Genomic DNA, 57226 nt, shown 5'->3' with positions numbered 1-57226 from the left:
CGTACCTACCCGGATTATGTGCCGGCCCGTGCGCTTCTGGATGAACTGGGAAAAGCCAGAACAGCCAAATTGCTGGATACGCTGGAACCTCCGGTCATCAAGAGTGTGCGGGCATCAGGAAAAGAGCTGGAAATCGTCTGGCTCAAGGCTCGCCATCAAGGAAATGAACTTGACCGCCTGCCGGATGCCAACGGTACTCCGATCAATTACATGCTGCGTCGCAAACGCAATGGGATTCCCGTTAGTCCGGATGATGGAGAAGAGCTTGGCGGCGGTGCGGCCTCTCCTTGTACGGACAAGCTGGCAAAACCTGGCGTGGAATATGGCTACGCCGTTTTTGCCGTAGTGAACAAGCGCATTCTAAAGGGCCTTGCGGGCGGCAAGGGCATGGTGCTGCCGGAAGCGGATTTCCATGTTTCCATGGGGGATGGCAGCGCCCGGCTCACATGGTGCGCATTACCGGAAGGGTGGTCTGCCACTCTCATCCGAAAAGAAGGGGGAGAACCTGAATCCATCAATGATGGCACACGCCTGCCGGTCGATGGAGGCAGTAACAGTTTTCATGATACCGGATTGACCAATGGCCGGGAGTACGGATATCTGCTGGTATTGTATGGCAGCGGACACGAATTAACCGCCCATGGTTCCGGTACGCCTCAACTTCCCCCGCCGAGACTGGAACTTGACCAGTGGAATTACAAATGTTTGGGAACAGATATCCGTATTCATTGGGAACTGCCTTCCGGCGCTGATGAAGTGCGCTGGATGGTTTCCGACAAAGTGCCGATTACCCCAGGCAGCATAGTAACAGCCAATCGTTTCAAAACAGTCGGAGAAACCGACAAGGATGCCCAGGTTACCATACTTCGAGAAATCAATCTCTGCGGGAAGTTCCTCATTCCTCTGGTGATCAAGGGTGATACTGCTCTCATATGTACGGGCCGGCACGGCGGATTGCAAAATCTTCGCCTGCGCAGAAATCCAGGCCGAATATACCTCCAATGGACCTGGCCGGAAGGCTGCAGCGAAGTGACCATAGTCTATGGAAACAAATCATTCGTTGAAAATCCGGATGACTTGAACGCCAATGAGATACGTACTTCCAAACGTAACGGCTCCGAACAAGCACATGAGCTCATTATTCCCGTCATGGAAGACAAGGATTATTATTTTTCCGTTTTCATGCAAGTGGGGCATACGTCCTCTTCAAGCTGGTCTGCCCCGCGCAACGTGTATTCTCCCGCTCCGGGCGGAGGGAACAGGGTGAACTGCCGGATAGCTAAACGTGGTCAAGGGTGGGTATTTGAAGTAAAAAGCAAAAAAGGCATTCCTGCCATGGAGGTACGGTGCGCTCGTCGCGTATTTCCTCTTTCCAGACAGGATGGGAAGAAAGCTCTGGCAGTTGAAGCCTCCGGACAATCCCGGGCATCAGTCTCCATTCCGGATAACATGGTTGCAACCGGTAATTGCTTCATGCCCTTTGTATCTGAAGACTCGCACTACGATTTGATTTTCAATCGCAAATCTCTTTCCATAGAATAAACATATGGCTGGCGAATTATATTGCCCACATTGTTACAAGCAAATCAACGACAAGGAGTTGTTGTTTTTCAAACCTTCTTGCGGAGATAAATTGCCTCCCCCCGCCCCTTCCGTTTTGCAAAAGCTGGGAATCGGCGGTACGCCTTCAAGCATTTCATGCACCAGAAATAACAAAAGTACCTGCAAGATCTGCGACCGTATCCTGTCATTCCGTGCGTGCCCGATTTGTAAAGGGGGCATATCGGCTAACAGAGAGGGCAAGCCGCTCATCATAGCCATTGCCGGTACGGCCGGTTCAGGAAAAAGCAGTTATATCCGCGCTGTGATCAATCAACTTCGCAAGCTTAGTGAGATATGCGGCTGGACGATTATGGAACAAGATGCTGGCTCAAGCAAAAATTCCATGTATCTGATTCGTAAAAGAAAGTCAGACAAGGGACGCCTGATCGTATTCGCCGAAGTCACCGAAGAAAAGCTTTCTCCCGCCCTCATGACAGCGCTTTCGGGTATTGTTTGTCTTGTGGATCCTTTGCAGGTTGAAGCACTGCGGAATGAACTGGAAACAACCAACATCGTTTTGCCGCCTCTGAACGGAACGGAACCCCATCGTCTCCTCTTGAAGCTGGGGCGTGCATGTCCTGCAGTACCGCTGGCTGTTGCCGTTTCCAAACTTGATGCATTGGCATGCCCGGACATCAATTACACAGGCCGTTGGAGACTGAAAACAACCGAACGTCTGGTATGCCGCGATAGCTCGTACCGGGGCTCGCTTGATCAGGAAGAAATGGAAACGGTGAGTTGTGAAATGGAAAGTTGGGTGGCAGCGGCTGATGTGAACATTATGGAAGCCTGCAAAGTATTCACTCGAAAGCTTTTCTTCGGCGTCAGCACAAAGGAGCCGGCTTTGCGCGTAGAAGATCCTCTTCTGTGGATTCTTTCACAGAAGAGAGTGACGGAAAGCAAATAATACATGTATGGCCAATAAAAATACAGACTGTTACGGGAGTGCCCGATGGGCGAATGCTCATGATTTGGCAGAGGAAGGCCTGTTTACTTTCCCCAATTTCCAACATTCGCCGGATTGTTTTATCAACAGCCGAATTCGACGGGACTTTGTGGAACGGGAACCGGCCAATCGTTGCATGGTGCTGGGACGTTTGGTCAATCCTGAAAAACTGGTATCCGGCATACGTCAGGGCTATGAGGCTTCCATGGGGTCACTGATGTCCGGTTTGTTCAGCCTGATCAGCAATGGACATGAAAATCAGCTTTTGGGTTGGTCAGGAGATGGTCATATCATTACAGTAGCCCCTACGCGTTCCGGCAAGGGCGTAGGTCTGGTAGTTCCGAATCTGTTGCACTATCCCGGCTCTGTACTGGTCATTGACCCGAAAGGGGAAAATTACGCCATTACGGCTGACTTCCGCCGCAAAATGTTCCGTCAGGAAATCATTTGTCTGGATCCTTTCCATGTGATGACGGAAGAAACGGACAGCATTAACCCGCTTGACAGCCTTGTCGACTATCGGAAACCAACGTCTACCTATCTCACCCAAAATCCGGAATTGGGCGATATCGCCGCCAATATTGCCGATGCTATCATTGTGCGAGATGCCGGCGCCAAGGATCCGCACTGGGATGACAAGGCCCGTACCCTGCTCAGAGGACTTATTCTTGCCGTTATCTGCGGGAAAGGTCCGCACCGCTTGCGTCATCTGTCCGAAGTGCGGGAGTTACTGGCTCAACCTTTCCACGTCATTGGGAATTTCATTCTGGATTCCATGTGCCAGGACACGGTTGCTGTAGGAGGGTTGCTGAGCCGTGCGGGCAATGAAATCCTCTCCACCGGCAATGAAGAATTAAAGAGCATCATATCCAATGCCCTCAAGCACACGGAATTCCTGGACTCGGGGCTGGCCTGCAAATCTCTGGGGGATATGAATGACGGTGGTATCGGTACGTATGACCTGGCCGATCTCAAAAACATAGGAGGGGTTTCCATTTATATGATTATTCCTCCGCAGCATCTGGTACGCTATTCGCGCCTTATTCGTCTGTGGGTCACGATGGCCATGTCCGCGATGACCAGGTGCAGCCGGAAACCGGTAGACGGATGTTCTGTTCTCTTCATGCTGGACGAAATGGCCCAGCTGGGTTCTTTGCCCATGATGAAACAAGCGGTGAGTCTGCTGGCCGGATACGGCATGAGCATCTGGATGGTATGGCAGGATCTTTCCCAGCTTAAAGCACTGTATGAACACGACTGGCCTACCTTTCTGGCAAATGCCAAGATTCAGCAGTTTTTCGGTATTAACGATCACGAAACGGCCAAGTATATCTCCGAGATGCTGGGGGCGGCCACCATAACCAGCAAATCCGTTTCTCACAGTCAAAGCGGCAAGTTTACGGAATTTGTCAAAAATAAGAGTGAAAGCGAATCATTTTCGGAAATTACACGAAACCTTCTCAATCCAGACGAAGTTCGTCGCCTGAATCGCGAAGCTGTGCTCACTTTCGTCCAGGGTATTCCTCCCATTCTGGCGGAACGCCTTACTTATTACAGCGATCACATGTTCTCTGGAAAAGCTTCCTCCAACCCCTATTTTAGCAACAATTTCACAAGAAAATAAACAGACAGCCATGGAAATGAGAGAACAGGCAGAAGATCGTTTACGTGAATGCGAAGAAAAACGCAAAAATATCGAATCTAAACGCAATGCACATCAGGATAATTTTCCGGATGATGGACGTCCCTTCAACGAACGCCTCGAAGAACATCAGAAAAAGCTTGAAGAACTGAATAATGAGGTGGAAAAGGCCAAACAGGAGGAACATGAAGCCCAAATGGAACTGGATCGTGCCAAAGCCATGGAGCAAAAAGCCCGGCAAGAGAGCATGGAAAATCGAAAGGAAATGAACCAGGGCCGGGAAGACGACCACACGGAACAACAGAGATGGGAGGAGGAACAACGTAAGACTCAAGAGGCAAAGGAAGAGCAATATCGTCAGTGGCAGGAGGAATGTCGTGAAAAAGAGAGAGCCAGACAGCATGAGGAAGCCGAGAAGGAACGCCAAAAGGAACGTGAACGGTTTCAACAAGATCGCTTTCGGGAAGAAAAGCAGGGACGTTTCGAAGAGAAGGAACGCAGCCGGGAACAAGAGGGACGAAGCAGATAATTGAATGCTATGGGTATTTTTGCCGTATTTGCCCGATTAATCAAATTTTTCGGGTCAACCGCATTTACGATCTTAAAGCTGCCTTACCAGATCATATCAAAGAGCTTCGGGCCGTTTGTCGCATTTTTCCTGTACATTCCTATGATGTTGATCGTCTTTGGAGTTTTTATCAAACTCTTTGAACAGGAAGTAGTAGACAAATCGCCCTGGAACTCCATGACCCTCTTTCATACTCTTCCTTACGAGGAGCGGCAGGAATTGATTGATATGACGGAAATGGCTTCCTTTGTCTATCTGGATGCGAACGCTTGGGGCAATGATTTAACTCGTCTGCAGGACAAGGGATATTTCCTTCTGGAAAAACCGAACCTGAACGATGAGGGATTGACCTATGCCTTGATGGCCAAGGCGAATCGTTCTCTGAATTCCCCCTATCCCGGCAACCTTGAAATAACGAATACTGTCTATATTCTTTTCAGGGGCAGCATGACTCTTGCCGATGCCCTGGACGATGGGCAAATGATTTTTTCTGATGAGCAGCTGGAACACATGGGGCGCTTTATAGTAGCCTTACGAGTTACTCGCGAACTTCTGGGAAAATATCCCAAACACCAGTTTATTCTTGTCGGGCATTCTCTGGGAGGAGCCACTGTTCAATATGTGCTTAGACACCTTAGACACATATCTTCCTCCAGACTCAAAGGCTATACAGTCAATCCCATTGGCCTTCCCGGTAAAATTGGAATTATTCATGAAGAACGCCTCGTAGATATCGTACATGAAGCTGATATCGCTCAAACCATTATGCTTGATTCTCGTCTTGTGGGGAGCGGCATCCTTGTTCGCGGCCATTTTACCAAACAATCTGACGGAACATGGACTCCGGATTTTTCATTGCTGAGTGCTGCTTCACAGCATTCTGTGAATAAGACATTGAAGAATATGATTGCCCAACATACAGGTACTTATACCCCACCATCCAACAACCAGATTACCCAACCAAACCCCGGAGGAATCAAGGCTCCTGTGAAAACAAATTTCAGAGAAGCGTTCGGCGATACTCTTTAATTCGTTTCCTCTGCAGCTTCACCTCGCAGATAGGTCAATTCGGAAATCTGCCAAGTAAACTCTGGTCTGAAAGGAGTACAGAGTCGAATTCTTTCAGGTACACCAACAATAACCATCTTCAAGTAAATAGCTTGGAGAGGGTTTCTTGTTTTTGATGGGGAAGTGGTCAATTTCATGAAACGACCCCAACCTGGGTACAAAGTGTGTACACTTTCAGGCCGTTTTTACCCTTATTTCACAATGCATTTCTGTCATACGGATCACACAATGGACGGCCCAATTGACCTCTTTGTAAAACGGAAATTCTGCGCGTTATATATAATTGATACAATATCAGCATATTGTGTTAATTTATGTCCATCTACAGTCTTTCCCATCAGGTAAGGCGGCTGGATGAAACGCTCTGCGGGAGTACGCCCAGGATATCCGTTTTGTCGCCAAACACGGCTGCATCATCACGGTAGGCAATACGAACATCCTCGGAATGCCTTGCGCTTACCGTGTGAAGATCATGCGCGACCTGCTCAAGGAGTTCCGCAATCCGACCGATGAAGAGGCCCTGGCCGGCCTTGAGGAGGAAGAACCGGAGGATAAGATGTCGCCTGCGCCGACGCCAAAGGCTGTGGCGGCTTACCCTGTTCCGGATGGAAATCCGGCAGGACCTCATGGGCTTGGACTCACCGTTGTTGACGACGAAGAATAACTTCCATTGCCTATATATTCATAGAGCAGCCCCGACTTTCGAGCCGGGGCTTTTTATTTGTGAAATTACAGGCGTTTTCGTGCTATGTATACTTGATGAGAGTAATTATACTCGAATCATTTATCCAAGATCATGAATACGAAATCCGAATATCCTGTTACGGACAGCATCACGAATGTTGTCGAAGCCAGTATCGTCACTGCCTCTGTGATGGCTCTTATTGCGTGTGAGGTCACACGCCATGTAAGCCATAAGATGGAGGGAGGTGTCTATAAAGGCGTCAAGTCATCCTGAGGACTTGTCAAGGGCGCCAGGGAGCGCTTGTCGTCTTACACAGCGAAAAAGTCGACAAGGCAAGGTCAGAAGAGCTTGTCGAGTCTGCTGTCGCAGACGAGGCAACCGCTGCCCCGGCGCAACCTCCTGTCGAAGTGCCTATGGTGACTCCGGTTCAGCCGCGAGAGGAAGAAGGCACTGCTGCCCCGGCCAGAATACTAACTCCGGCGTTTGGATAATCAGCTATAGCCGCCAGGAACTTGCGCTTTCGTGTGAGTTCCTGGCGGGGGCATGCAATTTTTTTATCTTCTGATGGGTGCGTTACGTGAAAAGCGTGTTGCGTGACGTGGTGAAAGTGCGCCCATAGCCTGCCTGCTGGTACAGGCCCCGGGGAGGAAGGCAGGTCAATGAATACGTCGATGGGAGAATTATTCATGGGTTCTTGGGATGGTGGCTTCGCTCGGCTGTAACCATGAGACCCGTATCGTAGCATTGAACCGTTGAGGCGTATGCCTGCCCCGGAAGGCTATGTCTTACAGTTATTGAGCTCAGGATTAGAAGAGAGGATAGAATGTTTTTGATCTAACTAAGAAGTGCTTTTTTAGCAGCGAGGCGACGTAATAAATTTTGGGCCTTCTTCGACAGACTGCTAGTGTGAAGGTCACATCCAGATATGGACCATTTGATAATTTCCTGCACGGTTTCTTGATGCTTTTCTCTGGGCTCACTTTGCCACATCCAAGCGATGAATCCACTAGGATCTTCCTGTGGATCCTTAAATTCAAAAGCAGGGATACTGTCTATTATCTTACTCAATGCATGATGTGCTGACCTCATTGCCAGAAAAAACTCTTTCCATGAGTGCTTCAAAAACAGGCGGATTAACATATGTTGCCATAGAACATCCGCCTATCCTGTACGCATTAAGTCCTGTTTTTCCTTTTTGTCGCAGCTCTGCACGGATCATGTTCAAGCTTTCTGCGTAAATAGACAGCTCTACTCCTCTTTTGCAGTAGGCGACAACCGCATTTCGAGGTTCGTCAGTAGCATTGTTTTTCCCGTAATCTCGGGATGTAACTTTTTTCCCAGTCGACTTTAACACTTTGCGCAAGGTTGAAATAAAACAGGGAGCATCATTGCAGGGAAATGCCCAGTCTGTCTCAACGAGCTTGATGTCACCACTAGACAAAGAGCTCTCCCAAGATAAATAGCCATCACACACGAATTCCTTCATCCGAGTTTCATTAACAGCATGAACCAAAGATTCGTGGGCAATTCGCAATACTCCAGCACATGTGTTCTTCATCCCTTGGATAAAGATATCCTGATTCATGTCTCCGGGAATGATGTTGTCCTTGTTTGCTTTGATCTCAGGATTCCTGTAGAACGAACGTATTACTCCCTCTGGCGTATTACTCCATTCTGTCGAAAGCTCCGGGTGATGGTAAAGTGATCTTTGCGGGTTGCAGAATATGTTGACTGTCCACTTCAGCTCGCAGTGTATAATGGCGCCGTCTTTATCCAAATATTCATATAGTTGTAAAAATGGCCTTGATCGAAGCTTTTCTCATCTTCTACCGGGAGATGAAGCTGTTTAGTTAATGTATCAGGCTTTGCTGGTTCCGCCAGAGTTGCTGGTGAGATAAAGGAAAATTTATCCGGGAATCGTCCTGTGCAGTAATAAGGCTGATAATCTTTTCTTGGATGTACCTTGTAACCAATTTTCCTGATACTCGTTTCACTAAAACGTGGCTTTCGTGATGCCTTTTCTTCTTCCTCAATGTCGGAGTATCCTCCGTATATTAGTCCCCTTGGATAGGGCGTATTTTCCTTCCAGTTGGTCGAGCTACTGAGTGTCTCGACCAAATGCTTGAGAATGGAGTGTTTCTCTTGAATGGTCGAAAATGCAGGGTCGATTTGTAATGTGTAAGTAGCAGAAAAAACCATCTTGTCCACAGTGATTCTGGGAAGAGAGGTGATACCGTTTAGCGTGAAAGCATCTTTGGCTAATTCATGAATTGCGTCTTCGTGGGTAAGAGGAACTTCTGATGAATTTTGGTACGGATTACCTACAGTAATATATATAGCAGAATTATTCATTGTTGATTGTGAAGCTGGAATAGGTTTCGGTGGTAAAATGGTGCCTTCAGGTACTTGTGCTGAAGGGGTGTTAAAGTAAAGTTGAGGGATCTCGTTTGGATATCCCGTTCAAGTGTGATGAGACTCAGCGAGTCTCCTTCCCGGCTATGCCGGAGTGCCTGCCTTCATCAAGAACGCAGGACAATTAACCTTATTAAGTAATATGAAAAATGCCCCTGTCGTGGAACCCCGGCGAACTCGCTGGAGGTGGAACTCAAAGAACTGGTATGAGGAGCTAGACCACCATTCCTTGTACGTCCCGGGTTTATAGAAAACCCAATGAAACGCTTGAGAGAGTCAAGGAGTCCTGCGCTCGATGGCGACTAACGGACAACAGAAATCGATTACTACATCTGAAGATGGAGATCAACAAAAACAGCATGTTGATGACCTGTTTCTTCCGGCAACACATTGAACCATGCTTTGCCTTCGGCAGCACGAACGCCTTCCCGGTAGTGCTTTTCCGTCATGTTGGTTCCCGAGTGTCCAAGCCACATGGGTACCCGGAAACTATCATCTATTCGAGAGAGCTATGTACGATTTGAGTACATGGAGCAAAGATAATTGAATATCTCCGATAACCCAAGAAATTGGGTTCTTCGTCATTACATTGTAGACAGCTACAAATTAGTGTAGATTTTCATCTAGAGAAAAGAGTATTTTCTTCTTATTTTACAATGCTTTTCGACAACAAGTATGTCCCCTGAATGTCCCCCAATTCGTCAAAAAATAAAATTTTTGGCTCCTCTCTCCCAAAAACAAGTAACCATCTCTAAGTAATTAACTTAAAGAAGGTTATATGGTGCTCGAGAGGGGACTCGAACCCCTACGTCTTATCGACACTAGATCCTTAGTCTAGCGCGTCTACCAATTCCGCCACCCGAGCATGGGTGCCTTAAGGCGGGGAGTTTTTAGCGCAGAGGAACGAAGATATCAAGCTTTTTCTTCTTTTTTATCCTTTCGATTCCGTTTTTTGAAGAGGGATTTTCTTAGCGGACCGGGAGGGAGGTAGCCACGGGCATGATGGCCGGGCGCAGGGTGACGGCCTTGGTGTCATATTTTTCCGAGGGTTTGAAGAGCCAGCCGGGATCGGTGCTGACAGCTTCAAACCTGGTCGGCTTGAAGATGGGCAGCCTCAGGTTGGAGTTAGGCTCGTAGCCGTATTTGCCCGTGTACTTGCCGTAGACCCTGTATTCATAGTTGTTATCATAGGCGTAGCGCGGGCTCCCGGCGTATTCCGGCAGGCGGTCCGGAGTCCGGCAGGAGCTTTCATCCATGATGACGAGCTGGGCCGTTCTCCAGGTCTGGCCCGGCTGGCGCAGGTACCCCCAGAAACGCGTTGCCGGCACATGGTAACGGCGGCCGACGAAGTAGTTGCCCCTGGGTTCGCGGGCGATTTCCGCATTGCGGGCGTTGATGCCGGCGATGTCTTTTTCCAGGGAGTTGCACTGGGTCAATGCGGGAAGGAGGACGGCCCCCAGCAGGGGAAGCAGGAGTTTGTTCATGGCTGTGATGGTGTTTTTTTCTTGTTTAAGAGCGTTTGAATGGCGGCGGAAGCCGCGAAGAAGCCGAAGGTGCCCGTGATGTGGGTGATGGAGCCGAATCCGGAGTCACAGCCCATTTTCCCCTGGAATTCCGGGTCGCGCGTGCAGGAGGTTTCTCCGTCGCAGGTGGGGTAGACGGGAGTTTCCTGGGAGAAGACGCAGGGGATTTTCAGTTTCCGGGCTTTTTCCCCCAGCGGTAGGCCGTAGTCTTTTTTGAGCTTGTAGCGCAGGCTGGAGAGCAGGGGGTCTCCCTTAGTGCGGGAGAGGTCGCCTATTTCTATTTTTGCGGGGTTGACGCGTCCTCCCGCGCCGCCGCAGGTGACCAGCGGCTGTTTGCTGCGGTAGCAGGAGGCAATAAGATGGGCCTTGGGAATCAGGGAGTCAATGGCGTCAATGATAACGTCCGGTTTCGTCTCCAGCAGTTTTTCCGCATTGGAGGCCGTGTAGAAACTGTTGATGGAGATGATTTCCGCCTCCGGGTTGATTTGCCGGAGGCGGGCGGCCATGGCTTCCGTCTTGGATTGTCCGATCGTGGTTTCCAGAGCGTGGATTTGCCGGTTGGTATTGGTGATGCAGAGGTCGTCCAGGTCCATCAGGATAATGGCGCCGACGCCCGACCGCGCCAGGGCTTCCGCCGCCCAGGAACCCACGCCGCCAATGCCGACGACGGCCATGCGGGAGTTCCTGAGGATGTCCAGCCCGCTCCTTCCATACAGGCGGCCTATGCCGCCGAATCTGGCTTCATAGTTCATGGCTGCGTGTTTGAGCCGGAGTGGGGAATTAAGGAGAAGACGGGTGCCAGAGGGCCCTTCCGTTTTTCCATCGTGAAGATATAATAGCGGGGGGAAGCCGTTTGTTCCGGGCGGCAGGAGGCGGGAAGGCCTGCGCCCCGGTTCCAGCAGATGAGGCAGGTGTTTCCATGCACAGCAATCAGCATGTCCCATCCACCCCCGTTTTGCTGGGGGATGCCGTCTTTTTTATCCTGGTAGCGTACGATGCCGTCCTGCCGGACGGTAAAGAGGACCATGCGTCCGCAGGAGGGCATGGCGATGGCAGCCGTATTTCTGCATGCTACGGCCAGTTTTCCGTTGTTCCAGGAGAGGGTGACGGGCTGCCGGTTATCCCGCTTTTCCGTGAGGGTGAGTGAGGGATGCTGCCGGAGCAGGCTGTACTGGAGCGCCGGCTGTCCGTCCGGTGTGAGGAAGCAGGATGCGGGAAGCCGATGCCAGCCTTCCCTGTGGGCCATGTTTTGGTAGTCCCTCACGGCGTTTCCGTTGTGTCCGGAACATCCGCAGAGCGCCGTCAACAGGCATGATAAGAGGAAGGCGGTGGCAGTCTGCATGGTCAGGAGGCCGGTTTTTCCACGATTTTGCTGATGCGGGCGATGTTGAGGGCCCTCCCGGTGGCTTCATCCACCTGCACGACGGCTCCGCAGAGGCGCACGGGCCAGTTCGCCACAGGGAATTTGGCCGGCATGGAGGTGCGGAAGCGTTGGATAATGGGTTCCCGTTCCCGGCCCAGCACCCCGACGGCGGGGCCGCACATGCCGGCGTCCGTCAGGTAGGCGGTGCCGTGTTCCAGAATGGTTTCATCCGCCGTCTGCACGTGGGTGTGCGTTCCGATGACGGCGGAGACCAGTCCGTCCAGATTGTAGCCGGTGGAGATTTTTTCACTGGTGGTTTCCGCGTGCATGTCCACAAAGATGACCTGCACGCCTTCTTCCTCCCTGAGTCTTTTGGCTTCCGCTTCCGAGATGAGGAAGGGGTTTTCAAGCGGCGGCTGGATGAAGGAACGTCCCTGCACCTGCATGACGGCTATTTTTCCCCTGGGCGTTTCCACCACCACGCTTCCGTGTCCCGGTGTCCCCTGCGGGTAGTTGACGGGGCGCAGCACGCGCGGTTCGGAGTCCAGCCAAGGAGCCAGTTCCGCCTGGTCCCATACATGGTCCCCCGTCGTGATGACGTCCACTCCCGCATGCAGCAGTTCCTGCGCCAGACGGGGCGTAATGCCGCGCCCTGCGGCCGCGTTTTCACCGTTGACGATGACAAAGTCCGCCCCATGCTCCTTTTTGAGTTCCGGCAGCATGTGCTTCACGGCGGTGCGGCCAGGTTCGCCGACCACATCGCCTATAAAGAGTATGGTAATCATGAAGTGGGACGGGACTGGTGCGGATGGCGGTTTTTACTGCTCTTCCTTGGTGACGGGAACCACCAGCACGGGCACGGGGGATTTCCGCATGACGGAGCTGGCTACGCTGCCCAGAAAGACGGTGGAAAGGAAGCCGTGGTTGTGCTTGCCCACCACGATCATGTCAATGTGGTGTTTTTCAGCATAGTTGATGACCGCTTCGCTGATTTCAAATTCGTCTTCCACAGCCTGGATGATGGTTGCGTCCGTCAGCCGGGAGAGTTTTTCCGCCGTTTTTTGCAGATGGTTTTTTGCGATGGAGATGACTTCGTTTTCCTCCGTCTGGTCCATCACGGGGACAGGCACTTCATCCGGCAGCACGCCGGAGACTTCATAACAGATGCTGGGTTCCACAATGTGGAGCAGATGGATGATGCTGTCGTTGGGGCAAGCCAGTTTGCCGATCTGATGAATGACGGCGTCCGTGGCGTTGGAGAAATCAATGGCTACCAGAATATTCTTCATATCTTCCTGTATAACATTCCGTGCTTTTCCATGCCACTAAAAAACGTGTGCTGTCCCCGGTTCTCCCGGCATTCCATTCCCGGTTCAGATCAGGCCCACGGCCCGGCGCACCCTGTCCAGCACTACGGAGGCCGTTTCCCGCGCCTTGCGGGCCCCTTCTTCCAGCGTCCGGTGCACGTAGTCCTGGTTGGCTTCCAGTTCCGCCCTGCGTTCGCGCGCGGGACGGAAGTATTCCCAGTAGGCGTCAAAGAGGCGTTTTTTGAAGTCGCCATAGCCGCAGCCTCCGTTTTTGAAGTCGCGGACCATGTCTTCATAGCCTTCCGCAGAGGCGAAGAGCTTGTAGAGCTGCAGGATGACGGAGCCTTCCGTGGGTTTGGGATCTTCCACAGGGGTGGAGTCCGTGGGGATTTTCATGATGAGCTTGCGGACGGCTTTTTCCTCACCGAAGATGGGGAGCGTGTTGTTGTAGCTTTTGCTCATTTTTTGCCCGTCCAGCCCCGGCACGATGGCCGTGCTTTCCGCAATGAGCGCATCCGGCAGCTTGCAGGTGCCTTCGCCGAATTGTTCGTTCATTTTGCCTGCCAGGTCGCGGGTGACTTCCAGGTGTTGCTTCTGGTCCTTGCCTACGGGCACCAGGTCGGAGTCATACATCAGGATGTCCGCCGCCATGAGGACGGGGTAGGTGAAGAGGGCGTTGCTGGGGGAGAACCCCTTGGCGATTTTGTCCTTGTAGGAGTGGCAGCGTTCCAGCAGGCCCACCGGGCAGACGGTGCCGAGTATCCAGGCCAGTTCATTGACTTCCGGCACGGAGGACTGGCGGAAGAAGACGCATTTTCCAGGGTCCAGGCCCACGGCCAGAAAGTCCGTCGCCAGGTTTTTGCAGTTTTCCCGCAGGGTCTCCGCGTCGTGAACGGTGCTCATGGCGTGGTAGTCCGCCAGAAAGTAGTAGGATTCTCCGCGTTCCTGCATGCGGACGGCTGGTTCCATGGCTCCGAAGTAGTTGCCGACATGCAGCTTGCCGCTGGGTTGAAGTCCTGTGATGATACGCATTGCGCGCAGGATTTTGCCTGTTCGCGCCCGGCAAGTCAAGAAAGGGGAGAGTCAAAGACTGGCGGGGAGGCTGGCCGGGCGCCTCGCCTGTTCCGGTATGCGTCCTGCGTTTGTTCTCTCTCTTTTTCATGCCTGCCCGGAGCGTTTTCTTGGGCATGAAGAGAAGAAGCGGCGGCGGGAGTTTATTCTCCCCCCGCTTCCAGCGCTTCCAGCACGTTGTGCACGCCGTCCGCAAAGCTTGGGTAGAGCGGCTCCCAGCCCAGGGCCAGAAGGCGGGAGCAGGAGATTCTCTGGCTGGAAAAGCCGCGGCGCGCTTCCGCCTGGAGCGGTTCGGGCTGTGGCGCGGGCATGCCCAGCAGTCCGGAGAGGTAGGAGTAAATTTCTCCCAGCTGCATGGGGGTGCGGTCCGTCAGGTTGTAGATGCCGGTGGGCGGTTCCCGGAGCGTGCAGAGCAGGTGCAGGGCGGCCACGGCGTCATCCCGGTGGATGTAGTTGATCCACCTGTCCATGTTTCCGGGGAGGGCCGCGCCCTTCTTGCAGTATTGGGAGACGAGCACGCAGCGGTCCGGCCCGTAGAGAGCTCCCAGCCGGACGACGGTGCCTCCCGCGGCCAGAACCGCCTGTTCCGCCTGAATGAGGAGGCCGCTTTTTCCGGAGGCGGGGTAGACGTTATGTTCCTCTGTGATCCAGCGTCCGTCCGTGATGCCATAGACGGAGGTGCTGGAGCAGAAGATGACCGGCGTTCCGGGGAAGGCTTCCAGCGTGTTCTGCGTTCCGCGGATGTAGAGGCTGCGGTAGGCTTCCTCTGAGCCTCCCCGCGTGCTGGCGCACATGACGATGATGTGGGGGGAGGGGATGCGGGCGGCCAGGCTGTGCATGGAGGCTCTCTCCGTGACGTCCGCTTCATAAATGGCTTTCTGTGCGTCAATGTCCGCCGTAAGGGCCGTGTGACCGGCTTTCCGCAGGCTCTCCGCCAGCGCTTTTCCCAGGTAGCCCGTTCCCAGAATGAGGACGGCGCGGGGTTCTGTACACAGAAGGCCGGTCATGAGTCTTTGCGGAGGTGTTTGAGTTCCAACAGCGTTTCAGCCCGGGAGACATCTTCCGGCCAGGTGATTTTGGGATTTGGCTCATGGTTGTGCACCAGCCGCGTGGGATGGCCGATGAGCTGCAGGGCGGTTACTTCATCCGTCACCTGCATGTTCCGTTCCGTGACTTCCACATACGCATCCAGCAGGAGCGGGTATTGGAAGACCTGCGGGGTTTCCATGCACCACAGGCCGTCCCGGTCCACCTGCTCCGGCAGGGTGAAGCGTTCTTCGTCCGCGCGCTTCAAGGTGTCCGTCACGGGATGCGCGGAAGCGGCCGCTCCGCATTCCCTGGCAGTCTGGATGCAGCGGGAGATTTGCTCTACCGTGATAAGGGGGCGCGCTCCGTCGTGCACGGCCACAAGTTCCGGCGTGTAGAGAAGGGCTGCCAGGCCGTTCTGAACGGATTCATGCCGTTCCGCTCCTCCGTCCACGCGGGTGACGGGTATTTCCGTCTCCAGGTCCGCAGCATCAATGGCGCGGAAGCGCTCTTCCGGGCAGACGACCACGATTTCCGTGATTTCCCGGCAGTTGGCAAAGGCCCGGATGCTGCGTTCCAGCACCTTGACGCCGTGCAGGGGGGCCAGCAGCTTGTCAAATCCGGCGCGCCGGGAGGACCCGGCCGCTACAATGATGGCGGCACAGCATTTCATGATAGTCTGGCTGACACCATGCGGGCCAGTTCCTTGCCGTTGACCCTGCCGGCGGTGCGTTCCTGCATGAGTTTCATGACCTGTCCCATGTCTTTTTTGGTGGAGGCTCCCGTTTCCTTCAGGACGGCTTCCAGCATGGCCTCCGTTTCCTCTGCGGTGAGTTCAGCAGGCATGAATTGCTTGAGGACGGCGATTTCCGCTTCTTCCTTGTCGGCCAGTTCCGGGCGTCCGGCGGAGCGGAATTGTTCCGTAGAGTCTTCGCGCTGCTTGATTTGCTTGCGGACCACGGCCAGTTCTTCCGCTTCCTCCAACTGGGTTCCCAGGCCTCCCTTGGCGATGGCCGTGTTCGTCAGAGCCGTCTTGAGGGCGCGCAGCGTGTTGAGGGTGACGGAGTCTTTTGCTCTCATGGCGGTTTTCATCCCTTCCATGATTTGGTCTGAAATCTTGCTCATATCCCCATTAACTAAGCGCATCCCCACGTGTACTTCAAGCCGTAAATTGAAAAAGGCCGCCAGCGCGGGAAATGCCCGCCGGCGGCCCGGAGAGGGGAGTTGAAGAGCGGAACCGCCCGGTTTATTTTTTCCCGCCGATGGGCATGATGTGGATTTTCTTTTCCGCCATGCCCGGAACCACGATCATGGAGTCATACAGGATAAAGTCCGCCGCGCCTTCAATGGGACCGGTGGCTGCCGGCGCGGAACGCCCCGTTTTCAGGTCCAGCCTGCGGATGGCTTCCGGTTTTTTGTCCTTGGACCAGTCGCTGTAGTAAAGGGCGTTGTCACGGTACACCAGGCCGTCGTATTGCCCCCGTTCCTTGGAGAGTTCCGTGACTTCCCGGGAGACGGGGTTGATGGAGAGCAGGCGGCCGCTGGGCTTGCCTTTTTCATCCGTGGCGTATTCGCAGAGGTAGATGACTTTTCTTTCCGGGTCCCAGGCCAGGCCGTTCGGCTTGTAGATGGGCTGCTTGGTGACCAGCTCCCCGTAGGAACTGGTGTTCGTGTCCACGTAGAAAATCTGGTCGGTATCCGTGGAGGAGACCATGAGCCTGCCGTTGATGAACGCCAGGTCGTTGAGGAATTTCATGCGGGAGGGGGACAGGTCCACATACCCCTCAATGGTGCCGGTTTTGGCGTCTATCTTGTAGACCATGTCCACATCCGTGCAGTACAGGAAGCCGTCCTGGTACAGGAGCCCCTTGGGAGCGTCCAGGGTGTCCACGTCCGTGATCTTTTTAGGTTCCGTGGAGCCGTGCGGGATAACGCCCAGGTAGCCGTCCTTGTCCTTTTCCGTGGGCGCCAGTTTGGCGCCGATGCAGGTGAAGTAGATGTTGCCCTCCGCGTCCGCAGCCACGCTTTCCGGGTGGCCGTCAATGGCAATGGTGGCTTTTTCCAGCGGAGGCAGCGGTTTGGCCGGCTCCGGCTGTTTTTTGGTTGGAGGAGCTGCCAGCGCGCTGCACGCCAGGCAGAGAAGGAGTAGTGTTGCTTTCATGGGGTTGTACGGTGTAAAAGGCTTGGAATTTATGGCACGGAAGCAGGAGAAAAGCAAGCCATAGGAGCTGTCCTGCGGACGCCGTGCGGAGGTGCGCCCCGTTCGCGCATGCGTACCGGGGCGCTCCGGGTCAGATGGCTCCTGCGTCCAGATTGTTGGGCTGAGGCATGTTTTCCATGCGGATGGAGCGGTTGACCGCGTTCAGGTAGGCCCGGGCGGAGGCTTCAATGACGTCCGTGGAGGCTCCCTTGCCCACGATGGGCTTGGGCTGGCCGAAGTCCACATGAACCGTGACTTCTCCCAGAGCGTCCTTCCCTTCGGAAGCGGCGTTGACGCTGTAGCCTTTCAGCGTGCCTTTGCGCTTAGTGATGCGCTCAATAGCCTTGATGACGGCATCCACGGCGCCGTTGCCTGTAGAGCTGTCTTCAAATTTCTTGCCTTCCTTGAGCAGTCCCACCGTAGCCGTGGGACGCGCGTGGCTGCCCGCCACGAATTGCAGGAAGTCCAGTTCCCATAGGCCGGTGGAGGCATGCAGGGAGTCGTCCACAATGGCGGAAAGATCATCATCATAAACGAATTTTTTGGAGTCGCCCACTTTCTTGAAGCGTTCAAAGACGGTGTTGACTTCCTCTTCCGTGAGGACATGGCCCAGCTGTTCCAGCCTGGATTTGACGGCAGCGCGCCCGGAATGCTTGGTGAGCGGGAGTTCCGTGGCGCCCCAGCCGACCGCCTGCGGATCCATGACTTCATAGGTTTCCCGGCAGTTGAGGATGCCGTGCTGGTGGATGCCTGAAGAGTGGGCGAAAGCGTTTTCCCCCACGATGGCTTTGGACCGCTGCACCTGCATGCCGCTCATGCGGGCCACGATGCGGGAAGTGCGGACGATTTCCTTCGTGTTGATGTTGTCCGTGACGTCTCCGAATTGCCCGGCGCGGGTGCGCAGGGCCATGATGACTTCTTCCAGAGCCACGTTTCCGGCGCGTTCGCCGATGCCGTTAATGGTTCCTTCCACCTGGCGGGCTCCGGCGCGGACGGCTGCCAGGGAGTTGGCTACGGCCAGCCCAAGGTCATTGTGGCAATGCACGGAGATGACGGCTTTGCCGATGTTCGGCACATTTTCTTTCAGGTGGCGGATGATGCGGTAGAATTCGTCCGGAGTAGTGTAGCCCACAGTATCCGGAATGTTGACGGTCGTGGCGCCGGCGTCGATGACTGTTTCCACGACTTTGGTCAGAAAATCCAGGTCTGTGCGGGAAGCGTCCTCCGGGGAAAATTCCACATCCTGCACGAATTGCTTGGCATAGGATACGCCTTCCGCCGCCATGCGCAGAATTTCGGATTCCGCTTTTTTCAATTTGAACTGCATGTGCAGCTTGCTGGTTGCCAGGAAGATGTGGATGCGGGCGCGTTCCCCGGCGGGTTCCAGGGCCCTGGCCGCCGCTTCAATATCCGCCTTCACGCAGCGGGCCAGCCCTGCGATGCGGCATTTTTTGATTTCGCGGGCGATGGTGTGCACGGCTTCAAAGTCGCCGTCGGAGATGCAGGGAAAGCCGGCTTCAATCACGTCCATGCCCAGCCGTTCCATTTGCCGCGCCACTTCCAGCTTTTCGCGTAGGTTCATGGATGCTCCGGGGCATTGTTCTCCATCGCGCAGGGTAGTGTCAAAAAAATAGATTTGATCGGACATAGGTTAATGATGTTAAGCGGTGGCATGATAATGTTTTGCTCCGGTAACGCAAGCCCTACGCGCTGCATGCTTTCACAGAGCGTCCGGGCGGCGGAAGAGAACCTCCGGAGCAAAGAATGACGGAACCTCCCTTTGCCTAAAAGGAGGAGCTTTGTAGGATGGAAGGGTGAAGATCAGATTTTACCTGAATGACCGGGCGGAGCGCGTCATGGCTCTGTGGAGCGAAAGCCGCGGAGAATACCTGGCGGCGGACTCCGTGCTTGCCGAGGTGGATGCCTGCATTTGCGGGGAAACGGGATCCTGCGGGGAGGAAATAAAGCGCATTGCCGCGTTTCTGGATAATACCGCCGCCAAAGCTGTTGACCCTGAATGGACGATTGATACCGCGCTGCCCTGTTCCCCTTCCAAGCTGGTGTGCCTGGGAAAGAGCTATGCAGACCATGCGAAGGAGTTTGACGGGGATTCCGTACAGGAACCGGCTGTTTTCCTGAAATCGCCTTCCGCCATTACTTCCTGCAGCGATGTCGTTTTGTATCCGCCCGGCTGCGACAAGCTGGATTATGAGATTGAATTGGCCGTAGTGATTAAGGAGGTGCTGAAAAACGCTTCCCCGGAGGAGGCCGCGCGGGCTATCAGCGGCTATACGCTGATGTGCGACTATTCGGAAAGGGCCAACCAGCTGGAACATGGCGGACAGTGGACCAAGGGAAAGAGTTATGACAGCTTTGCCCCAATGGGCCCCACGTTCATTTCCGCTGATGAACTTGGGGACGGAGCCGGCATTCCCCTGGAATTGAAGGTGAACGGGGAAGTGCGCCAAAGCGGCAATACGGACGGCTTGATCTGGCCTGTTCCGCGCCTGATTGCCTATGTTTCCCGGTTCATGACCTTATGGCCCGGAGATGTGGTTTCCACCGGAACTCCGGGAGGCGTGGGGATGGGGATGAAGCCTCCGGTATATTTAAAACCCGGGGATGTAGTGGAATGGGGAAGCCCCGCTTTTGGATTCGCCTCCCAGGCTGTGGTGATTGATGATGAGGGGTAGGGGGACAATTCTCCGGCCTTTCCGAATATGGGGGGGAAGGGAAAGAACTTTCCCTTCCCGCTTTTGCGGACGGAGCGTTATTTTCCCGTGGAACGGGGCCGCCGGAGCGGGCCGGAGGGCAGATGACGCCTGCGTGCGGGGGCTGGGCGGTATTTTCTCTTGATTACTTCGCCGCGGTTTAGTGAAGTGGCCGCGTGAAAAACGTGGTTTTGTATGTGGTCATGGTGACCGGGCTGACAGCCCTCTTCGTCTGGCTGAAAGGCAGGAATGCGGAACGCGCCCCTGTTCCCGCCGCCATGGTGGTGTCTCCGGAAAGCGGCATGGCGCGCCCTATTGTGCTGGTGGATGTCCGAACTCCGGATGAGTACCGCACGGGACATAAGGAGGGAGCCTTGAATATTCCGGCAGATGAGGTGGAACAACGGGCTCCGCAGCTTCTTCCGGATAAAAACGCCGTGATTCTGCTGTATTGCCGTACGGGCAAGAGGGCGGACAAGGCGCTGGAAACGCTCAGGAAGATGGGATATTCCCATGTGGAAAACCTGCACCGGTTCGAAATGTAACTTTCCGTCCGATTGTTCTGTGCGGGGCTTCCGAGGGACGCCGGGCGTGCCGTTTCCTGGTTCGGTCAGGAAACGGCACGGGTACGGATTCATGAGGCTCCTTCCGGAAAGCGAATGAAATTCAAGCCGTTCATTCTTTAATCAGTTCCAATTTTCCATTGGAAGATTTTCCTCCCACGGAGCGGACCCTGGCTCTGAGGGAACATCCGTTGTTGGCATGGATTCCCTTGGGAAGGGAAAGTTTGTAGAAATTCCCGCGGGAAGGCTTGCCTGCCAATCCGGCGTGCTGGTCGCGGGCGATTATTTTGCCGTTTTCCAGGAGTTCGACGCCGTCTATTTCCAGGGCATGGCTGCCGGAAGTGAAGACGAAGCGCACCCCCCGGAGTTTTTCAAGATCAGCGGAAGAAACGGGCCAGTCCAGATAACTCCATTCCGTGGATACCGTTGCGGAGGTCCAGTTTCCTATAATTGACCCGGCTGCTTTTCTTTTCAGGGAAGAAGGCAGGGGCGGCGCCTCCCGGATAGCCTGGCGGCAGGCGTTGACCAGATCTCCGGGAGCGTGCGCCGCGCTTACGCCAGTGGAACGGACCCATTTTTCCTCCCATGCTCCCATATCCGGATTTTTTTCGGAAAGACGGCTTTGAATAAAGTGTTCCCAGCGCGGCAGATAGTAGTCCCTGATAAGGCCGCTCCATATTTTGGCGGCGTAGTCGTCTACGGGAGGCCCCCATCTGGTCACCAGCCTTCTGGCGTTTTGTTCATACTTGTTTTTTTCCTCCGGAGAAGTTCCGTGAGACCGGGCAAATGATAACCAGCGCGACAGCCTCCAGGTGGGGTGTCCTTCCAGAAAGGAATCCGCCCGAAGGGCGTATTTGCGGAAATATTCCATGCATTTTTCCGTATTCTCCATGTCTTGTTCATCCAGGGCTTCCAGAGCGGCCAGGATGGCTTCATTCATGCGTATGCCAAGGTAATGGGCGGTCATCTCAACGGCATCCTGGCGGAACAGGGGGGACTGTTCCAGGCCGCGAGTGTTGACGAACAGGGAAAGGCCTTTCAGAAAATCTTCGCTTGTGTTTACGGAACAGCCGCGGGTGCCGGGTTTCATTTGCCAGTTGAAACGGGGATGGTCCTTTAAGTTGGAATAGGCTGTGCGGCGGAACAGATTCCAGGCTTCCTTCATGCTGTCCGGATAATTTCCGTATCGGGCACGGCAATAATTTTCCAGATATTGTTCCACGTCCTCCTGGCGGTCCCTCCATGCGGCGTCCGTAACCAGTTCGTAGATAACGTCATTGTTTTCTATCCCTTCCGGGGCCATGCCCATTCCGGAGAGATGCCCCCTGGATGAAGAGTTCAAGGCTTCCAGATGGCCGTTGGCGTAAAAATCCATTACCCCGGTCATGGCGCATTTGCCGCCCATGTTGGGAACCACGCTGTAAACCCACGGTTTATTGAAAAAACCTTTGAAGACGTCCCAGTTCATGCCGTTGCGCCAGAAGGTCTTGTTGTAATCCGCCGCCAGGTCCAGAAGGAGCATCTTATCATCCGGAACCTTGCTGAGCAAAGCCTTCAGGGTATCTGCGTTCCAGATATTGCGCTGGTATCCGAACATCCATCCCTGCATGACCCATACCGCATCCGGGTTGGTGGAGGAAATGGAGCGGTAAATTTGTTCTCCGAGGGAACTGAGCATGTTGTTGCGGGCTTCGGCTCCTCCTTTGTTTTCAGGAAGTTCCATTTCATTAAAGGAGTCTGCAAGAAAATAGGTGTTTCTCCCGAATTCCTTCTGCCATTCCTGCATGTACAGGCGTCCTATTTTAAGGAAAAGGGGGTCTTCCGGAGAAAGAAAATGGGCGTGGTTTTTTTGAGGCCAGCCTCCCCACCCCAGCCGGTGAAGCTTCGCTTCCGGATAAAGGCGGAGGATTCCCCGGGGAACGAAACCGGAAAAAGCAGGACAAATGGGGGTCATGCCCAGGGATTTCATCCTGTGCAGGATGCGGTGCTGCAGGGCGATTTGTTCCTTGTGCCAGCTGGCGGGCAGGGGGCCGTCATGATTGACGATGTTCCCCATCCGCTGCCAGGGGAGGTGTGCCGGCCCTGTATAGAATTCTTCTATTTCTTTCTCCGTCAGTCCCAGCCGTTTCCATACCCGTATGGCGATTCCCTCCGTGGCAACCAGGGCCAGAGGCATATCTATGCCGTGCAGAGCCATCCAATCTATTTCTTTTTCCCAGCGTTCCCAGGTCCAGTAAGGCATCGTATAGCCATAAGTGACCACATTGAGGTAATAGTGGTTGCGGAAAGGGGAAACGATGCGGCGCGGCGCGGCGTCCGGCAGTTGCGCCGGCCAGCGGATATCTTTATTATCCCAGGAGACCATTCCCAGACGGTTTGTCTTCAGAAAATCATAGAATCCCCGGCAGAGGGCTGTACCGCTGCTTCCCCGGATATTCAGTATTCCGCCGGAGGCCTTCGTTTCAAAAACATCGTGCCCGTCTTCTTTTTCAATAATTTCCAATTGCAGTTTTTCCGGGGCTTTGGCCAGGGACGGAACGGTCCGCATGATTACTGAACGCGCTGCTTCCCGCTCCCTGTTTTTCTGTATATCTTCTGCGAAGACAAACAGATTTGTCAGCATGAAAAGGAATAGAATTTTTGAGAAGTAAAAGGTCATATTTATAATATATCACAGGCTGGTAAATGGTTCTTTCAGCGAAAAACGGATATTTGCGTAATCCGTCAAAGAAAAAGCCCCTGCATGCCAGCATGCAGGGGCCTCGGTTGAAAAACCGGAAAGCTTTTATTCCGCCTTGGGCTTCCGTGGAGCCCTTTTGCGCGGCGTTTTGGGCTTTGCCGGGGTTTTATCCTTGATGTGCAGGAAGGTGAGCGTCTCCGTTCCGTCCGTTTCCACGGCTTCAATTTTATCGCCGGGTTTCACGTCTCCCCTCAGCAGGGATTCCGCCAGCGGGTCTTCCAGCAGGCGTTCGATGGCGCGGCGCATCGGGCGTGCGCCGTACTGCGGGTCGTAGCCGTTCTTGATGATCAGGCTCAGGGCTTCCGGGCTCAGGGCCAGCGTGATATTCTTGGTCTTGAGACGGGAGATGAGCTTGTCCGCTTCCAGATGCACGATGCGTTCCAGGTCATCCCGTTCCAGCATGCGGAAGACGGAAATGTCATCAAAGCGGTTCAGGAATTCCGGGCGGAATTGCCTGCGCGCTTCTTCCAGAATCTTTCCCTTCATGGCGGCGTAGTCCGCGTTGTCGGCGGCCATGGCCCCGAAGCCCATGGCGCTCTGCCGCTTGGCGGAGGCGGCCCCCACGTTGGAGGTCAGGATGATGATGGTGTTGCGGAAGTTGATCTTGCGTCCCAGGGAGTCCGTCACGCTTCCTTCTTCCAGAATCTGGAGAAGCAGGTTCATGACGTCCGGATGGGCCTTTTCCACTTCATCAAAGAGGATGACGGAGTAGGGCCTGCGCCGGACGGCTTCCGTGAGCTGGCCGCCTTCGTCATGGCCTACGTAGCCGGGAGGAGAACCGATGAGACGGGACGTGGTGTGTTTTTCCATGTACTCGCTCATGTCCACCTGAATCAGGGCGTCCGCGGTGCCGAACATGATTTCCGCCAGATTGCGGGCCAGATAGGTTTTACCCACGCCGGTGGGACCCAGGAAGAGGAATGAGCCGATCGGGCGGCGCGGGTCCTTGATGTCCGCGCGGCTGCGCCGCAGGGCGCGGGCGATAGCGGAGGCCGCCTCGTCCTGGCCGATGACTTTGCTTTTTAACTCTTCTTCCATCCGCAGAAGTTTGGCGGTTTCCTTTTCCTCCATCCGGGCCAGCGGGATGCCCGTCCATTTGGCGAGCACGCTCATCACGTCTTCATCCGTCACGGGAACGTAATTGGTCTCATAGGAATTGCGCCAGGTTTCCAGCATGTTCTGAAGTTCCGCCCTGGCTTGTTTTTCCTCGTCGCGCAGGCGGGCTGCTTCCTCAAAAAGCTGGGTTTCCACAGCCTTGTCCTTGCGTTCCTTGATTTCCGCAATGCGGGTTTCCATGTCGCTGATGTGGTCCGGGCGGGTCATCTGGGAGACGCGCTTGCGCGCCCCTGCTTCATCCAGGATGTCAATGGCCTTGTCCGGCAGGAAGCGGCCCGTCAGATAGCGGTGGGAGAGCCTGGCTGCGGCTTCAACGGCTTCCTTCGTATAATGCACCTTGTGATGTTCCTCATACTTGGGCTGGATGCCGGCAAGAATCTGGATGGTGTCCTCCACGGAGGGTTCCCCTACCTGCACCTGCTGGAAGCGGCGTTCCAGGGCGGCGTCCTTCTCAATGTGTTTCCTGTATTCGTTGAGCGTGGTGGCGCCTATGGCCTGGAGCTCACCCCGGGAGAGGGCGGGCTTGATGATGTTGGAGGCGTCCATGGAGCCTTCCGCGGATCCGGCGCCTACAATGGTGTGCAGTTCATCAATGAAAAGGATGACATTGCCTTCCCGGCGTATTTCATCCATTACGGCCTTGAGCCGTTCCTCAAACTGGCCGCGGTATTTGGTGCCGGCCACCATCAGCGCCAGGTCCAGGGAGATGACCCTCTTGCTGCGCAGGAGCTCCGGAACATGGCCCTGGGCTATTTCCTGGGCCAGCCCTTCCACGATGGCGGTTTTGCCCACCCCGGCTTCACCGAGCAGGACGGGGTTGTTTTTGTTCCTCCGGCACAGAATCTGGATGACGCGATCAATTTCCGAGGCGCGGCCGATGACGGGATCCAGCTTGCCGTCCCGGGCCAGCTGGGTCATGTCCCGGCCAAAGGCCTGGAGCGCGGGGGTCTTGGATTTCTGCTGCCTGGAGTAGGAGGGGGAGGAAGGCTCGTCCGTCGGGATGGCGGGGGATTCATTTTCCTCCTCGTCGTCATCGTCGTCCGGGATGATGTTGTCTTCATCCGCATCCATCTGGTATTTGGGCGTCAGTACGTCCAGCAGCTCGCGCCGCGCCTGTTCCAAATCCACGCCGAAGTGGCGCAGAATCTGTCCGGCCACGCCGTCTCCGTCCCGGATGAGGCCCAGGAGCAGGTGCTCCGTGCCCACATACGTGTGGTTGAGTTCCTGGGCTTCCCGGTTGGCCATCGCCAGGACCTTGCGGACTCTGGGGGTGTACGGGATGTTGCCCTCCGCCTGGGGCTCCGTGCCCCGGCCTATTTGTTCCTCCACCTGCCTGCGCACGGCGGTAAGCTCCACCCCCAGGTTTTCCAGGATGGTGACGGCTACGCCCTTGCCCAGCTTGAGCAGCCCGAGGAGCAGGTGTTCGGTCCCTATGTAATGATGATTGAAGCGGTCCGCTTCCCGGCGCGCATGCGCCAGCACTTGTTGCGCCCTAGGCGTAAAATTGTTCATGTATTGTAAAGAAGTTTTGTTGTTGCATCAGTTTCCGGAAAGTTCCTTCCGGATAATGTCCGCACGGATCTGGTCCCTGTCTTCGGGAGTTGTCTGGTCCGTAGTGGACAGGCGGGCCAGGTGGGCCGGCTGAATGTTCAGTATGGTTTTATTGACGTTTTTTAATGCCTGGTGGGAAAAGATGTCCAGGGATGCTCCCATCCGGAGGAAGGAGAGCAGCGCCAGCGCCTCCTGCGTGGATAGCAGGGTGGCGTTGGTCAGGAGGCCGTAGGCGCGGGAAACGCGGTCTTTTACCTGGAGCGAGGAAGCCTGGAGCAGCCGCCTGCGGGCGTTCCATTCCTGGTGGGCCAGGTCGGAGGTGAAGCGGGTCATGCGTTCCACGATCTGGTCCTCGCTGTCTCCCAGCGTGGTCTGGTTGGAAATCTGGAAGAGGTTGCCGGTGGCTTCCGTCCCTTCTCCGTACAGGCCGCGGACAGTGATGTTGAGCTGCACGGCCGCCTGGACGACCTGTTGCATCTGTTCGGAGATGACGAGGCCCGGCAGGTGCATCATCACGGAGGCCCTCATGCCCGTGCCCAGGTTGGTGGGGCAGGCGGTGAGGTAGCCCAGCCGCGTGTTGTAGGCGTACGGGAGCCTGGCTTCCAGTTCGGAGTCTATTTTGGAGATGGCTCCCCATGCTTTTTTAAGCTGGATGCCGGGCAGGATGTACTGAAGGCGCAGGTGGTCCTCCTCATTGAAGAGGATGCTGGCGTTCTGGCTGCGTGAGATGAGAACGGCGCAGCCTTCCGAGCGCGCGGCCAGTTCCCGGGAAATGAGGTGGCGTTCCACCAGCAGCTGTTTTTGCTGCTGGGTGAGTCCGGAGAGTTCCGCGTAATAGCCTCCCTTCATGACGGGGATTTGGCGCGCTTCACCGGAGGTGAGCTTCAGCGTTTCCTCCCTCTGCTGGCGCGTGGCCCAGCCGGGAAAAGGGGTGGCGGTCAGATTGCGTGCCAGGCGGATGCGGGAGGTGAGAACGATGTCGTGTTCATCCCGTGATTCCACCATCCATTTGGCGGGGTTGTTTAGTAAGTCGTCAAAGAGCATGTACGTTAATTGGTCGGCGTGCGCAATTGCTTGATTTGATCGCGGAGCTTGGCCGCGCGTTCATAATCCTCTCTTGCCACTGCCAGGGAAAGTTGTTGTTCCAGATCACTGATGGTATGGGTTTCCGTTTCGCGCTTTTCCGCCCGTTCGGGCGTTTTTCCGTGATGGTGGGAATCAGGCTGAATCTGGGTGAGAAGAGGGAGTATCTCTTCTTCAAAGACGTTGTAGCATTCACTGCAGCCCAGGCGTCCTACATTTTTGTAATCCTGAAGGGTGAAGGAGCAGATCGGGCAGCTTGTGAGCGGTAGGGACTGCAGGGCCGGAATGGGGGCGGCGGGGTCCGCCGCGCCTTCCTTGCCGAACTGGCCCTGAAGGTTCGGGAACAGTTTCTCCGCCAGATCAAAGGCGTCCGGGTCCAGCAGGCCCCGCTCCTGGGCGCATTTGGCGCAGAGGCAGAATTTGGTGGATTTCCCGTTGATGATCTGTGTCAGGAACACCGTTGCCGGTGCAGAGCATATCTCACATTTTTTCACAACCCGCATTATAATGGCGACCCCCACGGCGGACTAGTAGTCTGCGTGTCATGGATTGTCATGAAAACGGGCCTTGTTATTGTATGGAGGAAGAATTCTTTCTGCGCTGTTTTAGAAGCCCGCACCGTGATGAATACAAGTAGGCTGCGCAGAAGAAGGTTCCCAGCACCAGAATGATGGTTGCGCCCAGGTGCCAGCCCAGCGGGAAGGACAGGTAAAAGGCCAGCAAAGAGCCCAGTCCACCGATGATTCCGCCCCCCCAGAAGAGGTGGGAAGGCTTGTTGGTGAGCATGTACACCGTGGCGGCGGGACCGACGAGAAGCCCCAGCGTCAGGAACGCCCCCACGGCCTGGAGGGAAGAGACGAGCACCAGGATGATGAGGGTGAAGATGCCGTAGCTGATGAGGCGGGAGGGAATGCCCAGCGTGGTGGCGATGTCCGGGTCAAAGAGGTAGATCAGGATGGGGCGGCGGAAGAGAAGCAGGATCAGGACGCTGACGGAACTGATGGCGAAGGCGATCCACAGGTCGGAGTCGGACAGGCTCATGATGGAGCCGAACAGCCAGTCGTCAATTTTCTGTTGCAGGCCCAGCCGCACTAGTACGATGAAACCCGCGGCGAAGGCCGTGGTGTGCAGGATGGACAGGGCGGTATCCTGGTTCAGCCGGGACGTGCGGGAGACGAATAGGGAACCCAGGCCCACCAGCAGGGCGGCCACCACGGCCCCCGTCAGGAGGCTCCAGCGGGTGAGGCCGAAGAGGAGCACCGCCACCGCTATGCCCGGCAGCAGGGCGCAGGAGAGCGTGCCGATCTGGAGAGCCGATTTTTTCAGGATGACCAGCCCGCTGACGAAGCCGTTGGCGAAGCCGATCATGACGCATGCCAGCAGGGAGCGCTGCGCGATGGGTTCGCGGAGGAATTGAAGAAAGTCGTCCATCATGAAACTTGGGTTTCCGGTTGAGGTTCCATTCCATACGTCTCCCGGATGCGTGAGGGAGCAAGCACTTCCCCCGGGGGGCCGAAGGCGACCAGCTCGCGATTCATCAGCAGGATGGTGTCAAAAATGTCCGCCGCCGTGTTCAGGTCGTGATGGGAGGCGATGACCAGCCGTCCTTCCGCCGCCAGGGAATCCAGCAGCCGCCCCAGGGACTGGCAGGCCGGGGCGTCCAGCCCTGTGAAGGGTTCGTCCAGCAGCAGGACGTGGGCTTCCTGCGCCAGGGCGCGCGCCAGGAATGCCCGCTGCTGCTGCCCTCCGGAAAGTTCTGAAATCTGGCGGTCCGCCAGGGATTCCATGCCCAGCGCGTGAAGGGATTTTTCTACGATGTCCCGGTCATGGCGCCCGAATTTTTTCCACAGTCCCAGGGACGGATAGCGGCCCATTTCCACCAGCGCGCGGACGGTGATGGGAAAGGACCAGTCCACGTCGGAACGCTGGGGCAGGTAGGCGATTTCTCCCGGCGTATCGTGAAGAGGGCTGCCGTTCCACAGGATTTCCCCGGAATCAGGACGGAGCAGTCCGGCCAAGGCCTTGATCAGCGTGGATTTTCCCGCGCCGTTGGGGCCCATCAGGGCCAGCGTGTGGCCGCAGGTGATGGAAAAGCTGATGCCGTCCAGGGCAAGAAGGCTCCCGTAATACACGCTGAGGTTCCGCACTTCCAGCCGGTGGCGGTCCGGGTGGCTGGCATGCGCGCCCCAGCAGATGTGGTCCTGGGCGCAGTGGGGGGCTGGACTGTTTATTTCCATGAGAAGAAGTAGCTGTCGTTCAGGGAAGGGCCGAAGGACCAGCGGGTGGCGGAGGAGGACGGCCTGCCCTCCGGTTCCAGTTCCAGCGTAACGGGGGTGTCCGGCGTGCCTTCCGGCCAGCGGGCGGAAACGGTGAGCGTCACGGAGCCGTCTTCCAGCGGAAGGCCGCATTCCACTTCTTCATGCAGGCCGGGCGTCCCGGATTGCCAGAGGACACGGCCTCCATGGGAGATGGAAAGAAATTCCGGACGGTGGGCGCACCTGACCGTGATGACCGTGGGAACGTCCGCGGCCTGCGCCGCGGGGGAGGAGAGGTCCGCTTCCTGTGCTCCGGGGGTGCCTGCCGTCATGTTATAAAGGAAGAACCCCAGCAGGATGACGACTCCCAGAGTAGGGAAAAACTGGCGCAGGGGTGTGCTGGTCATGGCCTGGGGGACGGGGAAAGGGCTTCCTTGATGATGCCGACGTTTTGCTTGAACATGGACTCGAACGTATGGCCGTCCGGAGCCAGCCCGTCGGTATTGATCGGCTTGGCAACGGGGATGTTCAGGGATTTGGCGATCTCCGTGAGGCTCTTGGGGTTGGAGGAATATTCCGGGAACAGGGCCTTTACCCCGGCTGCGCGCAGCTTCTTCAGCGTGGAGGCCAGCTGGGCGGAATTGCCTTCGTCTTCACGGCTCACCCCCTGGATGCTGATGCTGCGGAAGCCGAATTCCTTGCAGAAATGGTTCATGGCCGCGTGCCCCGTCACCAGGATGCGGTCCGCTTCCGGAATGTCCGCAAGCTCCTTCCTGGCCCAGGAGGAAAGCTGGTCCATTTTTCTGTTCCACCGGGCCAGTCCGGCCTTGTAATCCTGCTCATGGGCCGGGTCCATCCGCGTGAGCGCGGCGGCCAGGGCGCGGGCGGCGCGTTTCATATTGGCCGGGGTGTGCCACCAGTGGGGATCGTTGGGGCCGTGGGCGCAGCAGTCCCCGTCGTGCCCATGGTCATGGTCTGCGGTGTCCGCCGCCACGGGAACGTCCGGAATGGAGGCCCCCAGGTCCAGAATTTGCGCCCTGCCGCCCAGCGCGTCTTTCAACTTGGGAAGGTACGGCTCCAGATTCTTGCCGGAGGCCAGAACCAGGCGCGCCTGCCCTGCGGCGGCGATATCCTGCGGAGCGGGTTCAAAGCTGTGCAGGTTGCCGTTGGGGCGCAGCAGGTCCGCCACCTGCACGTGGCTGCCGCCGATGGCGCGGGCCATATCCCCCAGAATTGGGTGCAGGGTCGCGATTTTCAGGGCGGGGGCGTCCTGGGCCTGAAGAGTGCAGAACAGGCCCAGAAGACACAGAAAAGGAATCAGAATGCGCCGGAGCATGTTCCGCATTATGAACCGCCCTTCAAGTGATGCAATGGTCAAATTTGTCTTCCAAAGTGAGATGACGCTAACTTTTCGGGGCCTCTCCCTGGCTCTTCTTTTTGTTCCTCAGCTTCATGGTGAACTTCTGGTACAGGAAGGAGGAGATGAGCACGATGGCGGCCAGCCCCACCAGGGCTCCCACGCGGTACAGTTGCCCGAGGCTGGAAATGTCATAACAGACGACTTTCAGCAGGGTGATGCCCAGCAGGGCGAGTCCCGCCATGCGCACCCTGGAAGACCTGATGTCAAACCCCGTGGCGATCAGGCCCAGGGCAAAGAGGCTCCAGGCAATGGAAATGGTGAGGTCCTGCGCCACGCTGCTCCCGAACTGGATCATCAGCGGACGGTCTCCCGGCGCGGCGAAGCCGCAGGATATTTCCGTATTCATCCAGATGAAAAGCAGGATGGCCCCGAAAATATTCAGGGCCGCGACAAGAACGCGGAGGCCGGAGCTGCGGCCCCCCGGCAGGCGTGGCGTCACTTTCTTCTGGACCCACCAGGCTCCGGCCATGCAGCAGAAAACCATGGTGGCGAACATCGTGCGCAGGGCCTGCATTCCGGCAGGGTCAAGTTGCACGAAGGCTTGCGACAGGCCGTTGCGGACGAACAGGAAGGCCAGCAGGAAAAATCCCGTCCAGGCCAGTCTGGGCAGGGGAAATTTGCCGCACAGCAGCAGAAGGGCCAGCCCTTCCAGGGACCAGGCTACGGTCAGGGGGGCGCCCGTCCATTGGAGGCCGATGGCCAGCGTCAGCATGCCGATGGCTGCTCCATAATAAAAGCAGAGGATGGCGGAACGCTTCAAAAGCGTTTCCTCCGGTAGCCGCCGCAGGGCCAGGGCCGCCAGCAGCGGAGGCGCCGCACAGGCAAGCGCGACGGTGGAATCCCATAAATGGGTGGCCTCCGGATGGTGGGCCGTTCCGAAGAGCCACCAGGAAAGGTAGAAGAGGGGGAATGCCAGGGCGGAGGCGCTCCAGGCCAGCAAGCCGCTGCGGAACCGCCGGACCAGCAGCAGGGGCAGCAGGAAGATCGCCAGGAAAATCACCGCGGAACCGGCAGGGTGGATGTCCTGATAGGACGCCGCAATCGTGTACCCGGCCGCCGCGGCCATCAGGGCCTGCCCTCTCCGGTGCCATGCCGCCATTCCGCAGAACGTGGCCGCCGTCAGGAAAACGTAAAAGGGGGAAGGTGAAAGCGGGTGCATGACCAGCAGCCACGCGAGAGCCGCCGTGGCGAAGCAGGAAATCCTGACGCCGGGCTGAAGCTCCGCCAGGTAGGCCCCTCCGGAAGGCGTGCGTGCGGACAGCACCGCATAAGACGCCGGAATCATGAACAGGCAGAAAAGGCCCTGGAGCTGGGAGGATATCCAGAGGGCAGATTGCGAGGCTTCTTCCGCGGAAGACTGGTAAAAATAGAAAATGGTGAAAAGCCCCATGGGAAGAAAGCAGGACCAATACGTGCTTTTGGCGCGGGCCAGCGGGAGCAGGGCGATCATGGGGAGCATGCCCGCCAGCAGGAGAAGCAGGTGGGAGGAAGGGGAAAGGAACCGGAAGCTGCACTCCGCCTGAAGGCGGAATGCCGTCAGGCAGGTGACCGCAATGGCGCAGAAGGCCAGCAGGAAGGGACCTCCCTTCCGGTCCGGTTCAGCCTGCCGTGTGCCGGCATAAAGGCCGTAGCCCCCGTACAGGAGCAGGGTGCAGATGGACAGGATGACGACGGCGAGAATATGGGAGGGGCCGCCGTATTCGTCAAACCAGCCCATCAGCAGGATGGTATAGGCAGCCAGTCCGGTTCCTCCGGCTCCTGTCCACCTGGTTGCGGCTACGACGGCGAGCAACCCGGCGTTCAGGATGGTCATGTACAGGAACAGGGAGGCCGTATGGTCCTGGCCGGTGGACAGGATGACCGGGGTCAGAAAACCGCCGATGATGCCCAGGAAGGCGATTATGCGGAACCGCAGGCGCACCGCCAGGATGAAGGCCGCCGCCGTGGTGGCCGCCAGCAGAACGGTCGCGATGGCCGTCGTGAAGAAGGGAAGCTCGTAAAACATGCGTCCGGCGCAGGTAGCCAGGTACAGGACCAGGATGCCCGTGGAGGTCAGCGTGCCGGAAAGGATGGGGTACTTCTTCCTCAGCCGCGACAGGCCGGCGCCCAGCAGGCCGGCGGCAGCCAGATACGTGAGGGTTACCCTCCATTCCGGAGAGATCAGATCATTGTCAATGCTGTACTTGACGAAGAACCCGGTTCCCAGAAACAGCACAAATCCTCCTATCCAGGAGAGCAGCTTGGCGCCGATGAAGTATTCCCAGGAAAAGGACGCGGGGCGCGACGGTGCGGGCCTGGCGTTCCGGACCGGCTGCAGGCTGTGCCGGGAGGGAAGGGCGCAGGCGGGTTCCCGTACCGGGGCGGCGGCAGGAAGCGTACGGATGGGCTGCACCGGACTTTCCACAGGGGGCGGAAGGCTCTTTCTGGTTTCCGCGGGGGGCCTCTGGGGGGAGGAACGGGAATTCAGACGTTCCTTTAATTCGGAGACTTCCGTTTCCAGAGTGCGGACTTTTTGTTCCAGAGAAACGACCTGGCAGGCCTTCACAAAGGTGAAGACCATTCCGGAAAGCAGGCCGAGGACCAGCAGAAGAATGAAAAATTCCATGGGGAGGGAAGGGGTAGGGAAAATGTATTCTACACCGGAAGAATGGGACTGCAAGACGCAAAAAGGTACATGGCCGCCTGTCCTGAAAGAGCCGCACGGAACCGTTGGCTGAGAGCCGTCCCGGCGGTGGATTTCATGCGGGGGGCGGAATGGGCCAAGGCGGCACAGGAAGCGTTCGCGGGGAAGAGACCGGAAGGCGCGCCGCCTGGAAGCCTCCTTCCGCGCCTTTCCCGGGTTGACGTATTGAGGAATGGGTGCGGACGGTTTTTTCTTGAGGTGGAAAGTGTTTTCTGATTCCATTATCGCGCATCATCATGAATGGTTTTCAACTTCTTCAATGTGGTTTGAGCGTGGCTGCCCTGCTGGGCGGCTCCGCCCTTGCGGCGTCACCTGCCGTGTACCCGGTTCCCCAGCAGTCCAAGCTCTCCTCCCAGACGGTTGCTTTCTCCGGAAAGCCTTCCGTGGTGATTCGCTCCGCCAAGACGGCGGCCAGCAAGCTGCTGAACGGCGTTCTGGAAAAATCCGGGGCCTACAAGCTGGTCGTCTCCCCGCAGGGCAAAGTGGCCATAGGCGCCCATGACGAGCGGGGCGCGTTTTACGCCATGCAGACGCTGCGGCAGCTCGGCACGAAGGCCGGCGGCGAAGGCGTGACCTTGCCCGTAGGGGAAATCACGGACTGGCCGGACATCGAATTCCGCGGAACGGTGGAAGGCTTCTACGGCACTCCATGGAGCCATGAGGCCCGTTTGAGCCAACTGCGCTTTTACGGCCAGAACAAGATGAACACATACATCTACGGGCCGAAGGACGATCCCTACCACTCCTCCCCCCACTGGCGGGACCCCTATCCCGCGGACCAGGCCGCCCAGATCAAGGAACTGGTGAAGGTGGCGAAGGAAAACCACGTGGACTTTGTCTGGGCCATCCACCCCGGCAAGGACATCAAGTGGACGGAAGAGGACATGAACAACGTCATCAAAAAATTTGAGATGATGTACAAGCTGGGCGTCCGGTCCTTTGCCGTGTTCTTTGACGACATCTTCGGCGAGGGAAAGAGGGGGGACATGCAGGCGCTCCTGCTCAACAAGATAAACAACGAATTCGTCAAGGTGAAAAAGGACGTCACCCCCCTGGTCATGTGCCCTACGGAGTACAACCGCGGCTGGGCGGACTCCAAGCCGGGAACCTACCTGGACATTCTGGGCGACCGTCTGGACCCCTCCATCCACGTCATGTGGACGGGGGACTCCGTCTGCCATGACATCACGCTGGAAGGCCAGCAGTGGGTGAACAAGAGAATCAAGCGTCCCTCCTACGTCTGGTGGAACTTCCCCGTAACGGACTACTGCCGCTCCAACCTGTGCATGGGCCGCGTGTACGGCCTTGCCACGGAACCGGGCGCGAAGGAATCCATGGGCGGCTTCGTCTCCAACCCCATGGACAAGCCGGAGGCCTCCAAGGTCTCCCTCTTCGGCCTTGCGGACTACACCTGGAATATCAACGGCTTCAAATCGGAGGAATCCTGGAAGGAAGGCGTCAAGCGCCTGTTCCCGCAGGCGGCGGAAGCCATGCAGGTCTTTGTGAACCACAACTCCGACCAGGGGCCCAACGGCCACGGTTACCGCCGTGAGGAATCCGTGGAAATAGAACCCGTGGTCAAGCGCGTGCTGGAAGCCGCCCGGGAAGGCAAGGTGGCCAAAGCGGATACGGCCCTGCTCAAGAAGGAATTCGCCCGCATGGCCGCCGCCGCGCCCGTCATCCGGGCCAAGGCGGACAACCCCCGCTTGATGAAGGAAATCGGCGCGTGGGTGGATGCCTTTGAACAACTGGGCCGCGCCGGCCAGCATGCCGTGGCGGCGCTGGAGGAAAACAACACCAGGGACGCCGTGACCCAGCTGGTGCAGGCCACGCAGGCCCTGGCGGCCATGGACGGCATTTCCCGCCGCCACAACCAGGAAGGCCAGTTGTACCGCTCCGTGGTGAAAACCGGTTCCCGGGTGATGACCCCCGCCGTCAATGAACTGGCGGACACCGTTTCCAAAAAAGTTTTCCCCGCTATTGCGGGCACTCCGGCCCTTTCCCCCAAGCCCCTGGTCAAGGGGGGCAATATGGACAAGGCGGAACTCTTTTGTGACGGAGACCGCGGCTCCTTCTGGCATTCCGGCGCTTACGGCGAGCCGGGAGACTGGTATGGCGTGGACTACGGCATGCCGATTCCCGTACGGAGCGTGGAAGTGCTGATGGGCCGCAATGACAAGGACGGCGACTATGTAGCCAGGGGGCAGCTGGAAGGCTCCCGGGACCTGAAAACCTGGAAGCCGCTGGGACCGGAAACCTCCGGCATGCAGGTGGTATGGAAGGCGCCCAAGCCCGTCTCACTCCGTGCCGTGCGCTACCGCGTCATTGAACCGAAGAAAACGGACAACGGCCGCGCCGTCTGGACCGCCGTGCGTGAAATAGCCGTCAACACGCCTCCTTCAGCCATGGCCGCCTCCAACGTGGCGGGGCTGGAAGGCGTCTCCGTGCAGAAATCCGACAAAATCGTGCGCATCAACCGCGTGATGGAAACGCACAAAATGAAGCCCGGCGAATTCATCTCCCTGCAATTGGAAGGCCCCACGGACGCCACCTGGCTGGAAGTCAACCTGGAACGGGATGACGTCAACTCCTGGGCAGAAGTGGAGCTGGACGTGGAAGGCTCCGCCAAGCCCGTGGTGCAGAAGCTGGACAAGCAGGGTAAAAACTTCATTGCCAGGGCGAACCAGCTCCCCAAGGGAATCAAGGGCATGAAACTGGTCAACAAAAGCGGCAAGGAACAGGACATCGTTCTGAACATGTTCAAATTTGACGTTCCCCCGTCGGACCCCGGCACCAGCCTGGTCTCCCTGAGCGACAGGAACCTGAAAACGGTCTACCGTGCTGACAAGCCCCTGGACGTGATCGTCCCCAATCTGGACAACCCCAAGGCTGCCAAGGTAGTCGTGGTAGGGTCCGCCGCCTTCGCCATCCAGGTGCGCCGCGGCGAGGGATCCTGGACGCCGGTGGGCAAGCGGAACGCCGGACCCGGAGCTTCCGAGTTTGCCATTCCGGCCGGGACCACTGCCGTGCGCCTGACCTACAAGGCCCCCCAGCCGGACGCGATCATCAATGAGGTGATCTTTTCCTCCCGGAAATAGTTGTTTCAGGGCTGATGCCTGATGCTGCGGCTCCGTTCGGATTTTCCCCGGACGGAGCTTTTCTCTTTGAAAAGATGGAAATGCAGCGTGAAGGCCGTTTCCATGCATTATGGGGGAAGGAGGAACCCGCATTCCGGCGGGAACGGCGGCCATTCTCCCGGAAACAGGTTAGGCACCTTCTTCTTCCCGCTTTGGCAGCTTGTTGTGGAAACAACCTTGACCCTGTTGGATGCGGGGCTAAAATACTGCCATGACACCGGGCTTTCATTGGACTCTCCGCCCTTCCGTGAAGGAGGATGATCCGGTCTTGAAAGCGTTTCCCGCGGAACTGCCTCTGCTGGTCAAGCAACTTCTGCTGCAGCGCGGATTCACCGGGGGGACGGAAACGGAGCTCTTTCTGGACCCCAGGCTCTCCCACCTGAGCGACCCTTTCCTGATGGGGGAAATGAGGGCCGCCGTGGAACGCATCTTCCAGGCCGTGGACGAAGGGGAAACCGTGTGCATTTACGGGGACTACGATGTGGACGGAGTCACCTCCGTGGCGCTTCTCCGAGCCATTCTGATGTCCTATGACCTGGACCCCCAGTACTTCATACCCGTCCGTTCCCGGGAAGGCTACGGACTCAGCGAGGCGGGCATAGAGCGCTGTCTCTCCGAATGTGCGGAAAGACCCAGCCTGCTTATTACGGTGGACTGCGGCACCTCCTCCGTAAAGGAAGTGGAGATGCTCAACAGCCTGGGAATAGACGTCATCATTCTGGACCACCATGAAGCGGGGCCGCTGGGCCGGCCGGACGCCGTAGCGGTGGTCAATGCCAAAATTGAGGAAAACAGCCCGTACACCTACCTGTGCAGCGCGGGCGTGGTCTTCAAGCTGGCGCACGCCCTCCTGAAGGAGCGGAAGCTGAAAACCTTTGACCTGAAACTTTATCTGGACCTGGTGGCCGTGGCTACCGTGGCGGACATCGTCCCCCTGGTGGATGAAAACAGGATACTGGTGCGCCACGGCCTGGGAAGGCTGGCGCACAGCCGCCATACGGGCCTGAAAACCCTGACGGAAATAGCGGGCATCCGCCCTTCAGACTCCGCCAACCACGCGGGCTTCCTGAACGCCGCGCACGTGGGATTCAGGATAGGCCCCCGCATCAATGCCGCGGGGCGCATGGACTCCCCCATGGATGCGCTGGAACTTTTGCTGACCATGGACAACAGGCGCGCCGTGCAGCTTGCCCAGATGCTGGACTCCCACAACCGCAAGCGGCAGGAGGAAGAGGAAGCCATCCGTACGGATGCGGTGGAAATGCTTCACAACTCCTTTGATCCGGAGCGGGACAACGTCATCGTGCTGGGTTCCCGCGCGTGGCATCCCGGCGTGGTGGGCATCGTGGCCTCCCAGCTCATGAGGCGGTACCACAAGCCCACCTTCGTCATCGCCTTTGATGAAAGCGGCGTGGGGAAGGGATCCGGCCGCTCCATTCCCGGCGTATCCCTGGTGCAGGCCATCCACCACTGTGCGGATACGCTGGTTTCCGGCGGCGGCCATGACATGGCGGCGGGCCTGGTGATTGAGGAAGCCCGCATGGACGACTTCCGCCGGGCCTTCAACCGGTACGTCTCGGAAACCACGACGGAGGAACAGCGCAGCCCCGTGCTCAACATAGACATGGAAGTCTCCTTCCAGGCGCTGACGCTGGACCTGCTGGACAGCTATGAAAAGCTGGAACCCTTCGGCAACTCCAATCCCCAGCCCCTCTTCATGAGTTCCGATGTCTTCCCCACGGAGCCGCCCAAGCGCGTGGGAACCAACCACCTGAAACTCTTCATGCGGCAGGGAATGGTGGAACGTGACGCCATCTTCTTCAACGGGGCGGAGCGTGAACTCCCCAATCCACCCTGGGACATCGCCTTTACGATTGACCGGAACGTGTACCGGGGCCGCGCCTCCCTGTCCATCTCCATTCAGGAAATACGTTCCCACCGGGAAATGTAGCTTCTCCTCAAGGGGGACGTGCACGGTTTTTTCTGCGGAAAAAGTCATGCATCCCGCCGTTCTTGACAAAACCGTGTCAAAAATGCATCGTCTGCCTTGTTCCCCCATTCAGGGCGGAGTTATGGTAAAAATAAGCAAGATGAACACCCTGTTCCTTCAAGGTCGTCTATTGCTGCTTCTCGGACGGTAGTCCGTGAAGATATCTTGATATGCGCCGGTGAGCCGTTCCGGCGCGAAGGAAGTAAACGGCTGGTCTTGATTTGCGCCAAAGGAATGATTCCATAACAGGAACGTTTTCCGTGCGCAGTTTCCGAAGGAACGAACCCTTAACATTTTTACTGTAATGAAAGAACACATACATATTTTTGATACGACGCTGAGAGACGGAGAACAGTGCCCCGGCGCGGCGATGACCGTGGAGCAGAAAATACAGGTTGCCATGCAGCTGGAAGCTCTGGGAGTGGACGTAATTGAGGCGGGCTTCCCCGTCATCTCGGACGGCGACTTCCACGCTGTCCGCACCGTGGCGGAACGCACGGAAAAAAGCCGCGTCTGCGGGCTGGCACGCTGTGTGGAGAAGGACATTATTGCCGCCCATGAGGCATTGAAGGCTGCCGGAGACCGGGAGCGCATCCATCTGGTGGTGGCTACGTCCCCCATCCACCGGAAATACAAGCTGGAAAAAAGCCGCGGGCAAATCAGGGAGATGGCCGTCAAGGCCGTCGCCATGGCTTCCGGATTATGCGGGGAAGTGCAGTTTTCCGCGGAGGACGCCTCCCGAACGGAGCCGGAATTCCTGGCGGAAATGGTGGAAGCCGTGATTGATGCGGGCGCCGCCGTCGTCAACATTCCGGATACGGTGGGTTACACGATGCCGGAGGAATACTACCGCCTGATTTCCTACCTGAAATCCAATGTTCCCAACGTGAGCCGCGCCAGGTTGTCCGTCCACTGCCATGACGACATGGGAATGGCCGTAGCCAATTCACTGGCTGCCATCCGTGCCGGGGCGCAGCAGGTGGAGGGCACCATCAACGGCATCGGTGAACGGGCTGGAAACACCGCTCTGGAGGAAGTCGTCATGGCGCTGCATTCTCGCCCGGATTTCTTTTCCGGCGCGGGGACCGGAATCCGGACGAAGGAACTGGTGAGGACCAGCCGCATGGTGGCCGCCATGAGCGGGTTGCCCGTCTCGCGCTCCAAGGCTGTGGTTGGGGCGAACGCCTTTGCCCACGGTTCCGGCATTCATCAGGACGGCGTTCTGAAAAACCGGAGCACTTATGAAATCATGGATCCGGAGGAAATTGGCTGGGGAGCTACGGAACTGCCCCTGACCAAGCATTCCGGGAGGCATGCCGTGAAAATGCGCCTGGATGCGCTGGGCTTCTCCGTTCCGGATACAGACATGCCGCGCCTGTTTGAACTGTTCAAGCAGCGTGGGGATCAGTGCAAGTTCGTGTATGACGACGACCTGGCCGCCATGGTGAACACCATTCATGCGTAAATCTCCGCCGTCCGGAAATTCTCCTCAGGATTTCCGGGCGGCGTTTTACAGGAAGAGGGAATTCCATGTAAAAACACGAGTTCTATTATATGAGGCACGGAGAGATGGCAAGGTTGGTTGTTCCATCAATAACAGGTGGACTGAATTTGGTATTTTATGGTCGGTGAACCTGCTTTTTTCAAGAGGAAATATACTATGAGATTGTACGGCTCCCTGATGGATTTAAAAAGCTTGCATGGAATATATGAGGATGTTGAGTCTGTCTTCGTTCAGATTGACTAGCTTACATGGGACTGTATAATGCCCATCAATTTGAGAAACAGGGAATGAAAGTAAAAATCGGGTTTATGCAGGGCGCTGAGGAATGGCAGATTGATGGTTTTCTATGCCGTTTCAGGAAGATAGATCCATCTATTCTTGAATTGGAAATAGACAGGGACAACGCAGATTTTCTTATTGCCTTCCCTTGGTTGTATACCTCTTCCAAAGAGACATATCTTCAATTTTTACAGGATTCCATAGGAAAAATTACGATCATGGATGTATATGGAGAAGCCCTCGCTCCAGATTTGAATTTGTTCGATTATCACATAGGGTTTGATTCCGCCGATCATGGGGGGCGCGTTCTGGAGATGCCTTTTTTATCCTCCTACCGTGTCCAGGCGGATCAGCTGCCATTGGAAAATGTGGCTGATGTCCTGAACCGGAAAAGCGGATTCTGCAATTATATCTACTCCCATGGAGAAGGGCATCCCTACCGCATCCAGTTGTTTTCCCGGCTTTCTGAATACAAGAAGATCAATTCCATAGGAAAGCATTTGAACAATACACCCTGTTCCGTTCCCAGGGAGTCCGATGACTGGCTCAAGGGAAGTATTCTGTTGAAAAACCCCTATAAGTTTTCCTTTGCGTGTGAAAATGCCTGGTACCGGGGTTATTCAACAGAAAAAATAATCACGAGCTTTCTGGCCCGCTCCAGCCCTATTTACTGGGGAAATCCATTAATTGAGGAGGACTATAATCCCAGGGCATTTATTAATTGCCACCGGTATTCATCTCTGGACGAAGTTGTAGCGGAAATCAAAAGAATTGATGAAGATGATGAATCATGGCTCGCCATGATGGCTGAACCCAAACGGCTCCCCTGGCAGATTGAACGGGCTCAGGAAAAGGAGGCCAGACTGAAGGCAGCTCTAATTGAGATATTTACTTCTCCCGTGGAACAGGTGAGGAGAAGGGGAAACGGATTTTGCGTCAATAACTACAGGGATTTTTTCATCCGCAATTTGAGTGGCAGGAAGAAAACCCCCAGGGAAAAATTAGAGGCAGGTTTGAAAAAGTGGAACAAAAAACTGTTTCACCGCTCCTAGCCCGGAATGCTTTATGTGAGCATTGGTGCATTCAGCCATCACATGGTGCATCAGTTATTTTGGAACCATTATAAACTGAAAAAGCCGTGCGTGGCGGAAAGCATGACAAAATCTGAATGCCATAAGAACCGTTTGCGGTGGAAAATCTTGCAAAATAGAGGCATAGGTAAGGCCACTCAAGAAAAAATGGTAGGCCCGGTAGGGTTCGAACCTACGACCAAGGGATTATGAGTCCCCTGCTCTAACCGCTGAGCTACGAGCCCGTTGAAGAACAACGTGGAGAAACGATAGCAGAATTTGACGGGAAGAGCAAAGTTTTTATGCAGGCATCACGTTTTGGATTTGCACGCGTCCGGGAAAGGCGTCCGGGAGGTTAGACTTGCAATTTTGTCCAGCTCCGGCCCTTGACGATTTTATAGAGGATGGTGGACTGGACGGCCATTTCAAAGGCGAAGAGCAGCCAGATGCCCCACAGGGTCATGGTTTCCGGAGCCAGCTTGAACCAGACCCATGTGCAGACGACGCGGAAGAAGCCCATGATGCCGTAGGAGATGAACATGACCCTCCGCGTGTCGCCCGCGCCGCGCAGGGACATTTTCATCACGATGCAGGCGGCGAAGAAGGGCTCCACCAGCAGCATGGTGCGCAGCACGGGAATGCCGGTGTCAATGAGCGTCATGTTGCCATTGGAGAATATCTCCATGAAGAGGGAGGGGAAGGCGCAGAAGAGCACGCCCAGCCCCGTCATGAAGATGATGGCGTACCGCATGCATTTCCAGATGGTGATGCGGGCCATGAGCGCGTTCCGGGCTCCCAGGTACTGCCCCACCAGGGTGGAGGCCGCCATGCCGATGGCGAATCCGGGCAGGAAGCTTAACGATTCAATGCGGACGGCGATGTTGTGGACGCCCAGCACGCCCTTGATGGGCAGTTCGCTGATGATGGAGAGGCAGAACATCTGGATGCCCCACATGCCGAAGACTTCCACGGCCTGCGGCAGCCCGATTTTCAGGATGCGCTTCTGCATGCCCATGTCCGGCCGCAGATGGGAGAAGCTGAGGTACAGCGGCGGAGCATAGTGTTCCCCGCGTTCCTTGACGAGTTCTTCCAGGGATTCGTTTTCTCTTCCCGCGAATATTTTTTTCCTGCGCCGCAGCATGATGAAGAGGAGCGCGCACATGCTGATGCCGTAGCCGCAGACCGTTCCCGCCGCAATGCCTCCGATGCGCCAGCCGCCCAGCGGGGCGTCCGCAAAGACGAAGGTGACGCTGAAAATGACGTTGAGGATGCCCACGCCCATCATGATCCAGAAGGGCAGCCGCGTGTCTCCGGAGCCGCGCAGGGCGGCATTGATGGCAAAGACCACGCCGCTGAAGGGGGCCGCGAAGGCGGCCACATAGACGTATTGCAGGGCGTAGGCCCTGGCGGCTTCATTCATGGTCAGCACGTGCGTGACCAGGAAGCCGCTGCATGCGAAGAGCAGCCCGCAGGAGATGATGCCGGCCAGCAGTCCCAGCATGGCGGCCTGGTGCAGCCCGTGCTGCGCCTGGGGGTAATCCCTGGCTCCGGTCATGCGGGAGACGATGGCCGTGGCCCCCATCATGATGGACCCCTGGATGACGAAGCCGAACCACATGAGGAAGACGACGGCCCCCATGCCGTCGGAGATGTTGATGGTGTCCTGCGCGTTCAGCCCGATTTTGGTAGCAATGAAGAGGTCGGAGGAGGTGACGAAGAAGCTCAGAAGCTGTTCCAGGAAGGGCCAGAAGGCAATGACGGCGATCTGGCGGGGCAGGGACAGTCCGGCAAGTTTACCCCCCAGGCGGGCGCGCGACGCCCTGCCGCGGATAATGCCCTCTCTCGCGTCACCCGCACTCATCGCTGGGCGGTGTAGATGCTGGCGATTCCCCCGTTCAGGGGTTCTGCCGTGATGTTGCTGTAGCCGCAGTCCCGGAGCAGGTCCTGCATGGCCTGGCCGCTGGGAAAGGCTTCAATGCTTTCCGCCAGGTAGTCGTAGGCTTCCCGGTGGCCGGTCATCCAGCCTGCAATGACGGGGAGGATGCGGTGCAGGTAAAAACGGTAGGGGCTTTTCAGCAGGTTTTCAGGCAGGGAGAAATCCAGAATGAGCAAATGGCCCCCCGGCCGCAGCATGCGGCCCATTTCCCGCAGGGCGTCCGGATAGCTGGCCATGTTCCGCAGGCCGAAGGCGACGGTGACTGCATCATAGGAGGCGGAGGAAAAGGGCAGGTTCATGGCGTCCGCACAGACCAGGTTGTCCAGTCCGCGTCTGGCCGCTACGTCCAGCATGGGCTGGCAGAAGTCGGAACCGGTCAGCCGGATTTCCGGCATGGCGTTCAGGATGGCTAGGGCCAGATCCCCGGTTCCCGTCGCCAGGTCCAGGAGGCGTTCCGGCTTCCATTCGGAGACGAGCTGCACGACGCGCTGCCGCCAGAGCAGGTCCACGCCCATGCTCAGTACATGGTTGGTGGCCACATAGCGCGGCGCAATGGCGGAAAAAGCGGCTTTGACGAATTCTGGATTGCGCATGCGGATGGATAGTAAAAAAGAGCACCATAAGTGCTCTTTTTCATGAAGGAAAGGGGATGGGGTGTCGGACGGGGCTCGAACCCGCAACAACCAGAATCACAATCTGGGGCTCTACCATTGAACTACCGACACCATTTAATGTTGTGGTGCGGCAGACATTACCCGTCCTCTTCCGTTTTGGCAAGAAGAAAATAAGTTTGATGAGTTTTTTAGACGGAATATTTTCTCAAAAATAAAATAAGGGACGGGTAAAGCAATTATTTGTTTCCCATTTGGAAAGTTACGGGGTGTTTGCGTGGTCTTCTATTGAATCCTCCTGGATTTGATGTAGACTTTTTTATTGTGGGAATTGATGTAATACACACCGCCTTTCGGGCCAACCCGGTAGGTTCTGTTTTCCCGTGCCTGGAGGGCGCGGGGGGAGGTGTGTTTTCCGGGCACCATTCCGGCACACAGGGGCGTGTATTCCGGAAGGAGCGGCTTGCGGCTGCATTGGGGCAGAGAGAGGAGAAGAGGAAGGATGGCCGCCGGGAGGAAAAGAGAGTGCTTCATCAGAGCGTTATTATCTTTTCCAGAAGGTTGTTTTGTCAAGTTGGAGAGTCGTGCTGAACGGTTTTTTATGAGAAGAATATGATTTTTTCTGCATTATTTGAAAACGAATGTTTGAATTTATTTTATTTCCAATTATTGTTGCCACAGTCACAGATGCCTTTGAGTCGTTAACCAGCCAGTTGTCCCTATCCAAGCCATGAATTTCTTTCCTCACATTCCCATGTTGTCCACTGTGTTCAGCAGTATCGGCTGCTATTTACTGCCTTTTGGCGTCGTTTTGCTGTGGCTTCTGTATGAATCAAGAAAAGTAAAGGCCATCCTCCTTGCCGGGCTGGTGATTCTGAGCATGGTGTGCATGTTTTTTCATGAGGCATGTGCTCCCAGCAGGGAATATCCGTGGGACTGCATGGTGGAGCACATATTTACAGGAACGCTTCTCCCGTTCCTCTGTCTGCTGGGATATATTCTGTACGTGTTTCTTTGCGCCTGCATCCCGGTGTACAGGAAGGTGTGGAAGGGCATCGGCTTTTTTGCCCTTGGAGTAATGAGCCTGGCTTTTGAGTACGTGAATGTTTCCTTTCCGGTGATGCTGCTGGCGGGTTATTTGTTCCGTTTCTTCCTCTTCCGGAAGTTCCGGAACCACATCCCCTTTGTCAGGAAGTGCCACGGAGTGCTTGCGATAGGAGTGGTGCCCGGAATTTGCCTGATCAGCGTTGTCAGCGCCATTTTGTTTCCCCCGCCGGAGAGTTTTATTTGTGAGAAGATCAATGAGGAAATGGCGCGTGACATGGCCCTGTGGAATTACCAGAGCAACCTGGTTCTGCTGTCCAGCCGTTTTCTGAATGTGGAACGCAAGAAGGACTGCATTACCGTAAAGTATTATTGCGAGACGAATATGGGCCCTGCCGTGTACAAGGCATTCTGCAACAATTACGGCGGTTATGTAAAGGCAGAGTGTTCCCTGCTGAACAGGCATGCTCCCTGATGACGGAGGACAACGGCGTTTTTCCGCGAGGAGCCGGTCAGAGTTCTATGTCTCCGGTAAAGACGAGGTCCGCCGGTCCGGTCAGCGTCACGCTGGTAAAGCGGTCTCCCGTGCGCTGGAAGCCTACTTTGAGCGTGTCCCCTCCCGCTACGTCCACTTGAATGGGTGAAGGGGCATCCGTCAATACGGCGTGCAGCAGCGCGCTGGCGGTCATGCCCGTTCCGCAGGCAAGCGTTTCATCCTCCACGCCGCGTTCATAAGTACGTATGGCGATGTGCCCCGGAGACAGGATCCTGGCGAAGTTGGCGTTGGTGCCTTTTGGAGAGAATGCGCTATGGTAACGCAGGTAGGCGCCCAGACGGGGAACGTCCAGGCCGTCCAGCTTGTCCAGAAACGCTACGGCGTGCGGAACGCCTGTATTCAGGAAGTGGACGTCCGCCCCCACCGCCGGGTCCGCATTCAGCACAAAGAGCTGCAGGGAGTGGGGATCCGTCAGGTTCACGGTGACATTCCCGTCCTTTTCAAAGGTGGCGGTCACGATGCCGGCCATCGTTTCAAAGGGGAGGGGAGCGGATTTGTCGTGATGAAGCAGGGCCGCGGCGAAGTTGCCGAAGCAGCGGGCTCCGTTGCCGCACATTTCCGCTTCTCCGCCGTCGGCATTGTAATAGCGCATGCGCACGGTTCCCCCTTTGCCCCGGGACGGTTCCACGGCAATCAGGCCGTCCGCCCCGATGCCGAAGCGGCGGTCGCACAGGGCTTCAATGGTCTCCTTGTCCAGCACGGAGGAAAGTTCCAGGTCACGGTTGTCCACCATGACAAAGTCATTTCCGGCGCCCGTCATCTTGTAGAAATGAAGCAGCATAATAGTAAGTTGTGTTGTGCCGGAATTTTAATGCGGCCGTCCGGATTTGGCAAGGCGGCTTACATGAATGACATGGCGTCCACGTCGATCACGGCGGTCAGGTCGTCCCCCAGCCCGGCTTCCTGCACCAGCTTCCGCAGGGTGCGGGAGAGGATGCGGGCGGACGGCCCCTTGACCGTGATCTGGAATCTGAACTGGCCGTGTGCGCGGGGAATGGGCGCCGGCATGGGGTCCGTCATCGTGGCTGGAGGGGGCAGCATGCCGCGGAGGCGCGCCGCGAGCGTGCGCGTGGCGAATTCCGCCATGTTTTCATGCTGGGAGCGTATGGTCAGCACGGCGATGTGGGTGAAAGGCGGCAGGTCGAAGGAGCGGCGCATTTCCAGCTCCTGCGCCGCAAAGCCGTCCGTATCGTGATGGCGGGCGTACTGCAGGGAAGGGGACTGGGGGGTAAAGGTCTGGATGATGACCTCCCCGGAAAGGTCGCCGCGGCCGGCGCGGCCCGCCACCTGCGTCAGAAGCTGGAAGGTGCGCTCTCCCGCGCGGGGATCCGGGATATGGAGACCCAGGTCCGCGTTCAGCACGCCCACCAGCGTCACGTTGGGAAAGTCCAGCCCCTTGGCAATCATCTGGGTGCCAAGGAGAATATCTATCTTATGGGCGCGGAACTGGTTCAGAATGGTTCTGACGGCGTTTTTGCGCCGGGCCACGTCCGCATCCACGCGCGTGATGCGCGCCGCAGGAAAGGTGCGCCGCAGGATTTCCTCCACCTTCTGGGTACCGTACCCCTGGAGCATGATATTGGCGGACCTGCACTCCGGACAGGTGCGGGGCGGCAGGGCCTTGAACCCGCACAGGTGGCACATGAGGCGGTCCTCCGTACGGTGGTAGGTCAGGGGCAGGGAGCAGTGCAGGCACGTCACCACGTGGCCGCAGTCCGGACACTGGATGGAGCGTGCGAATCCGCGCCTGTTGAGCAGAAGGATGACCTGTTCCCCCTTGTCCAGCCGCCGGTCGATGGACATTCTGAGCCGCTCGGAGATGACGTTGGGGCCGGATTTGTTTCTGCCCTCCGTCTTCATGTCCAGAATGCGGATGAGGGGGAGCTGCTGGCCGTCCGCCCTTTCCGTCAGCTTCACCAGGGAATATTTTCCGGTCAGGGCGTTATGGATGCTTTCCAGGGAAGGGGTGGCGGAGCCCAGGACCACGGCGCAGTCTTCCAGATGGGCGCGCAGCACGGCCAGGTCCCGCCCGTGGTAGCGGGGGGAGCTTTCCTGCTTGTAGGACGCGTCATGCTCCTCATCCACAATCACCAGCCCCAGGTTCTGAAGAGGGGCGAAGACGGCGGAACGGGGGCCGATGACGATGCGTGCTTTTCCGGAACGGATGGCGTGCCATTCGTCAAAGCGTTCTCCGTCCGATAGGAGGCTGTGCAGCACCGCCACGGAAGAGGGCAGTTCCGCAAAACGGGATTTGAAGCGCTGGACGGTCTGGGGCGTCAGGGAGATTTCCGGTACCATGATCAGGGCGGATTTTCCGGATTTCACCATTTGGGAGACGGCCTGAAGGTAAACCTCCGTTTTGCCGGAGCCGGTGACTCCTTGCAGGAGCACCGGTTTTTTGTGCTCCGCCGTGCACATGGCCGTGATTTCTTCCAGCGCCTTCTGCTGCTGGTCGTTCAGCTTCATGGGCTGGCTGGGGACGAACTGCTCTCCGGTGCTGGGGTCGCGGTGCACGGATTCCTCCTTCAGGGAGATGAAGCCCTTGGCCGCCAGGCTGCGGGCGATGTTCAGAGCCCCCGTGCCGAATGCGGCCAGAGGCGCTTCCATCTGTTCCGCAGATGAAAAATAATCCAGCATTTGGGCCTGCCGGGGCGCTTTGCGGTACAGGGCATCCAGCTCCTCACGGGACGGACGTTTTTCCAGATGCACCATTTTCCGCATTTTTTCCGCCGTGTTTTCCTGACGGACGGTTTCCGGGAGCAGGCAGCGGATCATTTGGTCCAGCGCTACGGAATAATAGTCCGCCGCCCAGGAAGCCAGATTCATCATGACCGGAGAAATCAAGGGTTCCGGGTCGATCAGTTTCAGAATGGGCTTGAGCCTGTCCTTCCAGGCAGGGTCCGGCTCGGACAGCGTAAGAACAGTGCCGGTGGCCGTCCTGTTGCGCAGGGGAACCTGCACGCGGCAGCCCGGCCTGACGTCCCCCGCTTCCGGCGGAATGCCGTAGTCCAGCACCAGATCGCTTTGTCCGTCAACCAGAATGCGCGCCGCCTGCATGGAGTGAAAGGGGGGAAGGAATAATTGTTAATGATAACCGAAGGGGAAGCGGGCTACGCCGCTCATGTCTTTCAGCACTTCAATGTAATTATAGCCGTAGCCGTCCATAATCTGCGTCACGGCTGCCGCCTGGTCATGTCCGATTTCCAGGGCTACGAAGCCGTTTTCATTCAGGTAGTCCCGGGCGCGGGCCAGAAAGCGTTCAATGATTTCCCAGCCTTCCGGGCCTCCGAACAGGGCCGTATGGGGATCTTTCATGACTTCCGGGGCAAGCTCCTCTCCATCCGCAATGTAGGGCAGGTTGGCCACGATGACGTCAAAGCGCATTTCCCGTCCGGCATCCTTCTCTTCCTCCTCAGGCACGGAAGCGGAAGAATCCGCTCCTTCCTGGCGCAGGACCGGTTTTTCCAGGGGGATGTTTTCAAACAGGTCCGTCTGGACGGTGGAGACCCTGGCTCCCAGCCGCATGGCGTTTTCCAGCGCCAGGTCCAGAGCCTGCGGGGAAATGTCCGCCAGAACGACTTCCTTCGCGCGCTCCTTGAGTTCCAGAGCCAGCGTGACGCCGATGATGCCGGAACCGGTACCCATGTCCAGCACGCGTACCGGACGGTCCGGGATTTTCTTTAACACCATTTCCACCAGTTCTTCCGTTTCCGGGCGGGGAATCAGGGCGCGCGCGTCCGTCAGGAAATCCCTCCGGAAAAATTCCGTGAACCCCAGCAGGTGCTGCAGCGGTTCTCCCGCCGCCCTTCGTTTCAGCAACTCGCGGAGGGGAGCCAGTTCCGCTTCTTCAACAGGCCTGTCAAACCGGGAGTAAAGAGCCGTGCGGTTGCAGTGCAGAACATGGGCCATCAGGTGCTGCATGGTGGCGCGCGCCTCGTCACAGCCCTGGCGCGCCAGGTAGTCCGTGCCGGACTGAAGAACTTCCAGTAGGGTTTTCATGAAAGGAAAAGGGGGTTAGGACATGCCGGCTTCCGCCAGGCGTTCCTGCATTTCCGCATGCTGGAGAGCCATGATCAGGTCTTCCATCTGCCCCATCAGGATGCCGTCCAGATTGTGGGACGTATAGCCGATGCGGTGGTCCGTCAGGCGGTTTTGCGGGAAATTGTACGTCCGGATTTTTTCTTCACGGCCGCCGGAGCCAATGAGGTTGCGGCGTGCGGCGGAATATTTTTCCGCCTCTTCCCGCTTCTTGGCTTCAAAGAGCTTGGCGCGCAGAATCTTCATGCCTTTTTCACGGTTCTTCATCTGGCTGCGCTCTTCCTCGCAGCGGACATAGACGCCCGTAGGGATGTGCCAGATCTGCACGGCGGATTCCGTCTTGTTCACGTGCTGGCCGCCGGCGCCGCCGGAACGGCACACTTCAATGCGGAGGTCCTCCGGGCGGATTTCTATGTCCACTTCCTCCGCTTCCGGCATGACGGCCACGGTGGCGGTAGAGGTGTGGATGCGTCCCTGCGTTTCCGTGGCGGGCACGCGCTGCACGCGGTGCACGCCCCCTTCATACTTCAGGAAGCGGAACACTTCTTCCCCGGCAATGCGGCAGACGACTTCCTTGAAGCCGCCCACGTCCGACGGGCTGCTTTCCAGATGCTCAAAGCGCCAGCCGCGTTCTTCCGCAAAACGCTGGTACATCCGCAGCAGGTCTCCGGCAAACAGGGATGCTTCATCCCCGCCCGTTCCGGCGCGGATTTCAATAATGGCGTCCCGGTCTTCCGTCGTGTCGCGGGGAAGCAGGCTGTACTGCACGTCGCTGCGCAGTTTTTCCAGCGCGGCTTCCAGTTCGGGAATCTCCATGGCGGCCAGTTCCGCCAGCTCCGGGTCATCCGTCTTCGCCAGCTCCTGATTGTCCGCCAATTGCTGTTCCGTGGCATTCAGGGAATCCCACGTTTCCATCAGTTCCTTCAGGCGGCGGTGCTCCCTCATGGTTTCCGAGGCCCGCTTCTGGTCATTGAAAAAATCCGGTTCGGCAATGACCGTTTCCAATTCTTCCAGGCGCTGGCGGCGTTTTTCAATGAGAGGTGTGTAATCCATGGCGTTTGCGTGTAAGAAATTCTAAAAGATAACAGGGCTTTCTGAAAGCCAAATCCGGGGGATGTAAGACATGTTCCGGAATTTGAAAAGGAGGGGGATACCGCTTCCTGCTGTCCTGTCCGCGCTTTCCTGATTCCGGAGGAACCGGACCAAAAGAAAACCGCAGCCATTACGTCTTTCCAATATGCCTTCCCTGGTAAGGAGGGGCGGAAGCATCGTAACTGCTGCGGCGGTAAAGCTGGCATCGCGTACGGGACTCGAACCCGTGTTGCCCGCGTGAAAGGCGGGAGTCCTAGACCGCTAGACGAACGCGACTTTTAGGTTTGCAGGGACTGCGCGGCGAAGTAAATACTACCGGAGGCCGAAAGGCAAGAATTATTTGAATCTGAGTTTAAAAAAATCGTTATCTGCCTTCCGGAATGTGGGAATCGTCATAATCGTCCAGCCTGTGCTGCCAGAGGTAGTACCGCGTTTGCTGGACAAGCACGCCGGAAAGGGCCAGCAGTGAAATGAGGTTGGGAAGGGCCATCAGGCCGTTGGCGCAATCCGCAAACACCCATACCAGGTCTATCTTGGAAACGCAGCCGGTAAAGACCGCCGCCACCCAGATGACGCGGTAAGGCGTGATCAGCCGGATGCCCCCCAGGTACTCCAGGGCTTTTTCCCCAAAGTAGGACCAGCCCAGGATGGTGGAGACTACAAAAGTGACCAAACTGACCGTCAGGAGGGGGGAGCCCACATAAGGAATTTTACTGAATGCCAGCGTAGTGAGCCGGGGGCCGTCACTGGACGAAATATCCGGGTGGGCGAGGATGCTGGTAGTCAGCACAATGCCCGTGAGTGCGCAGATGACCACGGTATCCCAGAACGGTCCGCTGGAAGAGATGAGCGCCTGCCGTACGGGGTTGCGGTTCTGTGCGGCGGCGGAGGCGATGGCGGCGGAGCCCAGCCCGGCTTCATTGGAAAAAAGGCCGCGGGCTACGCCGGTCCTCATGGCCGTCATGACGGCCGCTCCCACCACGCCCCCTGCGGCGGCTTCCCCCGTGAAGGCGCAGTCCAGAATGTACCGGATGGCCGGAAGGACGTAGTCCGCCTGAACGGCCAGAATATACAGGCACCCCAGAATGTAGATGACGGCCATGAACGGCACGAAGAAGGCGCATACCCTGGCAATGCTCCGGATGCCCCCCAGCATGACCATGGCCGTGAGGACAGTCAGCACGATGGCCGTTCCCCATGAGGGAATGGAGAATGCGTGATGGAGCTGTTCCGCCGCGGCGTTCCCCTGCGTCAGGTTGCCGATGCCGAAGGCGGCAATGGCCGTGAAGACGGCGAAGGCCACGCCCATCCATTTGCATTTCATGCCGCGTTCCAGTACGAACATGGGACCGCCGCTCATGTTGCCGTCCTTGTTTTCCACCCGGTACTTGATGGCAAGCAGACCTTCCGAATACCGCGTGGCCATGCCCAGTACGCCTGTGAGCCAGCACCAGAAGATGGCTCCGGGCCCCCCTGCGGCAATCGCCACGCCTACGCCGATGATGTTCCCCGCGCCGATGTTGGCGGCCAGGGCCACCATCAGGGAGCTGAACGGGGAGATGTCCCCTTTGTCCGTATGGTCCTTCACAAAGTACAGTTTAAGAGCCTTCAGCAGGTAGCGCTGAGGAAAGCGCAGGATGATGGTGAGGTACAGGTGAGTGCCAAGCAGCATGATGAGCAGTGGCCATCCCCACAGGAAACTGCTGAAGGCGGACAGCCAGGTTGTGAGCGCGTCCCCGGTCTGGAAAAAGGCGTTTTGCAGGGCTTCAAGCATACCGGAAAGACTCTAAGGAAAAATGCTGTGGTGGCAAGTCCTTAAAACACGGGAAGGGCACGGAAAAACAACTTCTGCGGTTCCGGCGCAGGAAAGCCTTTTACAAGGGCGCGTTGGCTTAATCTTCCATGGAGAACGGCCGGGGCTGGCCCGGAAGCCAACTTCCATGTGATCAATGTGGAGGAGTGCCTCAAGCCCCTCCGGCTCTCCTCATGCTGTTTAATGAAGAATGAAGGAAGGGATGATAGTTGCTTGTCTCCGGGGTCTGCGGTCTTTATCATAAGGACTATGACGGGAGCGGCAGATGACGTTGCCCCATTGCCCGGCATGCGGGTGTCACGCTGCATTCCGGCCATCATCTTGAACCAAGGGGAAAAATGATTGTTTTTACGGAAGAAAAGAAGTTTACCAGGGAAAAAGTGCAGGAGCTGTTCCTGTCCGTTGGATGGATTTCCGGCCAGTATCCGGCCCGGCTGTACAAGGCCCTGATGAATTCGTCCACGGTATTTACCGCGTGGGATGGCGACCGGCTGGTCGGGCTGGTGCGGTTGCTGGACGACGGCGAGCTGGTAGCCTACATGCACTATGTCCTGGTGCATCCCGACTATCACGGCAGGGGAATTGCGGGAAAAATGATGGAAATGGTCAAGGAGAAGTACAAGGACTACCTGTACATTGAAATCATGCCGGAGGAGAGCAGGAACGCCGCCTTTTATGAAAAGCATGGCTTCCATGCCATGGAAGACGGCGTATCCATGCAGCGGTGCAATTTTTCAAACAGGACTTAACGCCCGCGGCTGGACAGTCAATTTCCGGCAAGCGCGGAAGGCGGCGCGTTATTTCGTGTGGCCGGGATACAGTAAACCCGCGGGTATCCTTTCGGATCTTGGCTCCGCGGGTTTACCTTCTCATCCCGGATTAGCTCCGGAAAAGGTTCAGATTCAATTCCTTGATAATGGATTGAAGAGCTGCTTGGCCCTTGACGGTGTTTCCGGCGGGGTCCAGGGGCGGGGAGAAGGCCGCCATGGCCATCTTGCCGGGGACCACGGCCACCAGGCCGCCGCCCACGCCGGACTTGGCCGGAACGCCTGCCTTGTACATCCAGTCCCCTGTGGAATCATAGAGGCCGGACATGCACATTTCCGCGAGGATGGGAGAAACGTTCTCATCCTTCACCACCCGCTTTTTGCTGACGGGGTTGACGCCCCCGTTGGCATAGCAGGCGCCCATCAGCGCCAGCTGGGAGGTGGTGATGTTCAGAGAGCACATGCGGGTGTACAGGTCCACGATCATGGGCGGCGTATTGTAAAAATAGCCGTAGCTGTCCAACAGCCACGCGATGCCGCGGTTGTGCTGGTTGGTGGCGCTTTCCGACTTGTAAATCTCCTGGTTCACGGTCAGGGCCGTATTGGCGAAGTTGTTGAAATTATGGATCATGTTCGCCCATATTTCATCGGAGTCCGAACCGTTGACCAGGCTGACTGTCGCCATGGCCCCTGCGTTGACCAGGGGGTTGAGGGGCTTGCCGCCGTGCAGCTCAATCGCCATCACGGAGTTGAAGGGCTCCCCGGTGGGGTCTGCCCCGATCTTCGTGCGCAGCTCCTTCATTCCGATCAGATCCATGACGTAGGCCAGGTTGAAGGCCTTGGAGATGGATTCAATGGCAAAGGGCGTGTCCGCGGAGCCTGCGGTCAGGATATCTCCGTTGACAGTGACTACGGCAATCGCCAGCAAGTCTGAGGGGACTTGCGCCAGAGCGGGGATGTAGGAGGCGTTTTTGCCTCCCTGGACCGTTTTGGCGTAGGCGTACGCGTTGTCCACAGCCGTCTGGATTTGTTCATTGGAAGGGACGTTACTCATGGGATATGGTATGGATTGGGGTTACTGTAGAATGGGTTCCATTGGTTTTTTCCCATCCGAAGGGTTCGAAGGCGTCTTCAGGATCCACAGGCCGCTTCCAGGAGGGCTTGGCCATGACATGGATGATGAAAGGAATGCCGGCGAAGATGAAGGTGCCTATCACCAGAAGCATAATGTACATCGTATTGCTGCCGACGGTAATTTGGTTCGGCGGAATGAAGCTCACCAGGAAGGCCGCCAGGCTGGCCAGGAAGCCGAGGCCGCCTACAATCCACATGCCGAGGGTCTTGCCTCCGGGAATGCGGAAAGTGCGGGGCGTATTCGGTTCCCGGTAGCGCAGATAAATGCCGGAGGCGAACATCAGCATGTACATGATGAGGTACAGGATGATGGTAAGCTGGGAAATAATCTGGTAGGCGGACTGCACGGAAGGCATGATCACGAACATGATGGAAAGCAGGGTGACGATGCAGCCCTGAATGAGCAGGATGCCCATCTGGACGTTGTTCTTGTTCCGCTTCTGCATGACGGGCGGCAGGTTGCCAGCCAAGCCTACCTGGTACAAGCCTTTGGAAGGACCTCCCACCCACGCTGTTACCTGGGCCAGAACGCCTACGGCCAGCGCAAGCGCCAGAATCCAGTTCATCCAGCCGAGGCCGAAGAAGCTGAAGTAACTGTCATAAGAAATCAGCAGGCTCTGCACCAGGTTGATCTGGGAGTTCGGAATGATGAAGCCGATGGCCAGCGTGCCCAGAACGAAAATGAGTACCGTAATGATGGCGGAAATCAGAATGGCCAGCGGATAGTTGCGGCCGGGATCATTCACGTCCTTCACATGCACGGCGGACATTTCCATCCCTGCATAGAACAAGAAGATGCTGGCGGCCAGAACGAGGTTGTTGAAATTGCTCATATCCGGTATCAGCTTGTCCCAGCTCATGTCCAGCAGAATCGGGTTGCCTCCGGCCCAATAGCTCAGGCCCAGCAGAATCAGGATGGCGCCCGGAATGATGGTTCCGATGATGGTGCCCCATTTGGTGACGCCTGCGGAAGTTTTCATGCCGCGCAGGTTGAGCAGGGTAGCCGCCCAGTACACGCACAGCACCACGATGAGCACATACCACTTGTTGGCGGCAAGAGCTTCATCCCATCGCTGTCCGGGTCCCATGAAAGCCAGGGAGACGGCGGCGAAGGTTAGCACGGTCGGAAACCAGATGGTGCTTTCAATCCATTGCAGCCAGATAGCCAGGAACCCCCATTTTTTGCCGAAGGCTTCGCCTACCCAACGGTAAACGCCGCCTTTCTGCGGCCATCCGGTGGTGAGTTCCGCGGCTACCAGGGAGACGGGCACCAGGAAAAAGACCGCTGCAAAAATATAGTAAAAAACGGAACTGAGTCCGTACGTGCTTTCCGCCGGCATGCCGCGCAAGCTGACAATGGCGGAAACGTTAATCATGGCGAGCGTAAATACCCCCATGCGAAGGACGGATTTTACCGCCGGAGCGTTATTGGTTGTAGCGGGACCTGTTGGAGAGGTCCCTGATTGAGTCGTATTATTCATTGGTTTATTCCGGGTTGAGAATTGGGACGGCGTATAGAAGTGCCGACACCGACCTTATCTGAACGACCAGAAAAAGAGCTCTTTCGTTGAAGAGATGGTGCAGATAGGGGTGCCGGAGTCTGTCTTAACAGCGGTTACCGCTTTCCGGATGGAATGGGAAAGGCCGTCCGCTTTCATGCTGGCGCTTTTTTGAGCGGCAAAGCAGGAGCATACGGGCAGAACGCCCGGAATGGCTCTCCGGCTGCGGGGTATTATCTGCCAGGAATGAAAATGAACGCTGCTAATGCCACTTAAGGGGATTCCATTGTCTCAACCCAGTTTTCTGTTTCCCGGGGGACGGCTCCGTGTAGAAAAACGGGTAAGAACGGAAAATGGATGGGTATGGTCCAATTTTTCCTTTCTGGCGGAATTCCGGAGGGGGGCTTCGGCTTGTAATGATCATCGCCCCTTTGACGGGGTTCCACTCGTAGGAATAAACCTTGACGGGAGCTCCCTGCGGGACGGCTTCTCCGCGAACATTCCTGGAAACCTGGGAGACTCCGTATTGGGAGATGGTGAGGTTGTTGGAGGAACGGCTGAAACTCAGCATGCCGTCCCTGGAACTGGTGATGCTGTTGATATTCCCCTGGCTGTTTGGAAATGGATACGCTGGACCTGCGGGCCGCGGAATTGATGGGCGAGCAGCGCAACGCCCTCTCCCGCATGCACGACGAGGTGATTCTGGGCATGACGGAGGACACGGACAACACCTATCGCATCCGCACCCAGGAGGAAGGCATTTGCGGCGGAAGTTTTGGAATCAATTATACGGGGGATGACGGTTCCACGGTGGAGGCCATCGACACGTCGGAAAACTCCTTCCAGGTGATCCCGGTGGATTTTGTCGCCAAAGGCACCAGGACAGTTGCAGGTATGATCTCGACAAGATTGCCGAACTTAAGTGCCGTTACCAGATCATCAACGCCTGGCGCGCCGGAAAGGGGGACGACATTGTGGTGGCTATTTCCCCCAAGCAGCACATGGATATGGTGCTCATGGAACAAACACAAAACAGGAACTACGGCTTTTCCTCCCTGACTAATGGGGAAGTCAACGAGTTTTTGAAGGTGAAATTTTTGGTGACCAACATGCTGCCCATTGATGAGCAGGGTAACCGGCTCTGTTGCGCGTGGCTGCGCTCGCGCGTCAAGTTCGGGGTGTGGCGGGACGCGCAGTTCCGCGTGGAGGCCCGTTCCGAAT

Annotated in this window: 49 protein-coding genes and 4 tRNA genes (2 of these 53 only partly in view); 16 read left to right on the top strand and 37 right to left on the bottom strand. The window is 56.9% G+C overall.

Annotated elements, in window-relative coordinates; translation table 11 throughout:
• The 6 genes from M8N44_RS07085 to M8N44_RS07060 all read left to right on the top strand — a co-directional run.
• Window positions 1-1542, top strand: the 3' portion of a protein-coding gene (locus M8N44_RS07085; protein WP_102727991.1) for a zinc ribbon domain-containing protein. It extends 1164 nt beyond the left edge of the window; only the last 1542 of its 2706 coding nucleotides appear in the window; its start codon lies off the left edge, out of view; the stop codon is at window positions 1540-1542.
• A 4-nt stretch (window positions 1543-1546) separates the two neighbouring features.
• Window positions 1547-2509: a nucleoside/nucleotide kinase family protein gene (locus M8N44_RS07080; protein WP_146021068.1), complete on the top strand. Its 963-nt coding sequence runs from the start codon at window positions 1547-1549 to the stop codon at window positions 2507-2509.
• Between the two features lie 7 nt (window positions 2510-2516).
• On the top strand, window positions 2517-4172 hold the full coding sequence (locus tag M8N44_RS07075; protein WP_102727994.1) for a type IV secretory system conjugative DNA transfer family protein: 1656 nt from the start codon (window positions 2517-2519) through the stop codon (window positions 4170-4172).
• A 10-nt stretch (window positions 4173-4182) separates the two neighbouring features.
• Window positions 4183-4719 carry a hypothetical protein gene (locus M8N44_RS07070; protein WP_146021069.1) on the top strand — a complete coding sequence of 179 codons (537 nt, stop codon included), beginning with the start codon at window positions 4183-4185 and terminating at the stop codon, window positions 4717-4719.
• Between the two features lie 9 nt (window positions 4720-4728).
• Window positions 4729-5787, top strand: a complete 1059-nt coding sequence (locus tag M8N44_RS07065) for an alpha/beta hydrolase family protein (RefSeq protein ID WP_102727996.1) — start codon at window positions 4729-4731, stop codon at window positions 5785-5787.
• Between the two features lie 511 nt (window positions 5788-6298).
• The gene (locus M8N44_RS07060) at window positions 6299-6490 is read left to right on the top strand and encodes a hypothetical protein (RefSeq protein ID WP_102727997.1); all 192 of its coding nucleotides are present in this window, start codon (window positions 6299-6301) and stop codon (window positions 6488-6490) included.
• Window positions 6491-7571: 1081 nt separating this feature from the next.
• Here M8N44_RS07060 and M8N44_RS07055 read toward each other — a convergent pair.
• From M8N44_RS07055 to M8N44_RS06990, 15 genes are all read right to left on the bottom strand, one after another.
• Window positions 7572-8096, bottom strand: coding sequence for a hypothetical protein (locus M8N44_RS07055; protein WP_146021070.1), 525 nt, complete (start codon window positions 8094-8096; stop codon window positions 7572-7574).
• Window positions 8097-8251: 155 nt separating this feature from the next.
• Complete coding sequence (locus tag M8N44_RS07050; protein ID WP_102749432.1) at window positions 8252-8863, bottom strand: hypothetical protein; 612 nt, start codon at window positions 8861-8863, stop codon at window positions 8252-8254.
• 386 nt (window positions 8864-9249) lie between these two features.
• Complete coding sequence (locus tag M8N44_RS13925; RefSeq protein ID WP_257228590.1) at window positions 9250-9372, bottom strand: hypothetical protein; 123 nt, start codon at window positions 9370-9372, stop codon at window positions 9250-9252.
• 330 nt (window positions 9373-9702) lie between these two features.
• Window positions 9703-9788: transfer RNA gene (locus M8N44_RS07045), tRNA-Leu, on the bottom strand.
• A 103-nt stretch (window positions 9789-9891) separates the two neighbouring features.
• The gene (locus M8N44_RS07040; RefSeq protein ID WP_022397011.1) at window positions 9892-10407 is read right to left on the bottom strand and encodes a hypothetical protein; all 516 of its coding nucleotides are present in this window, start codon (window positions 10405-10407) and stop codon (window positions 9892-9894) included.
• On the bottom strand, window positions 10404-11198 hold the full coding sequence (gene tcdA / locus M8N44_RS07035; RefSeq protein ID WP_102721360.1) for a tRNA cyclic N6-threonylcarbamoyladenosine(37) synthase TcdA: 795 nt from the start codon (window positions 11196-11198) through the stop codon (window positions 10404-10406). Before tcdA ends, M8N44_RS07040 begins: the two co-directional genes overlap by 4 nt.
• Complete coding sequence (locus M8N44_RS07030; RefSeq protein WP_022397013.1) at window positions 11195-11788, bottom strand: hypothetical protein; 594 nt, start codon at window positions 11786-11788, stop codon at window positions 11195-11197. Before M8N44_RS07030 ends, tcdA begins: the two co-directional genes overlap by 4 nt.
• 2 nt (window positions 11789-11790) lie before the next feature.
• Window positions 11791-12594, bottom strand: a complete 804-nt coding sequence (locus M8N44_RS07025) for a TIGR00282 family metallophosphoesterase (RefSeq protein ID WP_102721361.1) — start codon at window positions 12592-12594, stop codon at window positions 11791-11793.
• Between the two features lie 33 nt (window positions 12595-12627).
• Window positions 12628-13098: a universal stress protein gene (locus M8N44_RS07020; RefSeq protein ID WP_022397015.1), complete on the bottom strand. Its 471-nt coding sequence runs from the start codon at window positions 13096-13098 to the stop codon at window positions 12628-12630.
• Window positions 13099-13182: 84 nt separating this feature from the next.
• Window positions 13183-14148: a tryptophan--tRNA ligase gene (gene trpS / locus M8N44_RS07015; protein ID WP_102727999.1), complete on the bottom strand. Its 966-nt coding sequence runs from the start codon at window positions 14146-14148 to the stop codon at window positions 13183-13185.
• A 182-nt stretch (window positions 14149-14330) separates the two neighbouring features.
• Window positions 14331-15194 (bottom strand): NAD-dependent epimerase/dehydratase family protein, encoded by an 864-nt coding sequence (locus M8N44_RS07010; RefSeq protein ID WP_102728000.1) that lies wholly within the window; start codon window positions 15192-15194, stop codon window positions 14331-14333.
• Window positions 15191-15886, bottom strand: a complete 696-nt coding sequence (gene ispD / locus M8N44_RS07005; RefSeq protein ID WP_102726756.1) for a 2-C-methyl-D-erythritol 4-phosphate cytidylyltransferase — start codon at window positions 15884-15886, stop codon at window positions 15191-15193. Before ispD ends, M8N44_RS07010 begins: the two co-directional genes overlap by 4 nt.
• A complete protein-coding gene (locus tag M8N44_RS07000) occupies window positions 15883-16338 on the bottom strand; it encodes a GatB/YqeY domain-containing protein (protein ID WP_022397019.1) in 456 nt (151 codons plus the stop codon). Before M8N44_RS07000 ends, ispD begins: the two co-directional genes overlap by 4 nt.
• A 121-nt stretch (window positions 16339-16459) precedes the next feature.
• A complete protein-coding gene (locus M8N44_RS06995) occupies window positions 16460-17374 on the bottom strand; it encodes an SMP-30/gluconolactonase/LRE family protein (protein WP_022397020.1) in 915 nt (304 codons plus the stop codon).
• Between the two features lie 130 nt (window positions 17375-17504).
• A complete protein-coding gene (locus M8N44_RS06990; protein WP_102721366.1) occupies window positions 17505-19061 on the bottom strand; it encodes a 2-isopropylmalate synthase in 1557 nt (518 codons plus the stop codon).
• 166 nt (window positions 19062-19227) lie between these two features.
• Between M8N44_RS06990 and M8N44_RS06985 the strand changes: the two genes are divergently transcribed.
• Window positions 19228-20106, top strand: a complete 879-nt coding sequence (locus M8N44_RS06985; RefSeq protein ID WP_102728002.1) for a fumarylacetoacetate hydrolase family protein — start codon at window positions 19228-19230, stop codon at window positions 20104-20106.
• A gap of 194 nt (window positions 20107-20300) precedes the next feature.
• Complete coding sequence (locus M8N44_RS06980) at window positions 20301-20669, top strand: rhodanese-like domain-containing protein (RefSeq protein ID WP_205596323.1); 369 nt, start codon at window positions 20301-20303, stop codon at window positions 20667-20669.
• A 130-nt stretch (window positions 20670-20799) separates the two neighbouring features.
• On the opposite strand, the gene M8N44_RS06975 is transcribed toward M8N44_RS06980, so the two are convergent.
• The 9 genes from M8N44_RS06975 to M8N44_RS06935 form a co-directional block, all read right to left on the bottom strand.
• A complete protein-coding gene (locus tag M8N44_RS06975; RefSeq protein ID WP_249853067.1) occupies window positions 20800-23310 on the bottom strand; it encodes an alpha-N-acetylglucosaminidase in 2511 nt (836 codons plus the stop codon).
• Window positions 23311-23472: 162 nt separating this feature from the next.
• Window positions 23473-26055, bottom strand: a complete 2583-nt coding sequence (locus M8N44_RS06970) for an ATP-dependent Clp protease ATP-binding subunit (protein WP_102728003.1) — start codon at window positions 26053-26055, stop codon at window positions 23473-23475.
• 27 nt (window positions 26056-26082) lie between these two features.
• Complete coding sequence (locus M8N44_RS06965) at window positions 26083-27138, bottom strand: protein arginine kinase (RefSeq protein WP_102721370.1); 1056 nt, start codon at window positions 27136-27138, stop codon at window positions 26083-26085.
• 5 nt (window positions 27139-27143) lie between these two features.
• Entirely contained in the window at window positions 27144-27635 is a 492-nt protein-coding gene (locus M8N44_RS06960) for a UvrB/UvrC motif-containing protein (RefSeq protein ID WP_102721371.1), read from the bottom strand.
• A gap of 112 nt (window positions 27636-27747) precedes the next feature.
• Complete coding sequence (locus M8N44_RS06955) at window positions 27748-28611, bottom strand: metal ABC transporter permease (protein ID WP_102728004.1); 864 nt, start codon at window positions 28609-28611, stop codon at window positions 27748-27750.
• Window positions 28608-29414: a metal ABC transporter ATP-binding protein gene (locus tag M8N44_RS06950; RefSeq protein WP_218957705.1), complete on the bottom strand. Its 807-nt coding sequence runs from the start codon at window positions 29412-29414 to the stop codon at window positions 28608-28610. The genes M8N44_RS06955 and M8N44_RS06950 overlap by 4 nt, the downstream gene beginning before the upstream one ends.
• Window positions 29405-29839 carry a hypothetical protein gene (locus M8N44_RS06945; protein WP_102728005.1) on the bottom strand — a complete coding sequence of 145 codons (435 nt, stop codon included), beginning with the start codon at window positions 29837-29839 and terminating at the stop codon, window positions 29405-29407. Before M8N44_RS06945 ends, M8N44_RS06950 begins: the two co-directional genes overlap by 10 nt.
• Window positions 29836-30768 (bottom strand): metal ABC transporter substrate-binding protein, encoded by a 933-nt coding sequence (locus tag M8N44_RS06940; protein WP_180973719.1) that lies wholly within the window; start codon window positions 30766-30768, stop codon window positions 29836-29838. Before M8N44_RS06940 ends, M8N44_RS06945 begins: the two co-directional genes overlap by 4 nt.
• Window positions 30769-30835: 67 nt before the next feature.
• Window positions 30836-33457 carry a DUF2339 domain-containing protein gene (locus M8N44_RS06935; RefSeq protein ID WP_180975135.1) on the bottom strand — a complete coding sequence of 874 codons (2622 nt, stop codon included), beginning with the start codon at window positions 33455-33457 and terminating at the stop codon, window positions 30836-30838.
• 314 nt (window positions 33458-33771) lie between these two features.
• On the opposite strand from M8N44_RS06935, the gene M8N44_RS06930 reads away from it, so the two are divergent.
• The 4 genes from M8N44_RS06930 to M8N44_RS06915 all read left to right on the top strand — a co-directional run bounded on the left by M8N44_RS06930 (window position 33772) and on the right by M8N44_RS06915 (window position 41497).
• Window positions 33772-36633 carry a glycoside hydrolase family 84 protein gene (locus M8N44_RS06930; protein WP_249853066.1) on the top strand — a complete coding sequence of 954 codons (2862 nt, stop codon included), beginning with the start codon at window positions 33772-33774 and terminating at the stop codon, window positions 36631-36633.
• Window positions 36634-36940: 307 nt separating this feature from the next.
• Complete coding sequence (recJ, locus tag M8N44_RS06925) at window positions 36941-38623, top strand: single-stranded-DNA-specific exonuclease RecJ (RefSeq protein ID WP_249853065.1); 1683 nt, start codon at window positions 36941-36943, stop codon at window positions 38621-38623.
• 343 nt (window positions 38624-38966) lie between these two features.
• Window positions 38967-40127 carry a 2-isopropylmalate synthase gene (locus M8N44_RS06920; RefSeq protein WP_102728010.1) on the top strand — a complete coding sequence of 387 codons (1161 nt, stop codon included), beginning with the start codon at window positions 38967-38969 and terminating at the stop codon, window positions 40125-40127.
• A gap of 287 nt (window positions 40128-40414) precedes the next feature.
• On the top strand, window positions 40415-41497 hold the full coding sequence (locus M8N44_RS06915) for a glycosyltransferase family 10 domain-containing protein (RefSeq protein WP_249853064.1): 1083 nt from the start codon (window positions 40415-40417) through the stop codon (window positions 41495-41497).
• A gap of 187 nt (window positions 41498-41684) precedes the next feature.
• Here the strand turns inward: M8N44_RS06915 and M8N44_RS06910 are convergent.
• The 5 genes from M8N44_RS06910 to M8N44_RS06890 form a co-directional block, all read right to left on the bottom strand.
• A tRNA-Ile gene (locus M8N44_RS06910) sits at window positions 41685-41760 on the bottom strand.
• Window positions 41761-41870: 110 nt separating this feature from the next.
• On the bottom strand, window positions 41871-43376 hold the full coding sequence (locus M8N44_RS06905; protein ID WP_102728012.1) for an MATE family efflux transporter: 1506 nt from the start codon (window positions 43374-43376) through the stop codon (window positions 41871-41873).
• Entirely contained in the window at window positions 43373-44044 is a 672-nt protein-coding gene (locus M8N44_RS06900; protein WP_102721379.1) for a ubiquinone/menaquinone biosynthesis methyltransferase, read from the bottom strand. The genes M8N44_RS06905 and M8N44_RS06900 overlap by 4 nt, the downstream gene beginning before the upstream one ends.
• A gap of 57 nt (window positions 44045-44101) precedes the next feature.
• Window positions 44102-44176 (bottom strand) — tRNA-His (locus M8N44_RS06895).
• A 171-nt stretch (window positions 44177-44347) separates the two neighbouring features.
• A complete protein-coding gene (locus tag M8N44_RS06890; protein WP_022397041.1) occupies window positions 44348-44596 on the bottom strand; it encodes a hypothetical protein in 249 nt (82 codons plus the stop codon).
• 196 nt (window positions 44597-44792) lie between these two features.
• On the opposite strand from M8N44_RS06890, the gene M8N44_RS06885 reads away from it, so the two are divergent.
• Window positions 44793-45581, top strand: a complete 789-nt coding sequence (locus M8N44_RS06885; RefSeq protein WP_102726744.1) for a hypothetical protein — start codon at window positions 44793-44795, stop codon at window positions 45579-45581.
• A 37-nt stretch (window positions 45582-45618) separates the two neighbouring features.
• On the opposite strand, the gene dapF is transcribed toward M8N44_RS06885, so the two are convergent.
• The 6 genes from dapF to M8N44_RS06855 all read right to left on the bottom strand — a co-directional run bounded on the left by dapF (window position 45619) and on the right by M8N44_RS06855 (window position 52566).
• Complete coding sequence (dapF, locus tag M8N44_RS06880) at window positions 45619-46443, bottom strand: diaminopimelate epimerase (RefSeq protein WP_022397043.1); 825 nt, start codon at window positions 46441-46443, stop codon at window positions 45619-45621.
• Between the two features lie 59 nt (window positions 46444-46502).
• On the bottom strand, window positions 46503-48719 hold the full coding sequence (priA, locus tag M8N44_RS06875) for a replication restart helicase PriA (protein ID WP_022397044.1): 2217 nt from the start codon (window positions 48717-48719) through the stop codon (window positions 46503-46505).
• Between the two features lie 27 nt (window positions 48720-48746).
• Complete coding sequence (prmC, locus tag M8N44_RS06870; protein WP_022397045.1) at window positions 48747-49661, bottom strand: peptide chain release factor N(5)-glutamine methyltransferase; 915 nt, start codon at window positions 49659-49661, stop codon at window positions 48747-48749.
• Between the two features lie 15 nt (window positions 49662-49676).
• Window positions 49677-50753 (bottom strand): peptide chain release factor 1, encoded by a 1077-nt coding sequence (gene prfA / locus M8N44_RS06865; RefSeq protein ID WP_102728013.1) that lies wholly within the window; start codon window positions 50751-50753, stop codon window positions 49677-49679.
• A 239-nt stretch (window positions 50754-50992) separates the two neighbouring features.
• A tRNA-Glu gene (locus M8N44_RS06860) sits at window positions 50993-51068 on the bottom strand.
• A gap of 88 nt (window positions 51069-51156) precedes the next feature.
• Entirely contained in the window at window positions 51157-52566 is a 1410-nt protein-coding gene (locus M8N44_RS06855; RefSeq protein ID WP_102728014.1) for an alanine/glycine:cation symporter family protein, read from the bottom strand.
• 377 nt (window positions 52567-52943) lie between these two features.
• Here M8N44_RS06855 and M8N44_RS06850 point away from each other — a divergent pair, with 377 nt between their 5' ends.
• Window positions 52944-53354: a GNAT family N-acetyltransferase gene (locus M8N44_RS06850; RefSeq protein WP_102728015.1), complete on the top strand. Its 411-nt coding sequence runs from the start codon at window positions 52944-52946 to the stop codon at window positions 53352-53354.
• 130 nt (window positions 53355-53484) lie between these two features.
• On the opposite strand, the gene glsA is transcribed toward M8N44_RS06850, so the two are convergent.
• A complete protein-coding gene (gene glsA, locus M8N44_RS06845; protein ID WP_022397049.1) occupies window positions 53485-54426 on the bottom strand; it encodes a glutaminase A in 942 nt (313 codons plus the stop codon).
• Window positions 54419-55987, bottom strand: a complete 1569-nt coding sequence (gadC, locus tag M8N44_RS06840) for a glutamine/gamma-aminobutyrate antiporter GadC (RefSeq protein ID WP_257228589.1) — start codon at window positions 55985-55987, stop codon at window positions 54419-54421. Before gadC ends, glsA begins: the two co-directional genes overlap by 8 nt.
• 639 nt (window positions 55988-56626) lie before the next feature.
• On the opposite strand from gadC, the gene M8N44_RS06835 reads away from it, so the two are divergent.
• Window positions 56627-57064: a hypothetical protein gene (locus tag M8N44_RS06835; RefSeq protein ID WP_102749433.1), complete on the top strand. Its 438-nt coding sequence runs from the start codon at window positions 56627-56629 to the stop codon at window positions 57062-57064.
• A protein-coding gene (locus M8N44_RS14120; protein ID WP_309557185.1) for a phage capsid protein crosses the window boundary here: on the top strand, window positions 56980-57226 show its 5' portion. The gene runs 116 nt beyond the window's last position; the window shows 247 of its 363 coding nt (coding positions 1-247); the start codon lies at window positions 56980-56982; its stop codon lies beyond the right edge, outside the window. Before M8N44_RS06835 ends, M8N44_RS14120 begins: the two co-directional genes overlap by 85 nt.

Origin of the sequence: Akkermansia massiliensis (genome assembly GCF_023516715.1) — a bacterium.
GTDB classification, from domain to species: domain Bacteria; phylum Verrucomicrobiota; class Verrucomicrobiia; order Verrucomicrobiales; family Akkermansiaceae; genus Akkermansia; species Akkermansia massiliensis.
This window is presented reverse-complemented; position numbering and strand designations above follow the sequence as displayed.

What these genes read in the sequence shown, in the direction of transcription:
- M8N44_RS07080 (WP_146021068.1), top strand. Translation starts at nt 1,547, where the DNA reads ATGGCTGGCGAATTATATTGCCCACATTGTTACAAGCAAATCAACGAC.
- M8N44_RS07075 (WP_102727994.1), top strand. Translation starts at nt 2,517, where the DNA reads ATGGCCAATAAAAATACAGACTGTTACGGGAGTGCCCGATGGGCGAAT.
- M8N44_RS07070 (WP_146021069.1), top strand. Translation starts at nt 4,183, where the DNA reads ATGGAAATGAGAGAACAGGCAGAAGATCGTTTACGTGAATGCGAAGAA.
- M8N44_RS07065 (WP_102727996.1), top strand. Translation starts at nt 4,729, where the DNA reads ATGGGTATTTTTGCCGTATTTGCCCGATTAATCAAATTTTTCGGGTCA.
- M8N44_RS07060 (WP_102727997.1), top strand. Translation starts at nt 6,299, where the DNA reads ATGCGCGACCTGCTCAAGGAGTTCCGCAATCCGACCGATGAAGAGGCC.
- M8N44_RS07055 (WP_146021070.1), bottom strand. Translation starts at nt 8,096, where the DNA reads ATGAATCAGGATATCTTTATCCAAGGGATGAAGAACACATGTGCTGGA.
- M8N44_RS07050 (WP_102749432.1), bottom strand. Translation starts at nt 8,863, where the DNA reads ATGAATAATTCTGCTATATATATTACTGTAGGTAATCCGTACCAAAAT.
- M8N44_RS13925 (WP_257228590.1), bottom strand. Translation starts at nt 9,372, where the DNA reads ATGACGGAAAAGCACTACCGGGAAGGCGTTCGTGCTGCCGAAGGCAAA.
- M8N44_RS07040 (WP_022397011.1), bottom strand. Translation starts at nt 10,407, where the DNA reads ATGAACAAACTCCTGCTTCCCCTGCTGGGGGCCGTCCTCCTTCCCGCA.
- tcdA (WP_102721360.1), bottom strand. Translation starts at nt 11,198, where the DNA reads ATGAACTATGAAGCCAGATTCGGCGGCATAGGCCGCCTGTATGGAAGG.
- M8N44_RS07030 (WP_022397013.1), bottom strand. Translation starts at nt 11,788, where the DNA reads ATGCAGACTGCCACCGCCTTCCTCTTATCATGCCTGTTGACGGCGCTC.
- M8N44_RS07025 (WP_102721361.1), bottom strand. Translation starts at nt 12,594, where the DNA reads ATGATTACCATACTCTTTATAGGCGATGTGGTCGGCGAACCTGGCCGC.
- M8N44_RS07020 (WP_022397015.1), bottom strand. Translation starts at nt 13,098, where the DNA reads ATGAAGAATATTCTGGTAGCCATTGATTTCTCCAACGCCACGGACGCC.
- trpS (WP_102727999.1), bottom strand. Translation starts at nt 14,148, where the DNA reads ATGCGTATCATCACAGGACTTCAACCCAGCGGCAAGCTGCATGTCGGC.
- M8N44_RS07010 (WP_102728000.1), bottom strand. Translation starts at nt 15,194, where the DNA reads ATGACCGGCCTTCTGTGTACAGAACCCCGCGCCGTCCTCATTCTGGGA.
- ispD (WP_102726756.1), bottom strand. Translation starts at nt 15,886, where the DNA reads ATGAAATGCTGTGCCGCCATCATTGTAGCGGCCGGGTCCTCCCGGCGC.
- M8N44_RS07000 (WP_022397019.1), bottom strand. Translation starts at nt 16,338, where the DNA reads ATGAGCAAGATTTCAGACCAAATCATGGAAGGGATGAAAACCGCCATG.
- M8N44_RS06995 (WP_022397020.1), bottom strand. Translation starts at nt 17,374, where the DNA reads ATGAAAGCAACACTACTCCTTCTCTGCCTGGCGTGCAGCGCGCTGGCA.
- M8N44_RS06990 (WP_102721366.1), bottom strand. Translation starts at nt 19,061, where the DNA reads ATGTCCGATCAAATCTATTTTTTTGACACTACCCTGCGCGATGGAGAA.
- M8N44_RS06975 (WP_249853067.1), bottom strand. Translation starts at nt 23,310, where the DNA reads ATGCTGACAAATCTGTTTGTCTTCGCAGAAGATATACAGAAAAACAGG.
- M8N44_RS06970 (WP_102728003.1), bottom strand. Translation starts at nt 26,055, where the DNA reads ATGAACAATTTTACGCCTAGGGCGCAACAAGTGCTGGCGCATGCGCGC.
- M8N44_RS06965 (WP_102721370.1), bottom strand. Translation starts at nt 27,138, where the DNA reads ATGCTCTTTGACGACTTACTAAACAACCCCGCCAAATGGATGGTGGAA.
- M8N44_RS06955 (WP_102728004.1), bottom strand. Translation starts at nt 28,611, where the DNA reads ATGATGGACGACTTTCTTCAATTCCTCCGCGAACCCATCGCGCAGCGC.
- M8N44_RS06950 (WP_218957705.1), bottom strand. Translation starts at nt 29,414, where the DNA reads ATGGAAATAAACAGTCCAGCCCCCCACTGCGCCCAGGACCACATCTGC.
- M8N44_RS06945 (WP_102728005.1), bottom strand. Translation starts at nt 29,839, where the DNA reads ATGACCAGCACACCCCTGCGCCAGTTTTTCCCTACTCTGGGAGTCGTC.
- M8N44_RS06940 (WP_180973719.1), bottom strand. Translation starts at nt 30,768, where the DNA reads ATGCTCCGGCGCATTCTGATTCCTTTTCTGTGTCTTCTGGGCCTGTTC.
- M8N44_RS06935 (WP_180975135.1), bottom strand. Translation starts at nt 33,457, where the DNA reads ATGGAATTTTTCATTCTTCTGCTGGTCCTCGGCCTGCTTTCCGGAATG.
- M8N44_RS06930 (WP_249853066.1), top strand. Translation starts at nt 33,772, where the DNA reads ATGAATGGTTTTCAACTTCTTCAATGTGGTTTGAGCGTGGCTGCCCTG.
- M8N44_RS06920 (WP_102728010.1), top strand. Translation starts at nt 38,967, where the DNA reads ATGAAAGAACACATACATATTTTTGATACGACGCTGAGAGACGGAGAA.
- M8N44_RS06915 (WP_249853064.1), top strand. Translation starts at nt 40,415, where the DNA reads ATGGGACTGTATAATGCCCATCAATTTGAGAAACAGGGAATGAAAGTA.
- M8N44_RS06905 (WP_102728012.1), bottom strand. Translation starts at nt 43,376, where the DNA reads ATGAGTGCGGGTGACGCGAGAGAGGGCATTATCCGCGGCAGGGCGTCG.
- M8N44_RS06900 (WP_102721379.1), bottom strand. Translation starts at nt 44,044, where the DNA reads ATGCGCAATCCAGAATTCGTCAAAGCCGCTTTTTCCGCCATTGCGCCG.
- M8N44_RS06890 (WP_022397041.1), bottom strand. Translation starts at nt 44,596, where the DNA reads ATGAAGCACTCTCTTTTCCTCCCGGCGGCCATCCTTCCTCTTCTCCTC.
- M8N44_RS06885 (WP_102726744.1), top strand. Translation starts at nt 44,793, where the DNA reads ATGAATTTCTTTCCTCACATTCCCATGTTGTCCACTGTGTTCAGCAGT.
- dapF (WP_022397043.1), bottom strand. Translation starts at nt 46,443, where the DNA reads ATGCTGCTTCATTTCTACAAGATGACGGGCGCCGGAAATGACTTTGTC.
- priA (WP_022397044.1), bottom strand. Translation starts at nt 48,719, where the DNA reads ATGCAGGCGGCGCGCATTCTGGTTGACGGACAAAGCGATCTGGTGCTG.
- prmC (WP_022397045.1), bottom strand. Translation starts at nt 49,661, where the DNA reads ATGAAAACCCTACTGGAAGTTCTTCAGTCCGGCACGGACTACCTGGCG.
- prfA (WP_102728013.1), bottom strand. Translation starts at nt 50,753, where the DNA reads ATGGATTACACACCTCTCATTGAAAAACGCCGCCAGCGCCTGGAAGAA.
- M8N44_RS06855 (WP_102728014.1), bottom strand. Translation starts at nt 52,566, where the DNA reads ATGCTTGAAGCCCTGCAAAACGCCTTTTTCCAGACCGGGGACGCGCTC.
- M8N44_RS06850 (WP_102728015.1), top strand. Translation starts at nt 52,944, where the DNA reads ATGATTGTTTTTACGGAAGAAAAGAAGTTTACCAGGGAAAAAGTGCAG.
- glsA (WP_022397049.1), bottom strand. Translation starts at nt 54,426, where the DNA reads ATGAGTAACGTCCCTTCCAATGAACAAATCCAGACGGCTGTGGACAAC.
- gadC (WP_257228589.1), bottom strand. Translation starts at nt 55,987, where the DNA reads ATGAATAATACGACTCAATCAGGGACCTCTCCAACAGGTCCCGCTACA.
- M8N44_RS06835 (WP_102749433.1), top strand. Translation starts at nt 56,627, where the DNA reads ATGGATACGCTGGACCTGCGGGCCGCGGAATTGATGGGCGAGCAGCGC.